Origin of the sequence: Alteromonas hispanica (assembly GCF_010500915.1) — a bacterium.
Taxonomy (GTDB): domain Bacteria; phylum Pseudomonadota; class Gammaproteobacteria; order Enterobacterales; family Alteromonadaceae; genus Alteromonas; species Alteromonas hispanica.
In genome coordinates, this window is sequence record NZ_JAAAWP010000005.1 from 230,686 (window position 1) to 288,356 (window position 57,671).

General features: G+C 44.7%; 44 protein-coding genes (1 of these 44 running past the window's edge). 25 read left to right on the forward strand and 19 right to left on the reverse strand.

Features of this window, described 5'->3' with window-relative positions; translation table 11 throughout:
- The first annotated feature begins 128 nt into the window (after positions 1-128).
- Positions 129-956 (forward strand): ion transporter, encoded by an 828-nt coding sequence (locus tag GTW09_RS10250; protein WP_071978607.1) that lies wholly within the window; start codon positions 129-131, stop codon positions 954-956.
- A 105-nt stretch (positions 957-1,061) separates the two neighbouring features.
- Here GTW09_RS10250 and prsT read toward each other — a convergent pair whose 3' ends face one another.
- The gene (prsT, locus tag GTW09_RS10255) at positions 1,062-3,848 is read right to left on the reverse strand and encodes an XrtA/PEP-CTERM system TPR-repeat protein PrsT (protein WP_163111799.1); all 2,787 of its coding nucleotides are present in this window, start codon (positions 3,846-3,848) and stop codon (positions 1,062-1,064) included.
- A gap of 226 nt (positions 3,849-4,074) precedes the next feature.
- Between prsT and GTW09_RS10260 the strand changes: the two genes are divergently transcribed.
- The 3 genes from GTW09_RS10260 (at position 4,075) to GTW09_RS10270 (ending at position 8,461) form a co-directional block, all read left to right on the forward strand.
- Positions 4,075-5,847: a DEAD/DEAH box helicase gene (locus GTW09_RS10260; protein ID WP_163111800.1), complete on the forward strand. Its 1,773-nt coding sequence runs from the start codon at positions 4,075-4,077 to the stop codon at positions 5,845-5,847.
- A 117-nt stretch (positions 5,848-5,964) separates the two neighbouring features.
- Entirely contained in the window at positions 5,965-7,350 is a 1,386-nt protein-coding gene (gene cysG, locus GTW09_RS10265; RefSeq protein WP_163111801.1) for a siroheme synthase CysG, read from the forward strand.
- 115 nt (positions 7,351-7,465) lie between these two features.
- Positions 7,466-8,461, forward strand: a complete 996-nt coding sequence (locus tag GTW09_RS10270) for a hypothetical protein (RefSeq protein WP_239059342.1) — start codon at positions 7,466-7,468, stop codon at positions 8,459-8,461.
- Positions 8,462-8,531: 70 nt separating this feature from the next.
- Here GTW09_RS10270 and GTW09_RS10275 read toward each other — a convergent pair whose 3' ends face one another.
- Entirely contained in the window at positions 8,532-9,929 is a 1,398-nt protein-coding gene (locus tag GTW09_RS10275) for a PhoH family protein (protein ID WP_071978604.1), read from the reverse strand.
- Between the two features lie 492 nt (positions 9,930-10,421).
- On the opposite strand from GTW09_RS10275, the gene GTW09_RS10280 reads away from it, so the two are divergent.
- From GTW09_RS10280 to GTW09_RS10310, 7 genes are all read left to right on the forward strand, one after another.
- The gene (locus tag GTW09_RS10280) at positions 10,422-11,399 is read left to right on the forward strand and encodes a DNA topoisomerase IB (RefSeq protein ID WP_163111802.1); all 978 of its coding nucleotides are present in this window, start codon (positions 10,422-10,424) and stop codon (positions 11,397-11,399) included.
- A gap of 130 nt (positions 11,400-11,529) precedes the next feature.
- On the forward strand, positions 11,530-14,355 hold the full coding sequence (gene rapA / locus GTW09_RS10285; protein ID WP_163111803.1) for an RNA polymerase-associated protein RapA: 2,826 nt from the start codon (positions 11,530-11,532) through the stop codon (positions 14,353-14,355).
- Positions 14,355-15,086, forward strand: a complete 732-nt coding sequence (gene rluA / locus GTW09_RS10290) for a bifunctional tRNA pseudouridine(32) synthase/23S rRNA pseudouridine(746) synthase RluA (protein WP_163111804.1) — start codon at positions 14,355-14,357, stop codon at positions 15,084-15,086. The genes rapA and rluA overlap by 1 nt, the downstream gene beginning before the upstream one ends.
- A 195-nt stretch (positions 15,087-15,281) precedes the next feature.
- Positions 15,282-16,184 (forward strand): DUF3530 family protein, encoded by a 903-nt coding sequence (locus GTW09_RS10295; RefSeq protein ID WP_163111805.1) that lies wholly within the window; start codon positions 15,282-15,284, stop codon positions 16,182-16,184.
- A 142-nt stretch (positions 16,185-16,326) separates the two neighbouring features.
- Positions 16,327-16,650: a hypothetical protein gene (locus GTW09_RS10300; RefSeq protein ID WP_163111806.1), complete on the forward strand. Its 324-nt coding sequence runs from the start codon at positions 16,327-16,329 to the stop codon at positions 16,648-16,650.
- Positions 16,651-16,912: 262 nt separating this feature from the next.
- Complete coding sequence (locus tag GTW09_RS10305) at positions 16,913-18,274, forward strand: AmpG family muropeptide MFS transporter (protein WP_163111849.1); 1,362 nt, start codon at positions 16,913-16,915, stop codon at positions 18,272-18,274.
- Between the two features lie 173 nt (positions 18,275-18,447).
- Positions 18,448-20,394, forward strand: a complete 1,947-nt coding sequence (locus GTW09_RS10310; RefSeq protein WP_163111807.1) for an ankyrin repeat domain-containing protein — start codon at positions 18,448-18,450, stop codon at positions 20,392-20,394.
- A 15-nt stretch (positions 20,395-20,409) separates the two neighbouring features.
- On the opposite strand, the gene GTW09_RS10315 is transcribed toward GTW09_RS10310, so the two are convergent.
- From GTW09_RS10315 to rppH, 7 genes are all read right to left on the reverse strand, one after another.
- Positions 20,410-21,378 carry a sensor domain-containing diguanylate cyclase gene (locus GTW09_RS10315; RefSeq protein ID WP_163111808.1) on the reverse strand — a complete coding sequence of 323 codons (969 nt, stop codon included), beginning with the start codon at positions 21,376-21,378 and terminating at the stop codon, positions 20,410-20,412.
- A 2-nt stretch (positions 21,379-21,380) separates the two neighbouring features.
- A complete protein-coding gene (locus tag GTW09_RS10320; protein ID WP_163111809.1) occupies positions 21,381-22,442 on the reverse strand; it encodes a response regulator in 1,062 nt (353 codons plus the stop codon).
- A 9-nt stretch (positions 22,443-22,451) separates the two neighbouring features.
- Positions 22,452-23,285, reverse strand: a complete 834-nt coding sequence (locus GTW09_RS10325; RefSeq protein WP_163111810.1) for a thymidylate synthase — start codon at positions 23,283-23,285, stop codon at positions 22,452-22,454.
- Positions 23,286-23,300: 15 nt separating this feature from the next.
- A complete protein-coding gene (gene lgt / locus GTW09_RS10330; RefSeq protein ID WP_100970883.1) occupies positions 23,301-24,104 on the reverse strand; it encodes a prolipoprotein diacylglyceryl transferase in 804 nt (267 codons plus the stop codon).
- A gap of 4 nt (positions 24,105-24,108) precedes the next feature.
- Entirely contained in the window at positions 24,109-24,915 is an 807-nt protein-coding gene (locus GTW09_RS10335; protein WP_071978586.1) for a sulfite exporter TauE/SafE family protein, read from the reverse strand.
- A 115-nt stretch (positions 24,916-25,030) separates the two neighbouring features.
- Positions 25,031-27,322 carry a phosphoenolpyruvate--protein phosphotransferase gene (gene ptsP / locus GTW09_RS10340; RefSeq protein ID WP_163111850.1) on the reverse strand — a complete coding sequence of 764 codons (2,292 nt, stop codon included), beginning with the start codon at positions 27,320-27,322 and terminating at the stop codon, positions 25,031-25,033.
- Positions 27,323-27,366: 44 nt separating this feature from the next.
- Complete coding sequence (gene rppH / locus GTW09_RS10345; RefSeq protein ID WP_071978585.1) at positions 27,367-27,909, reverse strand: RNA pyrophosphohydrolase; 543 nt, start codon at positions 27,907-27,909, stop codon at positions 27,367-27,369.
- A gap of 114 nt (positions 27,910-28,023) precedes the next feature.
- Here rppH and mutH point away from each other — a divergent pair, with 114 nt between their 5' ends.
- On the forward strand, positions 28,024-28,701 hold the full coding sequence (gene mutH, locus GTW09_RS10350; protein WP_163111811.1) for a DNA mismatch repair endonuclease MutH: 678 nt from the start codon (positions 28,024-28,026) through the stop codon (positions 28,699-28,701).
- Between the two features lie 15 nt (positions 28,702-28,716).
- Here mutH and GTW09_RS10355 read toward each other — a convergent pair whose 3' ends face one another.
- Positions 28,717-29,799 (reverse strand): helix-turn-helix domain-containing protein, encoded by a 1,083-nt coding sequence (locus GTW09_RS10355; protein ID WP_163111812.1) that lies wholly within the window; start codon positions 29,797-29,799, stop codon positions 28,717-28,719.
- 60 nt (positions 29,800-29,859) lie between these two features.
- Positions 29,860-31,365 (reverse strand): CYTH domain-containing protein, encoded by a 1,506-nt coding sequence (locus tag GTW09_RS10360; RefSeq protein ID WP_163111813.1) that lies wholly within the window; start codon positions 31,363-31,365, stop codon positions 29,860-29,862.
- A 327-nt stretch (positions 31,366-31,692) separates the two neighbouring features.
- Here GTW09_RS10360 and GTW09_RS10365 point away from each other — a divergent pair, with 327 nt between their 5' ends.
- Entirely contained in the window at positions 31,693-32,295 is a 603-nt protein-coding gene (locus GTW09_RS10365; protein WP_163111814.1) for a TIGR04211 family SH3 domain-containing protein, read from the forward strand.
- A gap of 91 nt (positions 32,296-32,386) precedes the next feature.
- Here the strand turns inward: GTW09_RS10365 and putA are convergent, their stop codons facing one another.
- Positions 32,387-36,184, reverse strand: a complete 3,798-nt coding sequence (gene putA / locus GTW09_RS10370) for a bifunctional proline dehydrogenase/L-glutamate gamma-semialdehyde dehydrogenase PutA (protein WP_163111815.1) — start codon at positions 36,182-36,184, stop codon at positions 32,387-32,389.
- A gap of 470 nt (positions 36,185-36,654) precedes the next feature.
- Between putA and GTW09_RS10375 the strand changes: the two genes are divergently transcribed.
- From GTW09_RS10375 to rpoS, 10 genes are all read left to right on the forward strand, one after another.
- The gene (locus GTW09_RS10375) at positions 36,655-38,277 is read left to right on the forward strand and encodes a methyl-accepting chemotaxis protein (RefSeq protein ID WP_100970880.1); all 1,623 of its coding nucleotides are present in this window, start codon (positions 36,655-36,657) and stop codon (positions 38,275-38,277) included.
- A 176-nt stretch (positions 38,278-38,453) separates the two neighbouring features.
- Positions 38,454-40,169 (forward strand): TIGR03545 family protein, encoded by a 1,716-nt coding sequence (locus GTW09_RS10380; RefSeq protein WP_163111816.1) that lies wholly within the window; start codon positions 38,454-38,456, stop codon positions 40,167-40,169.
- Between the two features lie 95 nt (positions 40,170-40,264).
- Positions 40,265-40,555: a cell division protein FtsB gene (gene ftsB / locus GTW09_RS10385; protein WP_071978578.1), complete on the forward strand. Its 291-nt coding sequence runs from the start codon at positions 40,265-40,267 to the stop codon at positions 40,553-40,555.
- 5 nt (positions 40,556-40,560) lie between these two features.
- The gene (ispD, locus tag GTW09_RS10390; protein WP_071981121.1) at positions 40,561-41,298 is read left to right on the forward strand and encodes a 2-C-methyl-D-erythritol 4-phosphate cytidylyltransferase; all 738 of its coding nucleotides are present in this window, start codon (positions 40,561-40,563) and stop codon (positions 41,296-41,298) included.
- Entirely contained in the window at positions 41,289-41,762 is a 474-nt protein-coding gene (gene ispF / locus GTW09_RS10395) for a 2-C-methyl-D-erythritol 2,4-cyclodiphosphate synthase (protein ID WP_100970878.1), read from the forward strand. The genes ispD and ispF overlap by 10 nt, the downstream gene beginning before the upstream one ends.
- On the forward strand, positions 41,759-42,829 hold the full coding sequence (truD, locus tag GTW09_RS10400; protein WP_163111817.1) for a tRNA pseudouridine(13) synthase TruD: 1,071 nt from the start codon (positions 41,759-41,761) through the stop codon (positions 42,827-42,829). The genes ispF and truD overlap by 4 nt, the downstream gene beginning before the upstream one ends.
- A gap of 65 nt (positions 42,830-42,894) precedes the next feature.
- Positions 42,895-43,530, forward strand: coding sequence for a protein-L-isoaspartate(D-aspartate) O-methyltransferase (locus GTW09_RS10405; protein WP_100970876.1), 636 nt, complete (start codon positions 42,895-42,897; stop codon positions 43,528-43,530).
- Complete coding sequence (locus tag GTW09_RS10410; RefSeq protein ID WP_163111818.1) at positions 43,527-44,105, forward strand: VTT domain-containing protein; 579 nt, start codon at positions 43,527-43,529, stop codon at positions 44,103-44,105. Before GTW09_RS10405 ends, GTW09_RS10410 begins: the two co-directional genes overlap by 4 nt.
- Position 44,106: 1 nt before the next feature.
- Entirely contained in the window at positions 44,107-44,973 is an 867-nt protein-coding gene (locus GTW09_RS10415) for a peptidoglycan DD-metalloendopeptidase family protein (protein ID WP_163111819.1), read from the forward strand.
- Positions 44,974-45,053: 80 nt separating this feature from the next.
- Entirely contained in the window at positions 45,054-46,046 is a 993-nt protein-coding gene (gene rpoS, locus GTW09_RS10420) for an RNA polymerase sigma factor RpoS (RefSeq protein ID WP_163111820.1), read from the forward strand.
- 91 nt (positions 46,047-46,137) lie between these two features.
- Here rpoS and folA read toward each other — a convergent pair whose 3' ends face one another.
- From folA to rplU, 4 genes are all read right to left on the reverse strand, one after another.
- The gene (folA, locus tag GTW09_RS10425; protein WP_239059343.1) at positions 46,138-46,644 is read right to left on the reverse strand and encodes a type 3 dihydrofolate reductase; all 507 of its coding nucleotides are present in this window, start codon (positions 46,642-46,644) and stop codon (positions 46,138-46,140) included.
- 88 nt (positions 46,645-46,732) lie between these two features.
- A complete protein-coding gene (gene cgtA / locus GTW09_RS10430; RefSeq protein ID WP_071978570.1) occupies positions 46,733-47,902 on the reverse strand; it encodes an Obg family GTPase CgtA in 1,170 nt (389 codons plus the stop codon).
- Positions 47,903-48,149: 247 nt separating this feature from the next.
- Entirely contained in the window at positions 48,150-48,407 is a 258-nt protein-coding gene (gene rpmA / locus GTW09_RS10435) for a 50S ribosomal protein L27 (RefSeq protein WP_071978568.1), read from the reverse strand.
- A gap of 15 nt (positions 48,408-48,422) precedes the next feature.
- Positions 48,423-48,734: a 50S ribosomal protein L21 gene (rplU, locus tag GTW09_RS10440; protein WP_163111821.1), complete on the reverse strand. Its 312-nt coding sequence runs from the start codon at positions 48,732-48,734 to the stop codon at positions 48,423-48,425.
- 881 nt (positions 48,735-49,615) lie between these two features.
- Here rplU and ispB point away from each other — a divergent pair.
- On the forward strand, positions 49,616-50,590 hold the full coding sequence (gene ispB / locus GTW09_RS10445) for an octaprenyl diphosphate synthase (RefSeq protein ID WP_163111852.1): 975 nt from the start codon (positions 49,616-49,618) through the stop codon (positions 50,588-50,590).
- Positions 50,591-50,628: 38 nt separating this feature from the next.
- Here the strand turns inward: ispB and GTW09_RS10450 are convergent, their stop codons facing one another.
- The 3 genes from GTW09_RS10450 to GTW09_RS10460 all read right to left on the reverse strand — a co-directional run bounded on the left by GTW09_RS10450 (position 50,629) and on the right by GTW09_RS10460 (position 55,194).
- Complete coding sequence (locus GTW09_RS10450) at positions 50,629-51,345, reverse strand: ZIP family metal transporter (protein WP_163111822.1); 717 nt, start codon at positions 51,343-51,345, stop codon at positions 50,629-50,631.
- 204 nt (positions 51,346-51,549) lie between these two features.
- The gene (gene pepQ, locus GTW09_RS10455; protein ID WP_071978565.1) at positions 51,550-52,869 is read right to left on the reverse strand and encodes a Xaa-Pro dipeptidase; all 1,320 of its coding nucleotides are present in this window, start codon (positions 52,867-52,869) and stop codon (positions 51,550-51,552) included.
- Positions 52,870-53,157: 288 nt separating this feature from the next.
- Positions 53,158-55,194 (reverse strand): transglycosylase SLT domain-containing protein, encoded by a 2,037-nt coding sequence (locus tag GTW09_RS10460; protein WP_338024944.1) that lies wholly within the window; start codon positions 55,192-55,194, stop codon positions 53,158-53,160.
- A gap of 517 nt (positions 55,195-55,711) precedes the next feature.
- Here GTW09_RS10460 and fadB point away from each other — a divergent pair.
- Positions 55,712-57,671, forward strand: partial view of a fatty acid oxidation complex subunit alpha FadB gene (fadB, locus tag GTW09_RS10465; protein WP_163111824.1) — the 5' portion only. It continues 191 nt past the right edge of the window; only the first 1,960 of its 2,151 coding nucleotides appear in the window; the start codon lies at positions 55,712-55,714; its stop codon lies off the right edge, out of view.

A 57,671-nucleotide genomic window follows, 5' to 3' on the forward strand; every position in this document is an offset into this window, starting at 1 on the left:
GCACCTATCTCATCATCCATCATACTGCCGCTTCAGCTGCAGCCTAATTAGTCGTGCTATTAAGCAGCTGTGCTAGTACCCAACCTGAACATCCTTAATCATTGTTCGATATAGAGTGATTTAAAAAGATGCAAGCTTCTGCACTACAGAATAAATTTGAACGCATTCGAGCCAATAAATGGTTTGAGATATTTGTGGTAAGCGTCATTGTGGTTTCTGCGCTGCTCGTTGGCGCAAAAACTTATGAATTACCCAACGGTATGGTCTCGCTTACGGTGTTTCTAGACTGGTTTATTAGCGCTTTCTTTCTTACCGAAATATCTATTCGCTTTCTGGCAGAAAAGCGAAAACTGCACTTTTTTAAAAGCTTTTGGAATTGGTTCGATACGCTGATTGTGGTGATAAGTCTTATTCCCGCTGATGACGCAGAGCTTGCACTTATTGCACGTTTAGTCAGGGTGTTTAGGGTACTTAGGATGATATCCATCATTCCAGAGCTGCGCATTTTGCTGGTGTCACTGGTAAAAGCGCTACCTCAGCTTGGCTACGTTATGCTGCTTATGTTTATCATTTTTTATATTTACGCAGCTGTTGGCAGTACGTTATTTGAAAACATTAACCCTGTTTTATGGGGTGATATTACGATATCCATGCTCACGTTGTTTAGAGTAATGACGTTTGAAGATTGGACTGATGTGATGTACGAAACGCAAGAGGAATACCCGCTAAGCTGGATATACTATCTTACATTTATCTTCTTTACCGCGTTCGCATTTCTTAACATGGTCATTGGTATCGTAGTAAACGTAATGGAGCGTGAGAACGAAAAAGCACGGGCAGAAAAACAAGCAGAGCTGCTCGCCGAGCTAAAAGCTCAGGGCAATGTAGAACCAACACTAAGAGATGTAATGGCCGAACTTAATGATATAAAAGCGCGGTTAAATCGCTCGGAATAATAGCCATTATTCGCTAATGATTCGGTTAAAAATAAAAAGCCACTTCAACTGAAGTGGCTTTTTACGCGTTACAGAAATAGCAGTGCTTATACTTTTCTACCCATATTAGCCATTACTGGCAATACCAAGCGCTTTTCTCAGCTCAGCTGCTTTTTGCTTTAAGTCGTCACGAGTGAACTCACGCGCTTGCAATCTGCGCTTAGCTAAGGCCGTTTTATCCAGCTCCACAAGAAGCTCCACATGGTTCAGATACACCTCTTCATTAGGAATATCGCGGGTGGCTATTTCTTCATATAACGAAAGGGCTGCTTCATTATCGCCTTTTGCTATATAAATTTGTGCCAACGTATCTACGGCATCGGCATTATCGCTACGTAAGGCTACAGCTCGTTTAGCTAACGTTTCGGCCTGTACTAAGTTATTATCTTCGAAAGCTAAATACGCCAAGTTATTCAGGGCGACAAAGTTATCCGGCGTTTGCGTCAAAATGGCTTCATACGTTGCTAGTGCCGCCGCTCTATCTTGGCGAATCTGGCGCTCGGCTAACAGCATACTGCTCGATACGTCTTTACTGTTTTCAGCTACATGTTTTTCTAGAAACTTAAATGCCTGCTCGGCCTTACCCGACATTTCATACGCTGCTACCAGCAGCAGCGCGTTGTCTGAGTTAGGCGTAGCATCATATGCTGCCTCTGCATGCTCTACCGCTTCAGCAGGTGCATTATCAATAAGGTGTAAGCGCGCAATAATGCCGCGTACAAACGGCAGCTCTTTTACGCTATCTGCGCTGTTATTAATAATGCTCCACGCTGGCTTGCTTTGACCAATGCGGCTATGAAAGTAGGCTTTCAATAGACTAATTTGCGCATCTGGACGCTTGTCTAATACTCTGCTTGTTAGCGCCACGCCTTGGGTAAACTGCTTTTGCGAGTCGAGAATAAGCAGCTTGCCTAACACCGCACTTTTGTCTTGTGGATAGAATGACAACCAGCGATCAAAAAAGGTTTCTGCATTTTTCACGTTGTTAGCTGCAATCAGTGCCTGACCTTTAATATTCCAAAACGCCATAGGCGTTTCTTTATCCCCTTCAACGTCAGCCAGCAGCGCTACCGTTTTATCAATGGCGTTGTCAAAGGCATATAGCCTAGCCAATAACAAGCGCATTTCGATGGCATCTGGAGCACTATCTAGCTGCGCTTCAACGTGACTTACCACCGGTGCCACTGCATCGTTTTGTGCAGCAAGCGCATACCACATAGTAAGTGCTCTAATATCGTTTGGATTTTCATCGATAAAGGCGCGTATAAACGCAGTAGCAGACTCGTTGTCATCTTGTGCAATAAGCAGCTGCGTACGGGCATAAACGAGCTCATTCTCTGCACCTTCACGAGTACTGGCGTCGTCAAAATAAGCGGCCGCTTTATCAAACTCGCCCTGCGCTGTAGCAATGGCACCTAAGTAAACAAGAGGTGTAGCATCGTTAGGAGACTGCTCAAGCCAATTACTAGAGGCATCTTTGGCTTTATCGAGCTGGTTAGTTGCAATATAGGCACGAACTAGGGTGCTTTGCGTGGTTGCCGATTCAGGCGCTTGATTTACTGCCTCTTCTAAATTCACCAGCCCAGCTACATCGTTAAGCGACAGCTGAAGTACGCCTAAACGCGCAAGATCCTCGGCAGACGTACTGATTTCTTCTGAACGCTCGACCATTTGCTTAGCGCCCACGACGTTGCCGTCTATTAGCAATTGATAGCTTGCCTTTGAAAACAGAGCCGCATCGGATGCCGCTTCACCTTCCACCCGCTCTAAGATCTCGAGTGCGTTATCGTTTTCACCGAGTTGCAGCATGCTGTCTGCCAGCATACGAAGGCCTGGATGATTATCGGGTAAACTAGACGCAATCATAGTGAGATGACGTTGAGCCGACTCAAAATCTTGTATTTGATAGGCACTAAACCCCGCAATTAAACGAACAACTTGGTCACTTCTGCCATTTTGTACCGCAATTTCTAATCGCTCTAGCGCCTCGGCATAATTGCCTTTGGCAGACTCAATAATTCCCTTGAACGTGTTTAGCAATGGGTGTGTATCATTAAGCGCCAACAGCTCCTCTACAATAGGTTCGGCGGTGTCAAGGGCTCGCAGTTCAATCAGTAATGCGGCATAAGCAAACTTGCTTGCCGTATCGTTTGGATAACTTTTTATATAGTCCCCATAAACTACCGCGGCCTTCTCAGGCGTACCGTTTTGTAAATACAGTTTGGCAAGCTGCTGCAAAACATCTTTATTGGTTGGAGCTTGCTCTCGCAGTGCTTCTGTTGCCGCAATGGCAGCTTCTGCATCGTTGTTTAAAACAAACACATAGCTGTCGATTAAGCCTTTATACACCGAGCTGGTGTCAAGTGTGGTTAAGTCGGCAATAAGTGCTTCTGCTTCTTCGCGCTTATCTAACTGCATGAGCGCCTGCAGTTTATAAAAGCCCACCTCTGCCGATTCAACCGCTGTCATTCCCTGAGCGCGATAATCCACTTCAGACAGCGCGTTTTCGGCTCCCGACTGCTGGTAGGCTTTTGATAGAAGAGGAATAACTTCACCTGCGGCATAGCCTAACTCCAGCGCCTTATTCAATTCTTTTTCTGCCGCAACAAAATTGTTTGTTTCTAAATACAGCTTTCCAAGCTCGAATCTAGGCTCTGGGGCATTTGGAGATTTCTGTATTGCGTTCTTATATTCAACTACTGCTGCGTCGGGCTGCTGCTCTGAGACATAATTACGGGCGTCGGCTAAATGACTTTCCATAGATTTTTCGCTGCACCCAGACAAAAGAGCTGTCAGTAGCAATACTGCCACCGTAGAGCGTTTAAAGATTTTATTTGAATTGTTCTTACTCATTGTAATTCCCTGCTCTGTCTCGAAAATTTTGGCTTCTATTTAGCTACTAAGTGTAAGCCACTTCCAAAAACTGGTTATTATTTCAGCATTATTGTGCAATTTCATGGCAACCTGCCCATTATTCGAATATAATACGTTTTTTAGCAATACTGCAGGCACACTTCAACGTTTTTAGGCGTTACTCACGTATGCCGCACCCTCCTTACTTTTAACATCAGGACCCTTAATGACAACAACTGTCGACATGACATTTAAAGACCTAAATTTACCAGAACCTATCTTACAAGCCCTTGAAAAAGTTGGCTACGAGAAACCGTCACCTATCCAAGCTGAGAGTATTCCACTTTTGCTTGAAGGTCACGATTTACTCGGTCAGGCACAGACAGGGACAGGAAAAACCGCTGCGTTTGCCCTGCCCATGTTGGCAAATATCGATCCTGAACAACGTAAGCCGCAATTACTGGTATTAGCCCCAACTCGTGAATTAGCGATTCAGGTTGCAGAGGCATTTCAGGTTTATGCGAGCTTTAGTCAAAAAATTAAAGTACTTCCAGTATATGGCGGTCAATCTTACGATAACCAAATTCGTCAGCTAAAACGCGGCGTTCAGGTTGTGGTAGGTACACCAGGTCGTATCATTGACCATATTAAGCGCAAGACATTAGATTTAAGCGAACTTAAATTTCTTGTGCTTGACGAAGCTGATGAAATGCTTCGTATGGGCTTTATTGATGATGTAGAGCTTATTCTAAGCCACGCACCTGCTAAACGTCAGACGGCGTTATTCTCAGCAACAATGCCTGGTCCAATTAAGAAGATAACACAGCGTTATCTTAACGATCCTAAGCACGTAAAAATTGCGTCTAAGGTAAGTACTGCCAGCACCATTCGCCAGCGCTACTGCCAAATTGCGCCTCATCACAAACTTGAGGCACTAACGCGTATTATGGAAGTCGAAAAATTCGACGGCATGATCATTTTCGTTAGAACCAAAACGGCAACGGTAGAACTAGCAGACAAGCTTTCAGCACGCGGATTTGATGTAGAACCGCTAAATGGTGATATTCCACAATCTGCCCGTGAGCGCACGGTTGATAAGCTTAAGCAAGGTAATATCGACATTTTAGTAGCAACAGATGTTGTTGCTCGTGGTCTTGACGTTGAGCGTGTGAGTCACGTTATCAACTACGACATACCCTATGACAGTGAATCGTATGTTCACCGTATTGGTCGTACAGGCCGTGCCGGTCGTCAGGGTGATGCAATACTGTTTATTTCTCACCGCGAAAAGCGTTTGTTATTCTCAATTGAGAAAACAACTAAGCAGCCTATTGAAGTGATGCCTATTCCTTCAATTAGCGAAATAAACCAGACCCGTTTGACGCGCTTTAAGCAGTCGGTAATGGAAGCAACGCAAGACGATAGTATTGAATCTTTGATGCCAATTGTCGAAATGATCAAAGACGAGAATGAAGCTTCTCCAGAAGTACTTCTTGCAGCAATGATCAAAATTGCTCAAGGCGATGAGCCATTGATGCTTAAAGAAGGCGATCGTCCAGACCTTAACAGCAAGCCGCCTCGCGATAGTCGTGAGCGCAATGAGCGTGGTGGCCGTGAGAGCAGAGATAGAAAGCCAAGAGCGCCTCGTGGCAATCGCAAGCCAGACGAAGGTATGCAGCGTTTTCGCATTGAAGTTGGCCATGTGCACGGTGCTAAGCCGGGTAACATCGTTGGCGCCATTGCAAACGAAGCTAACATTAACTCGAAGAACATTGGTGCTATCGAGATTTATGATAACTTCAGCACGGTAGATTTGCCTGAGGGTATGCCGAAGGAAACTCACTCTACGCTTCAAGCAACTCGTGTTGCAGGTCAGCGCTTAAATCTGCGTGAATGGTCGGATACACCACCACCAAAACGTGAAAATCGCGGTGAAAGACCAAATCGAGCACCTCGAGAAGATCGCGGTAATCGTGATAACCGTAAGCGTAAGAACTAAAAAACAACTGTAAACGCCTTTATATATCAATATGTAATATGAAGGCTGTTTTCGTTGTTTCTAAAAAAGAAGAATTGGCGCAAAATAGCGTCAGTTCTTTTTTTTTATGTGCTCCCTATGGATTACTTTCCCTTATTTTTAGACGCTCGCTCGCTTAACTGCCTTATTGTAGGTGCAGGTGAAGTGGGGGCTCGAAAGCTCGAGCTTATTATGAAGACCCCCGCCACCATTACCGTGGTGGCCCCTTGGGTGTGTGATACGGTAAAAGCGTTGGCGAAAAACGATAAAGTTACTCTTATCGAAAGAGAATTTATCGATAGCGATTTAGCACATAAAGACATGGTGTTTATTGCTACCGACAAACCTGAAGTTAACCAATATATTCACGATTTAGGCCGCGCCCAAAAAGTGTTGGTTAACGTTGTGGACAATACGCCGTTGTGCCAATTTATTACGCCTTCTATTGTCGATCGTTCCCCTATTATTATTGCTATGAGCAGCGGTGGCGTGGCCCCTGTATTGCTCCGCTATTTACGTCAGAAGCTAGAAACCGTACTGCCTGCCAACCTCAGCAGGCTTGGCGCATTCTCTGAGAAGTTTAGAGATAAAGTAAAACAGGCACTCGACGGTGTGACTGCCAGACGCTACTTCTGGGAAGATGTACTCGACGGTGACATTGCTGAGATGGTTGAAAAAGGGCAAGACGAGAAAGCAGACAAAGCTTTCGACATAGCCCTCCAAGCGGCGGCAGAAAACAAAGAAGTCACAGGGCAAGTGTATCTTGTGGGTGCAGGTCCAGGCGATCCAGATCTACTCACCTTTCGCGCATTGCGCTTAATGCAAAAAGCCGACGTGGTTGTTTACGACCGCTTGGTCTCCCCTCAAATTTTAGAATTAGTGCGACGGGATGCCGAAAAGATTTATGTGGGTAAAGCCATGAGTAACCACACACTGCCTCAAGATGATATTAATCAGCTCATGGTTGATGAAGCGAAAAAAGGAAATCGCGTTGTAAGGTTAAAAGGCGGAGACCCGTTTATTTTTGGACGAGGCGGCGAAGAAATTCAAACTCTTATTCAGCACGGTATTGAATTTCAGGTGGTACCTGGCATTACCGCCGCCAGTGGCGCATCAAGCTATGCGGGAATACCGCTTACTCACCGCGACCACGCTCAATCGGTAGTGTTTGCTACAGGTCACTTGCGAAACGGTACCATCGATTTAAATTGGTCCGCATTAGCGCACCAAAATCAAACGGCTGTTTTTTACATGGGGCTTACTGGTCTGCCGGTAATCTGCGAAAAGCTCATTCAGCACGGCTTACCAGAAACTACACCCATTGCACTAGTACAGCAAGCTACCACAGATGCTCAGAGAGTACTTATCGGTACACTATCCGATATATGCGAGAAGCAAGAAAAGGCGCAGCTTAAGCCGCCCACCTTGGTGATAGTTGGTACCGTTGTTAGTTTGCATAATGAGTTAAACTGGTTTCAACAGTAGCTAAGCTAAATTCTACCTTGAATATTTTTATACAAAGAACATACTCAAATGGCAGGGAAGAGAGCTTTCCCGCTCGCTAAATTGGCTTTGTATAGAAAAATGTTGGTAAACCACTATGCGCGAACGCACCGCCGTTAAACTATTACGAGGGCTTGTGACATCATTGGCTGCATTGGTAATAGCAGTGGCAACAAGCTTGTGCATCAATGTTAAGGTTAGTGCAGAACAACTCAACTTTGCCACTTCCAATAACGGCGATAGCGTTACATTCAACTACCAATGGACAGATAGCAAGCAAGTGGTTCATTCGGTGAGTTTTGAGTTGCCACGAGAGACAATTAAACAAAACCCCACGCTTCAACCGAATTACAAACCTAAAATAGCCCAGCGCTATGTCATGGTGGCGCTATTAAAAGAATCTCAAAAGCTTAACCCTAAAGAGGCCAAAGTAAGTCTTAAACGTCAGCAGGACGGTATTGATATTAAGGTCACGTCACCAAGCGAGGAAAAGGCTGCCGAGGTGCTAGAGAACCTTCAAACTGTGCAGCAAACTGCATTTAACACCTATTTAGATGAACATTACTACACTCGCTTCTCCACAATCTTTAATCAGCGCGCGGTAAAACCCGATCACCTTCGTTATATAAATGAGTCGGTTAAGCCTATGGTGCCAGTATCTCAGGCGTTTTATGAAAAATTAGCCCCTCAATCTAATTCGCGAGACTACTTTGCCCTGCTGCTAAGTTGGATCCAAAGTATCCCCTACAATGCCATGGAAGACAGAGTTGCAAGCAACGGTTCCGGGTTTGTTCCGCCGATAGGTTTATTGCTTCAAAACAGTGGTGACTGCGATAGTAAAGCCGTTTTGGCATCTTCTATGGTGAGAGCGTTTTTACCAACCACAAATATGATCATTGTTTTCCTCCCCAATCACGCGCTTTTAGGCGTGGCTCTAACGCCTATGGTCGACGATGAAACTATTGAGTTTGAAGGTAAGAAATACGTGCTTTACGACCCCACTGGCCCTGCGCAAATCCCCTTTGGTCAGGTATCAGAGAGTACAAAGCAATTTATTGATACGGGAAGGTTTCAAATTGAGCTGGTAAAATAAAGAAAGCCCGCAATGGTCACCTAAATAGCGACCATTGAGGGAAATACTTAACGCTATCGGTCGAGAGAACTTATAAATTCTCCTCGGCGAAGCTTGCTAGACGACTTCTTACCACGCCATCTAAGTTGATAGTGGCACTGCCTGAGAAGTCTTTAAACTTCTCAACCAAATACGTTAACCCCGAAGTAACGGCACTAAGATAGTTGCTGTCTATCTGCGCTAAGTTGCCCCCTACGATAAGTTTGGTACCTTCGCCACAGCGGGTAATTATAGTTTTCAGCTGAGATGCCGTTAAGTTTTGCGATTCATCGAGAATAACGATGGCGTTTTGAATACTGCGACCACGCATAAAATTCACCGATTTATACTGAATGTTCGCTTTTTCCATAATGTAATTCATCGACCCTTTGGTATTCTCATCATGTTTGTGGAGCACTTCCAAGGAATCAGTGATAGCCGCCAGCCAGGGCAGCATTTTTTCTTCCTCCGTACCGGGTAAAAAACCAATAGATTCCGCAATTTCTGGCGTGCTGCGGGTTACAATTATCTTGTCGTACATGTTGCGCTCTACCACCATTTCAAGAGCGGCAGCCAACGCTAACAGGGTTTTACCACTTCCAGCAGGGCCGGTAAGAATAACCATATCAATATGAGGGTCTAACAAGGCGTGTAATGCCATACCCTGACCGATATTTTTAGGAGTAATTCCCCACGCATGTCGGCTCATAAGTCGCTCGTAACCTAAATCGAGCACTTCTATATTGTCGCCAGATATCTCTTCAACAAGTCCGGCAAACTCTTTGCTGTCATCAAGCAAGAACTCATTAATGTAGGCCTCGGGCAGTATAGACTTGGGCACCGTATGTATGGTGTCTCGGCCCTCTGTGCGGCTATCCACACTTTTCACATTATCCCAAAAGTTGCCCTCGAAGGTATGAAACCCTCGGGATAAATATTTAATATCGGTGATTAGCTGATCGGTACGGTAGTCTTCGACATGAGCAAGGCCAGCGCCCTTCGCTTTTAAACGCATATTCAAATCTTTTGTAACCAGCACTACCTTTTGAGGAGCGAAGGTTTTTTGAATATGTAGCGCAACATTGATAATACGATTGTCGTTTTCATTGCTGGTAAAAACCTGCTGCGCTTCAACCATATTTAAGTCAGCAAAAATAGATAACTTCCCAGAAGGGGCTGTATCTCCTGCGCCTAATCCTTCCATTGATACGCCTGCCAGCATCTCTTCTGGTGTGGCATCGTGAAGAAGGTCTTCCATGGAGCGAATTGACACTCGAGCGTCGCGAGCAACGTCTTTTTTGCTGTCTTTAATATAATCGAGTTCCTCTAGCACCGTCATTGGAATGACAACGTCGTGTTCTTTAAAAGAGAGAAAAGCATGAGGTTCGTGAAGCAAAATGTTGGTATCGAGGACGTATATTTTTGTATCGGTGGCGTTTTTTCTTGGCATCCTTTACTCCGTAAAATATGGCCAAGCCAGCCAATGAAAACCATGGCCAGCAAGCTACAGTTCCACCACTAGAAGGATGTCGTTCGAAACAGGACCATCCCCCTAATCGCGTCGACTGAGAAGCAGTCAAAAATAAACTGCCTCGCGCGTTTTAGCACGGCTAGAACAAAATCGTGCAAACGCTTAATTCCACCATAATCTAGAAATCGAGAATTCGCACTGTTTTTATATTTTTTTCTCCATTTAGTTTCGATATGAGCCCTTGTAAGAATTGGCGATATAGAAAAATAAATGTGCATTTTTAATCTTTACAGTGCCGGTAAACGTTTCAACACACACGTAATTGAACAAAAAATTGGCTTACAGAAACTGTGCTGAACAAGCGTTATAGCAAAAGCGCAGTGGGAAAACATCCAGATAAAAAACGAATAGCGTTAACTGGTGATAATCAGCCCGCCTCAGCCCGTAAGCAGGACAGGATGTGAACTTGAAATGGAATTGATTTATGTTGACGATAACTTACCCGGCATTACTAGGAAGCGTAAAAACGATATGTGGCTTTATTTCGATCCGGTTGGCAACAGAATAACAGATGACAAGATTATCCATCGATTAAACGCATTGGCGCTACCTCCCGCTTATAAAGACGCTTGGTTTTGCCCAGAGGAAAACGGCCACATTCTTGCCACAGGCATCGACAGTAAAGGCCGTAAACAATACCGTTATCACCCAGAGTTTAGAGCACAACAAGAAGAGAAAAAATACGAGGCTTGCGCGGTATTTGGTAATAAGCTTCCCTTGTTAAGAGCTCGCCTGATATCTGATCTGCAGGGAGATGAACTTACCGTTGAGCGCACAGTAGCGGCAATTGTCAGGCTCATGGACTTAGGTGCGCTTAGGGTTGGCAATGAACGCAATGTAAAACTCAATAAGAGTTTTGGCGCCACTACGTTGCGAAACCGTCACGCCAAGCTTACTGGTAAAAATATCCAGCTTAGGTATCGTGCAAAATCGGGTAAGGAGCGAGAGGTAAATATAACGGATAGAGTGCTAAGCCAAGTGATTAAAGCGCTTCAAGACCTTCCCGGTCAGCACCTTTTCCAATACATCAGTAATGGCGAGCGAACCAATGTTTCCTCCAGTGAAGTGAATAACTATATTCAGCGCATTATGGGAGAAGAGTTTAGCGCCAAACACTTTAGAACGTGGCGAGCAAGCACAATTGCATTTGAGCAACTCGCGAAAGCTAGGGGAAACCTTACGTTAACGGCTATGCTCGATAGCGTCGCTAAGCAACTAGGCAACACGCCCTCTATCGCCCGTAAATCTTATGTTCACCCTGCGCTAATTGATTTATGTAAAAAAGATGAGGAAACTCAAAGGGCATGGCGACAGTCTCTCTCTTTACCTAGAAAAACGAAATACTTAAGCCGCTATGAACGCGGGCTTCTCGCATTTTTAAAAGAATGACTCAAAATTGCGCGATATTTTCTTCATTTACCGAAAATTTCGTGCAGCAGTGATCAACACACCCTAGTATTAATGACTTATCACAACGCAATGCGTACAATACCGCCCCCGCAAAAAAGGTTGGTGATTTATGAGTTCAGACAGTCAATTTTCTATTGGTCAGCGTTGGTTAAGCAACACGGAAACCGAATTGGGATTAGGCGCCATTATTGGTGTTGATTTTCGTTCAGTTGAAGTTTTGTACCCAGCAACTGGCGAAGCGCGCATGTATACCAAACAAGAAGCGCCTTTAACAAGACTCATATTTGATATTGGCGATACCGTTAAGAGCCAAGACGGCTGGGAAATGACAGTAACTGAAAAGGAAGAGAGCCAAGGGGTATTCATTTATCACGGCTTACGAGAAGACACCAAGGCTCAGTCTCGACTTCCTGAAACTATGCTCGACCATCATATTCGCCTTAACCAACCTGAAAAGCGCTTATTTAGTCAACAACTAGACCACCCCAAATGGTTTGATTTACGAGAAAGCGCCTTACGCTATCAGTATGACTATCAGCGTTCGAATACAATTGGCGTAGCTGGCGCGCGTATTTCACTTATTCCACACCAATTACATATTGCTTCTGAAGTGGGTAGCCGTCATGCGCCGCGAGTGCTGCTTGCCGATGAGGTGGGGCTGGGTAAAACCATTGAAGCTGCGCTTATTATCCATCAGCAAATAAAAACTGGACGAGCATCTCGTATTCTAATTTTAGTGCCAGATTCGCTTATGCATCAGTGGCTAGTAGAAATGTTGCGCCGTGTTAACTTGGCGTTTGCTATCTTTGACGAAAGCCGCTGCGAAGCCTTAGATGAAGAAGGTATTAATCCCTTCGACAGTGAACAGCTAGTATTGTGTAGTATCGACTTCTTAAGCAAAAGTGAAAAACGTCAGCAGCAGGTTGAAGATGCGACTTGGGATTTGATGGTTGTAGATGAGGCGCATCACCTTTCATGGTCTCAAGAAGCACCGTCTCAAGAATATCTTTGCGTAGAAGCACTCGCTAATACGACACCAGGTGTATTGCTGCTTACGGCCACACCAGACCAATTAGGTCACGAAAGTCACTTTGCCAGACTGCGTCTATTAGATCCTGCGCGCTTTCACAGTTATGAGAGCTTTTTAACTGAAGAGTCTCAATATAGCCAGCTTGCTGATGCAGTAGCTCCACTTCTTTCAGATGCCGAGCCAAATGAGAAACAGCGTACAACGCTATGCAATTTTGCGCCTGAGGTTATGGAGCATGCGGGTGACTTATCCACCTCACAAAACAGGCACGCCTTACTGCACCAGCTTATCGACTGTCACGGTACAGGACGTATGCTGTTTAGAAACCGTAGAGCGAATATCGAAGGTTTTCCCGAGCGTAAACTTTCGGCGTACGAACTTGCCTTACCACAAGAATATGAAGCCGCCGTTGAAAGCGATGACTTGCTGGTAGCTCTTTATCCGGAGCGCACGCCTAGTGTAGTGAACAGTTGGACCAAGCTAGACCCTCGCGTGAACTGGCTGATGGACTTCATGCAGGACATAAAACCAGAAAAGATATTGCTGATTTGCGCCAGCGCTCGCACCGCGCAAGAGCTAGGAGAAGTCATTCGCACGCAAACCGGCATACGACACAGTGTATTTCACGAAGGCATGAGTATTGTTGAGCGCGACAAAGCGGCGCACTACTTTGCCGACGAGGAAGAAGGCGCACAAATTTTGCTGTGTAGTGAGATAGGCAGCGAAGGGCGTAATTTCCAATTTGCCCACCATCTTGTTTTGTTTGACTTGCCTATTACACCAGACTTGCTTGAGCAGCGTATAGGTCGCTTAGATAGAATCGGACAAACTCACACAGTGAATATCCACGTGCCTTACCTGGCAAAAAGTGCTCAGCATGTGTTGCTAGATTGGTATCACGAAGGCTTAAACGCGTTTGAAAAAACCTGCCCCACAGGCTCTGGCGTGTTTGACGATGTAAAACCGTTACTAATGAACGCATGTTTACACCCTAGCGACATGACGGTACGCGACGAACTCATTAATTTGAGCGTAACGCTAAACAGTCAACTTGTTGCTCAACTTGAAGCGGGCAGAGATAGGTTGCTAGAGCTTAATGCATCTGGTGAAGGCCGTGTCGAGCAGTTACTCGAAGATATTATTGCACTTGATAGCGACCAAGATTTATCTCGATTCATGGGGCGTGTGTTCGACGCTATTGGCGTTCAGCAAGATGAAAAAGGCAACGACTGCTTTATTTTAATGCCAACGGAACAAATGGTGAGTCAGCTACCAGGCTTAGATCCTGAAGGCATGACAGTAACGTACAAGCGACGTGTGGCAACAACGTTGGAAAATGTCCAGTTTTTGAGCTGGGACCACCCGTTAGTTCATACCGCCATCGATGCCGTGCTTACTGACGTACACGGCAAAAGCAGCATGGCCTTTATTGCAGACCCTGAGCTTCCCAAAGGGGCATATTGGATAGAGGCATTGTTTGTTCTTCATGCTCAAGCGCCAAAAGCATTGCAGCTCGGTCGATTTTTACCGCAAACGCCGGTAAGAGTGTGCCTTGATGCACAAGGCAATGCCGTAGATTTAACATTTGATGTTAAGCGTAAGGTCAATCGTAAGATTTCAGCTCAGCTGCTCAAGGCGCTACAACAACCTCTTAGCATTGCGATTGAGAAAACCCGCTCGCTAGCTCATCAGCAAGCTAACCAAAAATTACACGACGCGCTCAATACTATGCATACAACGCTCAATGATGAAATTCAGCGGTTAAAAGACTTACAAAAGCGCAACCCGGCTGTACGCGACAGCGAAATTGAGTTTATTGAACAGCAAATGAACGCCCTTGATAAAGTGATACAGGGCGCAGATGTGCAGTTTGATGCTATTAGAATTATAGTGAATAACCCGTAATGGCCAATCCAGCGTTCGTCTATAACCCACCATATCACCCCTATCTCAATTTTTTATATAGAGATGATTTTATGGTGGTGGCATTAAAACCCAGCGGATTACTGAGTGTACCCGGCAGGCTTGAAGCCCACAAAGACGCACTCATTACCCGCGTTAATAAAGTTCTGCCTACTGCGACTGTAGTGCATAGGCTCGACATGGCTACGTCGGGCATTATGGTTATGGCGCTCACAAAATTCAGCCATCGCGCTATTAGCAAGCAATTTGAGCTAAGAGAAACGAAGAAGCGCTACTTTGCCCGGGTCTACGGGCACGTTGAAAAAGACAGTGGCGAAATAGATTTGCCTCTTATTGTTGATTACCCTAACAGACCCAAACAAAAGGTTGATCACGAGTACGGCAAACCTTCAGTAACTCACTATGATGTAATAACGCGCTCTACAGACAGCGAGAATCGCCCGTTTACGCTAGTGTCACTTCGCCCCATTACGGGTCGCTCTCATCAACTCAGGGTGCATATGCTATCTCTTGGCCATCCAATACTTGGAGACCGTCTTTATGCCCATGACAGGGCATTGTCGATGGCAAACCGTTTACAGCTGCATGCAGAAAGTTTAAGCCTGAAACACCCAAAGTCGAACAACTGGCTGAATTTTCAAAGCACCATCCCATTTAGCGACTTTAAACCGACGCCGCTTACTACTTTTGCCTCGGTGCACCTCGCCAAATAACTCATGAACGCAAACATCTGAAAGCGAAATGGCTGAAACGCTGCAGCCCACAGATTTGATAAACTTTACCGAGTAGCTGCCGATATACTATTACCCACTCAGTAAGTATTGAAGACATACTAGCTGATACCGAAAGTTCTCGACAAGTAAGCTGAATTTAAAGGTTTCAAAGTTATGCAAAGGTGCACTGCTATCATGTTGTCTCTGCTAGCGCTAGGCGCAATGCCTTTTGCTGCCTGCGCAGACTACTTTACTGATATCAGTCATGGCTTTGCACTTGGCGAAGTACAAGAACTTATGGTTGGCGAGCAAGTCGCACCAATTATTGAAGTTGAATCGCAAACGCCGCTTTCTCAAGGCGTTGCAATTATTCTTGTTGAGCCATTTTTGTCTAATTTTTCACTGGCACAAAGCAAAGAACTGGCAGATTACCTTTCACAGAAAGGCTGGCATGTAGTAATCAGCCCGTTTAATATGAGCATGATGCCACTGTCTGAAGAAACGGCCAGTGAGACAACTGACGCGCCCTCATCGGCCACAGATCCTTCGGATGCTGCATCAAGCACGTCGAATAAGGAAGGTAACCCTGGCTCAAATAACGTTTCAATTCATCCTCGAAGCACAAATTTAACCCAGTATTTCGATTTTGACGACACCACTCAACAGCTTTCCACCCAGCTCTTAGCGCTCAACAACAAGCTTCAGAACGTGCAAGGCTATCGCCTAGTAATTGCTCAAGGAATGATTGCAGCAGCGTTTTTAGATGCCACTAGTAAAAATAGCAACTTTGAACCCGATAGCTTCATCAGCGTTTCTCCCTATTGGCCTCAACATACTGTTAACAGAGGTATAAGTGAGCTTATAGCCTCCAGCACGTTCCCGGTTTTAGACCTTTCTATAAAGGGACTTAGTGACTGGGAAAGCAAAACCGTTGTTATGCGCAGGAATCGTGCAAAAACTAGCCTAAAGCTACACTACCGGCAAATTATCCTCCCTTCATCCAACTCAGTCTTTAGTCTAAATCAAAATCAAAAAACCCCTTACATTCAACTGGTTGCAAATAACACAATTGGCTGGACACGCTATTTAGGCTGGTAATTTTTTGCATTCACCACTAGTCTAAATTGATACGCAGATCAATTACCTATCTGAATCTCCGCAAAAAGTAACCCGGGTTTAAGAGCAGTTGCAATGTTATGAACTATAATACGCTCAGTAGTAAGAAAACGGTTGGGGTCTTATGACTGTGACAGAATTTGTTGATAGCAAGTCAAAACAGTTGTGTTTTTATCTAAAAGCTTTTTGGAACGAAGGCTTGCCGGTAGAAGAGCTCGAATTGTTTTTTTGGGACTGCATGGAAGAATGGGGGCAAGTCGACTGTACTCTCACACAACCTTACACCGAAAAAGAGCGTGTATTTTGGCATGTGCTGCATCAAATTCATTACTGGAATGATGACAAACTAAAAAACGACCAGATATTGATTGATGAACTCACTCATTGTGTCAGCTTTTTAGAAAACGCTGGAAAGTGTCCTATAGACTGCGTTGGAATACGACCTTAACCCCTACTCTTTTATTGTCATCAATGAGTCCACAGCACACCTTGTTGTAGTTTGAGCCTCTTTAAACTCGTAAATTCCACTTCCTCAGTTGCTTGCAAAAAATTAGTAATCTCGAAAACCCTTTATCTGAAGCTTTTTTGTAGAAAAACTCTGCCACCCATAAAAAGTGCTGACGCTGTTTTCAGCTTTCTGACAGAGGTCATTGGTTGTACGTGTTGCCATTTTCCCCTTTACATGGCTCAATACACAACTTGATTCTCTGATGGGCAATATTTTGCTAGGCGCTATAAAAACATATAACGACAAACGCTTTTTAAGCATTTTTTGCTTTGGTATTGCAAGTGGTTTTCCATGGATAATGATAGGCTCTGTGCTGTCAGCCTGGCTAAAAGACGACGGTCTGTCTCGCTCGGCCATTGGATTATTCGGCATTATCTTTGCCACTTACTCAATCAACTTCTTGTGGTCTCCACTGGTGGATAGACTAAAACCACCGATTTTAGGCCAGCGAAAAGGCTGGATTTTTTCCATGCAGATTGGCATCGTTGCATGCTGCATAGCCATGTCTCAACTCACCACTTCGTCTCATCTTTTTTACATCGCGCTTGTAGGGCTTTTCACTGCCATTTTTTCAGCCACTCAAGATATTGCTATTGATGGCTTTCGCATAGACTGCATTGCCGAAGATGATAAAGACGGTATGTCTGCAGCCTCTTCCGTAGCAACTGCGGGTTGGTGGACAGGCTATGGTGGCTTGGGCGCCATTCCTTTTTTCCTTGCAGATCTGACTGATTGGAGTTGGGCCAACATTTATTTGTTGCTAGGGGTATTAATGGGCGTGCTTGCTGTAGCTACGTTACTGGCCAAAGAGCCGGATATCGACAGAGATGCACTGTTTGACCGCATAGATTCTAATGGAGCAGGCACTGGCTCTGTAGACTCTAATGCCGGCGTCAAAGATAAAATTTCACGCTGGTTAAAGAGCACATTAGTCAGCCCATTTTCTGAGTTTTTTGCTCGAAATGGAGTGAAACTAGCGCTTTCCTTCTTATTATTTATTTTTCTCTTCAAAATAGGTGAAGCCTTTCTCGGGCGCATGAGCATTGTTTTTTATAAAGAAATTGGCTTCACTAACAGTGATATTGCTACCTACTCAAAACTGCTGAATTGGTGGGTAACTATTGTATTTTCCCTGTTAGGGGGAATTGTAAACATTCGCTATGGCATTTATCGCGGCTTAATGGTGGCGGGCATCGCTATGGCAGCGTCTAATTTACTGTTTGCAGTAATAGCACAAACAGGCCCTTCCACCTCATTACTGGCCTTCACCGTGATTGTAGACGGTTTTACGGGAGCTTGGAGCACGGTAGCCATGGTGGCGTTTATATCGCTACTGTGTAATCGCGCCTTTAGCGCCACACAATACGCCCTAATGGCATCCTTAAGCGTGGCAGGAAGGACATTTGTCGCTTCAAGCAGCGGAATAGTTGTGGACAGCTTGAACGGAAATTGGAGTCTGTTTTTTATACTCACGGCGGTAATGGTGATACCAAGCTTGGTGTTTCTCTACAGCATTCGAGAGCATATTAAAAACGTGCAGAATCCGTTAGCGCCGAGAACCTAGAATGTATCCATTCACTGGTACGGTTACAAATACTATTAAGCTATAGTGGAGCTTCTGATTAGAGAAGTTCAAGTGTTCGTAAACAAACTTGTTAGTGGCTCTATACATCAATGGGCATCTGCTAAGAATGCACTGCTGGTCGAAGGGAGATAACTCATGGAAGGAGATAGTTAATGCCTAAACGCGATGGTAAGTTTTTATTCTTGTTTTTACTCTTGTTTTTATTCGCAATACTCTCTTTATTTTACGTATTTACCGTTACCGAGCCGGAAAGTAAGATAGAGGAACGCTCAGCAAAGAACGAGCAACCAGAGCGATACAGTAATAAAGAACAATTTTTCAATAAAGCAGTGTCACCTCATGACCAAGCTGAAGACCTATCAATACATTTATGCGAAGAGTTTAATCAAAAAGTAAAGAGAAACACGCGTCAATCAGTCCAACAGCAGTTGAAACCTCTGCAATGGCAAAGACATATAAAAGCGGGTTACTCTACAAATGAGATAATTGCTGCCATAGACTATTTAGGCTCACCAAATGCAGCGTTAAACATTGCTATTCAAGCCCAAAAAAATGCTTCAAAGCATGCCGAAGATAACCGGAAGTTGTACGACTATATTGAGAATGTCGCGCCAGATTTACTTGTCTCTTCACCTTTTATATTTTCTGTAAAGGTGCCACAGAATGCACTAGCAGGTTACACGTCATTGTCCAAAGTAGAAAGACAACGCATACTCGAGGACACCTCTGTAAACGTCGATGACGTGGCATTCTTTATGGCTGATGATTCAACAACTGATGACATGCTATTCGAACTAATAGCTGCCCTTGACGATCCAAACGATGTTGTTGGTTATTCTGGGTTCTCGCATACCACATCACTCCTTGACTATGCGCTTTTTCGTCGCAGTGCTGAAATAGTAAATTTACTGTTGGATAGAGGTGCTAACGCTACACAACAAATGTACGTAGGCGGAAGCTTAGACTGGGCTTTAGCTCGCATACACTACGCATATGTAGGGGAAGACGAAGGAAAGTGGCTGAACATAATTAAACGCTTAATTGAAAAAAACGCCACTGCTCAATTAACAGAGCAAACCTATACTCAAGTTGTTGGCGGCACTCCTGCGTTTAGCTATTCGTTTAATGAAAGCGAAATCAAAGCCTTCATTGAAAAATACAATGTAGACCTGACTACTCTTGAAACCGCACCATTGTTTTCAGCAAACAATCATGATCGATTGATAAAAGACATTGAGAATAAAGCATCAGCAGATGTTAAGGCAGCACTTAATATTGAAAATTTAGCGCTACGCCAAGCTGACTGCAACGCTTTACTGACTGAGTTTCAATTAAAATGGTCGCCTAAGCATGCAAAAGACTTTATAGAGAAAGCGCGTTTGATTGTAGGTGACAACCCTAAGCCAATAGAAGACATGCTCAAAGGTATTGACCCTGTGTTGGTCGATGAGTATCGAAAAAACAGCCTGAAAAATATTAGGAACATCGATTTAATAAGCGAGAAACCACTTCATATCGATCTATCCAAATTTGAATCCATGTATGCAGCGATTTTGCATTTCGAAAACATGCCTCTTACGGACTCACAAAAAAATTATGTCGTAGGCCGTTTTGTCAGTTCATATCCAACATCCTACGCGCTCCTTCTTAATTCATCACTGATGGTAGAGCCTTTGCCATTGAGAACGTTTGAATTTAGGGGACTATTGAGCAAAGCATCTTTACAAGCATTATTTAATGCAGGGGTAACTAATAAACTTCAGGATGAATCAGGAAAGACGTTACTGCATTATGTTGCGGAAACTGGCGATATTGAACTGATTGATTTTCTCTATGAACATAACCTCCCATTCAAAACAGGAGTTGGTGCCGACCCTCTTCACTACGCGCTCGACGCATCAAACAAATACTTTAAACCAGAGCTCGCACTTAACAAAATAAATGCGTTGATGGCATACAAACCAACAATTGATGAGTATCACATTCACCGTATGGCGCTTATAAAGATGAAATATCCTGAGCTTTACCAAGCAATCACAAGTTCGCATCCAGGCTTAGAGGCGGATGAAGGTACAAAGGTTTACAACATAATCCGCTGAGAAAAGAGAGTATGATTATTCTAACTCAACCTCGTGAACGCAATACTGGTTACGCCCGCTTTCTTTGGCACGATATAGCGCTTGGTCGGCCTGCTCTAACCATACCATGGGGCCATTCAGGCTTTGCTCAAACTGTGCAAGCCCCAAACTAACAGTGAAGGTAATGGTTTGCCCATCGTGCTCTACTTCAAGGAGTTCGGCCAGCCCTCGTATTCTCTCGGCAACACGCGTGGCGTTTTCCAGAGTAGAATCGGTAAGTATGATGGCAAACTCTTCGCCGCCGTAACGGCCTGCCAGGTCAGTTTCCCTTACGCAGCGCTTAATAAGCGCTGCCAACATTTTTATTACCTTATCGCCCGCTTGGTGACCGTAGGTATCGTTGACCCGTTTGAAATGATCGATATCTAACATCATTGCGGTACTGGGCTTGTTTCTGCGTTTTGAGAGCTTATAAAGCTCTTCAAACCGCTCTTGCCAATAGCGTCTGTTGTACAGACCGGTTAACCCATCTACCCTACTGGTAATTTTAAGCTCTTCATTAAGCTCTGCCATGCCGCGCTTGCCTAGCGCTTGCTCCGTCACGTCGTAAACCAGAATACAGAAATTTTCTACACTGCCGCTATCGCCAACAAGAGGAAACATGGTCACGTTTTGGTACATATGCGACGCGGCGCTGGTCACCGGTCTGCTACTTCCAAACTTAAATAAATACGGGCGCTGTTCCCAAATAATAAAGACAGGGCTTTTAAGACTGAAGACCGGGTCTACTTTTGCCGTTAGCCACTGCTTATCTATTTCAGGAAAGTGTTCAAATAATGAGGTGCCCAACAGCGACGATGCTCGTTTACCGCTGTGGTTAGCCATAAACTTATTCCACACCTCAACTTCGAATTGCTTGTTGAGAATAACAATACCGACTTCGATAGAGTCTAGTAATTCATCAACAACATTAGGCGTGGAAGAAAGAGTAACACTGCTATGCATCGCTATTGACGCTCCCTGTCGGTGTTCATTAATCTCGCGTAAATTTGATTCATTGCATTGCCGGGAAACAACAGTAACAAATCAAAAGAGATGTCCTTGGCTTTTATGGCATAGCCAATTTCAACGGCCATAACTTTGCCCCACTGATGCACATTCTCACTTAGAAGCGTGGAAAGGCCTTGGTGTTGCCCTAATAATACGGGGTGAGTATGACTGAATGCCACCGCCAACTGCTCTGACAAACCATTTAAGCAAGCACCAATGAGAATATTAGACACATCCATCAGTGCCTCAAGCTCTAGATTTTCAGATGATGCGGAGGGCGCGTATTTAAGTAATTCAACGATATTCTGTGATTTTGTATCGTTAAAAATAACCAAGGCTTCACCGCTTATTCCTTCACTAACAAAGCCCTTAGAGACTGCAGAAACACGATCGTTTCTGTTGATATCTGCAACAGCCATTGAGAGCTCATTGCTCTCTATTAAGTTAACATTAGGAATAGGTAAATCGATAAACTCACCTAATAACTTGGCAAGGTTTTCACCTGCGCGCCCCATGGCGACATTCACCATCTCGCGATAGGCGTCTAACTTTTCTTCTTCGGTGACCGCGTCTTCGCTGTTCGCAATGGTATTGCCAGCGGCTGGCGTAGCACTACTTTGTTGGCTAGTGCCACCCGTTGCCAAGCTGTCACCGCTATAAATGCCGTAGGAAGTTAAGATGTGCATGAGCTTGGCATTGTCTATGGGCTTGCGAATAAAATCGATAGCGCCGAGCGACAGCATACGCTCACGCGCTTTCTCTTGAACATCGCCAGATACCACAATGACAAGACACGGAAGATCTTCTTTGCGAATCACCTCCATAGTCTCATATCCATCCATTACCGGCATATTCAAGTCTAAAAAGACAACGTCGCCCTTTCCTTCTCGAATTTGGCTAAGCGCGTCTTGTCCATGCTCTGCAAAAGATACCTCTACATCCCAACCGTCTGGAATACTGCGCGCCATTTGACGCCGAGCAAACCCGGAATCATCACAGATCAAAATGGGAGTACTCATTGTATCTCCTCAGATAGCGACAGGGGCTTTTATATGCGGATGGCACTGGTAATTTTTAAGCTCAAAATCTTCGTATTTAAACCCAAAAATATCCTTTACTTCTGGATTTATTTCCATCGTTGGCCGTGCAAATGGTTCACGGCTAAGCTGAAGCTCTACTTGTTCGAGGTGATTAGAATACAAATGTGCATCGCCAAGAGTATGAATAAAATCACCGGGCTCTAGGTCGCACACTTGAGCAATCATCATGGTAAGCAGTGCGTAACTAGCAATATTAAATGGCACACCTAGGAAGATGTCGCCGCTGCGCTGATAAAGTTGGCAGCTTAATTTGCCATCAAGCACATAAAACTGAAACATGGTGTGACAAGGCGGAAGCGCCTGCTTCCCCATTGCAGCGTTTTCTTTCGGCGAGTATTGCGTATCGGGTAATGCAGCAGGGTTCCAGCCACTTACTATGAGTCGTCTGGAATCTGGGTTATCTTTTATTTGCTGAATTACATCAGATATTTGGTCAATGGTAGTGCCATCACCACGCTCCCAACTGCGCCATTGCTTGCCGTAAACCGGACCAAGCTCGCCATCTTCTGTTGCCCACTCATCCCAAATTCGCACGCCGTGCTCTTTTAAGTAAGCGATATTAGTTTCGCCTTTGAGGAACCACAAGAGTTCGTGAATGATTGACTTTAAATGACACTTTTTGGTGGTAACAAGAGGAAATCCTTCCTGCAGATTAAACCGCATTTGATAACCAAATACGCTTAACGTACCAGTTCCGGTGCGGTCTTCTTTCTTCACACCTGTATCGCGTACATGGCGCATGAGAGCGAGATATTCTTTCATTGATTCTTATATCTTCTACGTTTTAACACTATTTTTCGTGCCCATATAAGCACGTACAATTAATCCTATGCCCAAAGCAATCATGGGTAGGCAAAGAAGCTGTCCTTGGCTAAGCCCCATTTGGTAAAGCCCTATATGTGCATCGGGCTCTCTGAAAAATTCCACTATAAAACGAAAACTACCATAGCCCAGCAAAAACAGGCCGCTTACTGCACCAACAGGGCGTTTTTTCGCTGAGTACAGCCATAAAATAACGAAAAGAAGCACACCCTCTAAGGCAAATTCATACAGCTGTGATGGGTGCCTGGGAACATTACCCGCATTCGGGAATATTACCGCCCATGGGACATCAGTGGTTCTACCCCATAGTTCTGCATTTAAAAAGTTACCAATACGACCCGCTCCCAAACCAATGGGCACTAGCGGTGCGACAAAGTCGCCTAACTCTAAAAAGGTAGCCTTCATGCGTTTGGCCTGCCAAGCTAGTGCCACAAGCACACCAATTAAACCGCCATGGAACGACATTCCACCTGCCCAAATCTTAAAGAGATACAGCGGGTTGTCTACAAACATACCAAATTGATAGAAGAAAACGTAGCCTACTCGGCCACCTAATATCACGCCTACAAAGCTCCAGAACAATAGGTCGCTTAATTGGTCTTTATTCCACGGCGTTTGCGACAAGCGTTTTTGTGCAAGTAAAAACGCTGCGATAAATCCAACGAGATACATTAATCCGTACCAGCGTACGCTTAATGGTCCCAAGCTAAAAATAACGGGATCGATACTGGGAAATACCAGGTAACTGCTCTGTTCCATTATATTATTCAATTCCTAAAATCATTCGAATACTTACCAGCACTAACAAGCAGGCCAGCATAGCTTTTAAAATACGTACGTTTACTTTTTGCCCGAGTTTAGCACCGATGTTTGCGGTAATCATAGAGGTAGCAATGATACCTGCTGCCGCAGGTAAATACACATAACCTAAACTGTACGCAGGTACATCTGGGGCGTTCCAACCGGCAATAATAAAACTCGACGTGCCAAATATTGCGATCACCAGCCCACAAAATGCCGCACAGCCTATTGCCGCACGGGCATTGACTCGAAACCACACAAGTGCAGGCACAAGTAAAGCGCCGCCGCCAATACCCATTAGCGCACTTATTATACCCGTACCACTTCCTACGCAACTGAGCACTGCACGGCTAGCCTGGTTATCAGACTGCTTTTGCTTGCCGAATATCATCTGTGCCGCGATAAGAATAACCAATACGGCAAAAATATCTTTTAATAATTCGCCAGAAATATGACTCGCAATTTGTGCACCAATAATAGCGCCCACTGCAATCCCCATTCCTGTATACAGCACAATATTTTTTTGAATATTGCCTAACCGATAATGCGCATATGCGGATGACATACTGGTAAACACAATAGTAGAAAGCGACGTAGCTATTGCTACCGGCATAACGGTTTCTGTGGTCATACCGAGTAAGTGAACAAGCAGGTATGACAACACGGGAACGATAATCAAGCCGCCGCCAATACCCAGCATTCCCGCCAAGATACCTACAACTGAACCTAGAAGCACACAACTTAGAAGAATGACAACGACAGGTTCCATTCATTATCCTTTAAATACTTATCATCGGTGAGGGTAGCATAGTTACTATGACGTGGGGCAAAACACTGACGGCAATCAACCATCTTTTTCAATAACAAAACTTAGGTCATTTTTGTTACGACCCAGCGCGAATTAACCCAGCTAGCGATTTTCTTTCAAGGTATTCGTTCAGATGAGTAAATACCTCTTGCTGCGAAGATGAAGTAAGCGAAAGAGAGAGCAATTGCTTACATTCTTCTAGCGTGACTTTGCGTAACAACCAGTTAATTTTACGAAGGTTAAAGCCATTCATACTTAAACGACGGTATCCCATACCCATAAGCAAAAGTGCTCCCGCAGGCTCTCCCGCTATCTCGCCGCAAATAGTAACGGGAGTGCGGTTAACATTCGCTTTTTGCACTATATCGTAAAGTGCGCCCAATACGGCTGGATGATAGCTATTGTATAAACTCGCCACCCGCGCATTGTTTCTATCAACGGCCAATAAATATTGTGTGAGGTCATTACTACCTACCGAGAAAAAGTCCACATGCTTTGCAAGTTGTGGCAGCTGATAGAGTACCGAAGGCACCTCAAGCATTATCCCAAGCTTGGGGCGTACTATGGTGTGGTGGCCTTCTTCTGCCTCTTCCGATATTTCTAAAAATGCCTGATTAATGAGTTGCTTGGCCTCAATAACTTCCGATACTGTAGAAATCATAGGAAGCATAATTTGGAGGTTATTAAGCCCTATGTTAGCTCGCAGCATAGCGCGGATTTGAACCAAGAATATTTCAGGGTGGTCAAGGGTAAGCCTCACTCCACGCCATCCAAGAAATGGATTTTCCTCATTAATAGGGAAATAAGGCAGTGGCTTATCGCCACCCACATCAAGGGTTCTCATGGTTATTGGTAAATCTGGGGCAGCTTCTAATATCTGACGATACAAAGTGACCTGCTCTTGCTCAGAAGGAAACCTTTCTCTAAGCATAAAAGGAATTTCAGTTCGGTATAAACCTACTCCAGCACCAATCTGCTGCGCGTCAAGCTCTACTTCAGCTGAGAGCCCAGCATTAATATAAAGCGACATTCGACAGCCATCAATTGTCTCGCAAGGCTTGTCAGCCTCCGCCTCAATTTTTTCAGCAATGGCCGACTCTTCTTCTATCAGCTGAATAAACTCAGCTTTAACGGGTCGCGCTGGCGATATTATCACCTCGCCAGAATATCCATCGAGCAGAATTTCTTTGTCTTCTAGCAGAGCAGGCGACACGCTCTGACAGCCCATAACGGCTGGAACACCCATAGCTCTGGCCAAAATAGCGGCATGGGAGTTGTTGGAGCCACGCACTGAAATAATACCCTGAAGCTTATCTCGCGGGCATTCAGCCAACATAGTCGCTGAAACTTCATCAGCAACGAGAATACAGGGCTCGGTTACCGATTTTTCAGCTAACTTGTGCCCGTTTTGCTCGCTCAGAATGTTAGCGAGTATGCGGTCAGACAAGTCTATAATATCAATGGCCCGCTCCTGCATATACGGGTCTTCCATAGCTCTGAAGCGAGCTGCGTAGCTTTCCACTACCATTTTTAATGATGACGCCGCATCCCACCCCTGACGGATTTTTTCTTCTACTTCACGTCCCAAGCTGTTGGCATCTAAAAGGTGATGATAAAGCTGAAATATTGACTTCACGTCGTCGGGAATGCCATCGTCTAAACGCTGAGACAAGGTGTCTACATGGCCTCGAGTGACTTCTACGCCTTTGCGATAAAGAGCGATTTGATCGGCCGGTGAGCGAGTTCGCTTTACCACCCAGTTTTTTAAATTAATTGACTTATCGGGTGAGAAACCTTTGCCGATGGCAAGCCCTGGAGACCCAGCGATGCCGCGCACGTTTTTCTGCTGGTCGACATGACCAGCAGTATGAGAGAGTGTTAGCGCTCCTCGAATGTCCGCATTAGTAATTTCAAGAGCTAACTGAGCTGCTAAGGTAACTAGGAACGCTTCTTCATCTTCGCTGAAACGCCTAAGGTCAGTTTGCTGCAGCGTGATAACGCCAAGAACGCGACGCTGATTGGTAATAGGGGTACCAAGAAACGCGTTGTAATTGTCTTCCCTTACTTCGGGATAATGTTTAAAACGGGGATGGTGTTGCGCGTTTGCAATGTTAAGAGGCTCTTCCCGCTGACCAACTAAACCAATCAGTCCCTCGGTAAAGCCTATGCGAACATGTTCTACCGCGTCGGGATGCAGTCCGTCTGTCGCCTTTAATACGAACGCTTGGGCGTCATTATCGGCAAGGTATATTGAGCATGAGTCAACATTTAAGGTTTGCTTTACTCTAGACGCAAGACGAAACAAAGCGGTATCGAGTGCAGGAATTTGATTCATTTCCTGCACAATACGCTTTAACGTGTTTAACATTGCGCCTGAGCTATTAGGGGTATTCAACGGTTACTCCTGATTCCTTACCCGCGCCTGCGTTTTTTACCGCGTTTAGTTGAAGCGTTCCCCTGACGTTGAGGACTTCGCTGCTGCGCAGACATGACCACCGGGGAAAATTCCTTCATCACCCTGCGATAAACGTCACGTTTAAACGAAACAACATTTCTAATTGGGTACCAATAACTTACCCATCGCCAGTCATCAAATTCTGGGTGGCCTGTTTTTAACACATTTACATCGCGATCTTGACAATCGAGTTGCAAAAGAAACCACTTTTGTTTTTGTCCTATACAAACAGGATTACTACCTTGTCGAATAAGTCGCTTTGGTAGCTTATATCTAAGCCAATTACGGGTAACACTTAAAATAGTGACATCTTTTGATGTCAAACCTACTTCTTCGTGTAGCTCGCGGAACATGGCTTGCTCGGCAGTTTCCCCTTCATCAATTCCGCCTTGAGGGAACTGCCATGAATGTTGGCCATAACGTCTTGCCCAAAATATTTGTCCCATTTTGTTGCAAATCACTATACCCACATTCGCACGGAATCCATCGGCATCTATCACATAGACTCCCGGGCACACAATACTGGTAATATGTTTTCATTCTTCCACAAACTATGCTCCAATCATAGTGTTAATATTCAATGGCTAAGTTCAAACAGGAATTTTACGATAACAATGCAGCCTCCCCAGTCACCGCCAAGCACTCCAGACGAGTTGCTAAGCCGCTGCCATGCTATAGCAGGTCTCTCTCTTGGTGAGTTGGCTTCTATGGCAAATGTGGCAATACCTGCAAACCTGCAGCGTCACAAGGGCTGGCCAGGCATGCTTATTGAAAAGTGGCTAGGTGCTAGCGCCGGCTCCAAACCTCAACAAGATTTCCCAGAGCTGGGTATCGAACTTAAAACCATTCCCATTGATGCATCGTTTGCTCCCCTTGAAACCACTTATGTGTGTTTTGCGCCATTGCTAATGCAGCCAGGCATTACCTGGACAACAAGTAACGTACGCAACAAACTACAGCAGGTATTGTGGCTTCCTATCGAGGGTGATAGGCGTATTCCCCTCGCTGATAGACGGGTTGCTACTGGGTTTTATTGGCGCCCAAGTGAGGAAGAAGACGCTCTGCTACGACAAGACTGGGAAGAGTTAACAGAAAAAATAGTGACTGGGCATGTCGAGTCCATTACCTCAAGGCAAGGCACTGCGCTGCACATTCGCCCGAAGGCCGCAAACGGACGCGTGCTAACAGAAGCCCGTGGACCTGAGGGTGAAAAGCTGCAAACCCGTCCGAGAGGTTTTTACCTGCGTAAAACCTTCACCCATCATATTCTCAATACCGCTTTTGGCTACTAATTCAGCAAACTGTTGCTATTCGCCGCTGCCATTTTTAAGCAAGTGCTTAACTAGGTAGTCGCTTAAAAACTTCTCAGAGTTTAACCCCAGCCGCTTTGCCACTGATGCTACCTTGGTGTCGGTTCGCAACAGCACTTTTTTGGCGTACTCCAAACGGAAATGGTAAATAAACCGTCGGAAGCTTTTTTTATCAGACACACGAAGTGCTATCGCTAACGAGGTCGGATCGAGGTCTGCACTTCGACAAAATTCAGCGATAGTGAGGCCTCTTTCTTTATACGCTTTACTATCGATGGTGTGACGCTCGGCTTTGGAAATAATACTGCTTATTTCATAGGGTGTTGCTTTTCCTTCTTCTAACCTCTCGTGTTCAAAGGGAGATGGAGACGTGTTTTTAACAAATAAAAGGGACGTTAATACAATAAGCAACCCAGTGCCCAACATTAAATGGTGATAACTCTCCCACCCCGCTAGACGGAAAAATCCAAACGTAGCTGCCGTTACAAGCAAAATACTCATAAAAGCAATGCCTACAAGCATGCCCATAAAGCCCGCAAGGCGAGCTATTTTAAATTCTCGAATATCCACGGACTGTTCAGGTAGATGCCTGTGATAACTTTGAATATGCTCGGTAATAAGAATACCAATGAGCAATACGCTAAAGCCGGTGAGTAGCGGCGCAACGTAAGCCGGCCATAAATATAGAGGCTCTCCTATTGGCGATTCAGACAACCATTGCATTCTTTGTGATGTGGGAATTAGCAGCACCGCTATTTGGAATAACGCCGTAATAATGAACGGCAGCCATAAACGCCGTCTCGCGGTAGGTTGTTCATACAACAAGGGCTTAATAGCCCTATAACAGCAAGTAATAGCCAAGACTGCGAAGATATCGGATAGGCCGTAGACTACCGCAAAGTCCGGCTCTCCACTTAAACGGATCCATTCATCAGCCATAAATAAAGGCCAGCATAGCAGTGCTGCGCATAACCACCCGCTCTTGCTTTCGCCTTTGTTCGATTTAATGAAGTACACAAGACCAAATAGATAGACGGTAAGTAGCAGTAACAAACCGTAATCTTGCACTGAAAAATACATCGCTATCACCTGTCCATGTGAATTTGAAAGAGAAAAGTCATGATGATACGTCTACGCTCTCTACCAGTAAACATCGCGCTGCATCGCCACTTTTCGAGTCCGCTCCATAATAATAATCAGCGTTGTCAGCTTTTGAGCTGTCCATTTGCGCAGCTCATCCTCTGTTTCTATTTCGGCATCATCTATAGATTTGTGCAACATTAGAAGCGCGTTAAGCTCATCAATACCCGTGAGAAGATCAAGCCACGGCGCTCTGAAATTGCCCCGTTCTTCTACAAATAAATCGCCAAGTAGAAAACCACTCCATAAGGTTTGCCTAAGCAGTACTTCTATGGCTGAGTAGTTTGCAGGCCCCATGTTTTTATTAAGAGGCATACTTTGTTGAACAGTTTGCCATCCCTGTGAGAGCCAGCCCTTCGCATGGTCTGAAACTTTATGATCGTAGCCCGTTGAGCAAGCTTGCCACGGCTTTCTCTGTACAAGGCGAATGGCTTCTATCTTTATATCGGTCGCTTCGTTATTGAAAAATAACTGCTTTGGCTGATGAGCGTGCATTAAGCCTGTTTTTCGCCCCTGCAAATAGCTGACAATGGCAGGGTGCTTGCTTAGTGTTTTGCTAAACAAACTTTTCTTTGAGAGCAGATAGCGAAGGCTTTGAAGGTCGTCTTGCCATCCCCATTGCTGCGCGTAGGCGATAAGCTTTTTATGCAGACGAAGTAATTCTGGGCACTGCAGCACTGGCAAATAAAGCGACACGCTTTGCAGTAATAGCTGAATACTCTTTGCTACTTCTGCCAGCATTTTAATACTTCCGCTTTCGCAAAACACATGCTCGTGATGCTGCCAATGGGCTAATGCAATTTGAACGGCCTGACAAAATGCTTCTTCGGTGGAAGTGCTCTCTTTTAAAGCAAGAAAGTTAGGCAATGGACGAATTTTAGCATTAAAGCCGTGAAGCAGCTGATAACCCTGCGCAGCTTTAGAAACATCGCTTAATCTCACTTCCATGTTGTCATTAATCAATAAGGCAAGGACAAACAGGCTGTCTACTTCGCCGTCAATAAGCTCAAGCTCAATTTCATTAATTGGCGAGCTAGCTTTGTCTGTAATGGCTTCGCCGCAATCTAGGACAATCTCCACCTTGCTGCCGTTTACCTCAACCACATACGCATCACGAGTGAAATGTGTACTGAACTGGCGTGTAAGACTACTGTTTTTGCTGCCTACGTCCCAGTCTTGAGGCCATACAGAGGCATCGAATAACGTCAAATCTGGCGTGGGTGTTTGTAAGTCGACATTGTATTCTGACCGCGTATGCAAACCTCCACTCACAACACCGTTGGTTTTCAGGGTTTGTTCATACCGACCATCATTCCCTCTTACTCGAAAACCCATCTTGCTTTGTTGAAAGTCGAATTTTTCGGTGTCGTAATAGTCATTTTCCAAACGCATTTGTTTGTGCGAAACAACCGTTACTTTTTGCTTATCAAACAGTGGGATCAAACGCTCGGAAAAGCGCTGCTGTGCATTCTCACCGGTCACAAATTTTAATTCTATTTCTGACATTGTTTTATTTCAGACATATTAGCTCTATGTAAAAGTAGTAGCTTTGGTTACACATCACGGCAAAATTAAAAAAACGCCGCTCTAATCGAAAAACGGTATTCATATTAGAATACGGGTGTGAAGGCACTTCTGAAGTACTGACACCTTACCCTTGTCGCTTGTTTTTGGCAATAACAGTAATGTGTTCTATTAGGTTGTGTATTGCCCTATACCCTGCCAACAATAGCGTAAATTACTGCTATTAAGTGCTGTATGACGGAACAAACTTGCCTTTATGTCGGTCAACCAATACCATCTTTATGATTTAAACGAGCAATTGGAATTTATATGATTCGAAAGTGGTTAGCCGTTGCCCTTTTCACGTACTCTTTTCAGGCAGTTGCACTGCAGGATATCGCTGATTTGGAAGCATCATCATCTCATTACATAAAAGATGATTTGTTCATTTTTATGCATACGGGACCTAGCAGGAACTACCGTATACTTGGCTCTATTGAAGCGGGTACGCCAATTACGGTGTTAACGCAAAATAACGAGACCGAATTCACCCAAATTACCGATAATGACGGACGTGAAGGTTGGGTAGAAAGTAAATTTATATCAAATACAATGTCGCAGGCTGAGCAATTGCCCAAGATTCGTGAGCAACTTGCCGAAAGTCAAAGTGCGTTGCAAGCCTCTCAGTCAGAAAGCGCTCGGCTGCGCCAGCAATTGAATGACGCACGTCAGCAGATAACCCAGCTGTCTACTGAGAACGAATCGCAGGCTACCGCAATCGTAAAGTTAACGAGTAAAGTAGAAAGCGCCAATAAGGACGAATTAGTGACTTGGTTTACCCGAGGAGGCTTAGTGGCTGGCGGCGGTATTTTACTTGGTGTGTTACTTACCTACTTCCCTAAGAGAAGACGTCGCAGCAGCGAGTGGATGTAAGCGGCTGCAGTCGTCAAGCAATGTGGTCAAGCAATTAAACATAAAAACGCCAGCGTTCAAGCTGGCGTTTTTGTCTCTTAGTGTCTAAAGACTATTCGTCATCTTCAACCATGGTCATCAACGATGTGTTACCGCCAGACGCTGTGGTGTCGATACTTATCGCTTTTTCTGTGACCAAACGCTGAATAAGGTGGTCATTATATTCAGCACTGATAACTGGCAATATAGCGCCCTCTCTTGACGAAAGCATGGCCGTGATACGTGCCGTACGCTCTGTGCTTGAGTCTACTACTACGCCAGACAAGTCTTCATCCATCAACAAGCTATCTAAATGAGCAAGGCGTGCCACTTGGAATAAACCTTTCGGGGCACCTGTTGCTTCAAACTTGTTCTGAATTTCTACGGCTTCATCGTAGAAGATTTTAGATACAACAGAAACAACGGGGTTACCAGTTGAAAGTGCCGTTACAATCGACAGTAACCAATACTCAAAGGTAACTTCCTTATCCGCAAAACAAACCAATATTCCTCGAGGCTCGAGGTAAAGCTTGTTCGACTCACCCGTTGGTCCCGGCAGCACCTGAGGTTTAGCCAATTTACGCTCAATGCTGGTTAACTGCTGACGCGCTGTGGCAAGAGTGCGGTTTAAATCGTCTGCAAGCTCATCAACAATGTCCACCTTGGCAATTTTCGCTAGCAGCTGGCGCACCATTGAAATACGATCATTCAACGCAGTATGTCGCCACTGTGTTTCCACCGCTTTCGCCTTGTCCATCATAACCTGGGCACGCTCAGCAATTTTTTCATCACCCACAAGCGCTTCATCGGTTCCGTCAACATCATCTATGTGTGATGGTTTAGGTGTTGCGCGCTCCATGAGGAGTCGCGGTAGATAGTTTGGACCACCTGCTTTTGGACCCGTACCAGATAGACCTCGGCCACCAAATGGCTGGACACCAACAATAGCGCCAATCATATTCCGGTTAATATACACGTTACCCGCACGGCTCTTCGCAGCTAGCTCATTGGCACGCTCTTCTATGCGCGAGTGAATGCCCATGGTAAGCCCGTAACCTGTACCGTTTATTTGCTCTAGTACGTTATCTAACTCTTTAGCTTTGAAGCGCACCATGTGAACCACTGGCCCGAACACTTCTTTTTCAAGCACATCAATATTGTCAATTTCGTAAAGCGTTGGTGGGAAGTAAGTACCATTTTCTGCATTTGCCGGCATTTCATTGCGATGCAGTACTTTACTCTTACCTTCCATAAACGATGTGTGGTCAGTAAGGCTCTTCAGTGCTTTTTCGTCAATAACAGGACCTACATCAGTAGACAACTGCGTTGGATCACCTACGGTAAGTTCTTTCATTGCGCCAACTAACATTTCGGTTAGCTCATCGGCAATCTCTTCTTGTACAAATAGAACTCTTAACGCTGAGCAGCGCTGTCCGGCACTTTGGAAGCCCGAGTGAATAACGTCGTCTACCACCTGCTCTGGAAGCGCGGTAGAGTCCACAATCATACAGTTTTGGCCGCCGGTCTCTGCAATGAGTGGAACCTGTTCGCCACCACGCTCTGCTAGCATCTGCGAGATTAAGGTGCCGGTTTGAGTAGAGCCGGTGAACATAACTGCCTTCACACGCTCGTCAGGAAGCAAGGTATCACCTACTTCTTTCCCGGGTGAAATAATCAGTTTAAGGGCGTCTTCTGGCAAACCAACAGAGTGCATTATGTCTACAGCGCGCTTCGCTACCATACTTGTTTGCTCAGCAGGCTTAGCAATAACAGTGTTACCTGTTACCAAAGCAGCAGCAACCTGACCTAGGAATATAGCTAGTGGAAAATTCCAAGGACTAATACACAGCACCACACCCCGTGGCACAAGTCGTTGGTCTTCCGCTAACTCTTTGCCTCTAACCGCATAATAACGGCAAAAATCTACTGCTTCACGCACTTCATCAATACTGTCTTGCGCAACTTTGCCCGCTTCACGCATACAAATAGCAATAAGCTCTGCCATGTGACGTTCTAACGCGTCGGCCGTGCGCTCTAGAATTTCAGCGCGCTCTTCCACATCCATCTTCGACCACGCATCGAAGCCAGCATTTGTTTCATCAAGCGCTTTAAGCATGTCCTCACGCTTAGCGTAATAGTGGTAGCCTACGATGTCGTTTTTATCAGCTGGACTTACGACTGGCGTTGCGCCTTCAGGAACACCGTCGGTAACTTTGTAATAGTCTTGCCAGCGTTCTAACTCGTGCTTAAGCGCCGTAACCGCGTTAGTGTCGGTAAGATCTAAACCTCGAGAGTTGTCGCGCTCTGGTGCGTACAGCCCTCGCGGCGTTTTAATCAGCTTGTTGTAACGAACCTTCAATCGCTGAGTTTTTTCCACTGGATCTTCAAGTAGGGTTTCCACTGGCTTTTCATCGTCAACAATAGCGTTTACAAACGATGAATTAGCGCCATTTTCTAATAGCCTGCGCACAAGATAGGCCAGCAAGTCTTCGTGTTCGCCAACTGGGGCGTAAACGCGACATTGAATTTTGTCATCCTTCACCACTTGGTCGTAAAGGGTATCGCCCATTCCGTGAAGGCACTGGAACTCGAACCCTTCTTTGTCGTCGCCAGCTAGCTCAACAATAACCGATGCAGTGTAAGCGTTGTGGGTGGCGAACTGTGGATATAGGGTGTCGCGATATTCAAGCAGTCTGTTAGCGCATGCATGATAAGACACGTCTGTTGATGACTTACGAGTGAATACGGGGAACTCTTCTAAACCAGCTTGCTGTGTGAGCTTGATCTCAGTATCCCAATAGGCGCCTTTCACTAAGCGAACCATAAGAGGACGGCCTACTTCTAGAGTAAGTACTCGCAAGTGCTCAATTACGTGAATAGCTCGCTTTTGGTAGGCTTGTACCGCAAGACCGAATCCAGTCCAGCCGTCTAGATCTTTATCGCGGAAAACAGCTTCAATGATATCAATAGACAGTTCAAGACGATCAGCTTCTTCAGCGTCTACTGTAAGGCCGATATCGTGCTCTTTTGCCATCATACACAGCGCTTTCAAACGCGGCGGAATTTCTTCCATGGCGCGCTCGCGATGAGAAAATTCAAAACGAGGATGTATAGCCGACAGCTTTACTGAGATACCCGGCGAACGTTTAGGGCCTCGGCCGTTTGCGGCTTTGCCGATAACTTTTATCGCTTTTACATACGAATCGTAGTAACGGTCAGAATCTTTCATAGTACGAGCGGCTTCACCAAGCATATCGTATGAGTATACATAGCCCTTGGTTTCTTTCTCTTTCGCTCTCTCTACTGCGTCCTCAATGGTTTCGCCCATAACAAACTGACGCCCCATAACTCGCATAGCAATGTTCATTGCTCTACGGATAACCGGCTCACCTAAACGACCCAGTGTCTTTTTCAACAAACCAAATTGTTCAGTTTTGCGCTTGTCTGCATAGTTCACCATATTTCCGGTGAACAGAAGGCCCCATGCAGATGCATTCACAAATAACGAATCTGAGTTGCCTAAATGTGGAGTCCACTGCCCTTTAGACAGCTTGTCGCGAATCAACTCATCTTGCGTCGCTCTATCTGGCACACGCAGTAAGGCCTCGGCTAAGCACATCAATACAACACCTTCCGCAGTAGAAAGTGAATATTCATTAAGCAGTGCGTCAACGCCACCATGACCCTGTTGTTCACGGCGAATTTGCAGCACCATTTTCCTTGCTCGTTCCCACGCCCTACTTCTTGCACGAGGGTTTACCTCTGCAATGGGTAAAATTTGATCGACGGCTACCGACTCGCTGATGCGGTAGTAGTCTCGGATACGCTGACGTAGTGGCGAAGTTGTATGGAGTGTATCGTTTATGAGCATTGCAACCCTTTCGTAGAAATAGCTGTAACAAAAAAAGCGTTTCCGCCGTAAAAATAACGCCTACGGTCACATGGAAATCGCAAGAAAACAAGTGAAGTCGAATCTTCACGTTTGCACCTTTATACAGTTTAAACTTCGCACTGCTAAATGAAGATCAAGCTGTCTGGCAAGTAGCGCCGATAATAGCACAATAAAAATCGCCGCCAAGCCTTTCCAGTCATGACTTTCAGCCGTTTACTACCGAGCCAAACTGTTAACGTGAAATTCACATAAAAGACGCAGATTACGATTCTTTAAAACGCATTTTTTTTATTAAGAGTAATAGGTCATAAAAAAACGACTACACTTAAATGTCGCTGTTAAAAAAGTATCGCTGTATTTGATAAAAGGAGACTAGGCAGTTTGAAACTTGCGCCCACGTTTGACCTTATGACAAACGCCTAAAATAACGATTAAATGGTAAATGTATTATGTGGTTAAGAAATTTTAGCTTGTACCAACGCCTTGGAATAATTGTCGCGCTGATAGCACTTCTTTTTATAGTGCTTACTGGCATAATTTTAAACCGGCATTACCAAGCTCTTAAAGATAAGTCGTATAGCGAAAACAAACATCTTGTTGAAGTTGTGCATACCATGTTGCAAAGCTTTGACGCCATAGAGGGAATTTCGGAGTCTGAGGCAAAAGAAAAAGCACTGGCCGCTGTAAAAACACTTAGGTACGACGAAGGAAACTATTTTTGGATCCAAGATTCAACGCCGACTATGGTAATGCACCCTCTTAAACCCGCATTAGATGGCCGTGATTTACGTACTTTTAAAGACGGCAATGGAAAAGCTTTTTTCGTCGACATGGCAAATGAAGTGAAAGCCCAAGGAGATGGCTTTGTTGACTATGTGTGGCCCCTTCCCGGCGAAGATGAACCCACGGAAAAAATTTCTTACGTTAAAGAGTATTCGCCATGGGGATGGACTATAGGTTCAGGTATTTATCTCACCAACCTTAACGCTGAATATGCTCACCTGCGTAATCTTATAATTGTGTTTTGTGTCATCAGTGTAATTTTAGTGGTAGCACTGATTTACATCATTGGCGGCAGTATTGTTAAGCCGGTACAAGAAATTGCAGAAAGAATGAAAGACATCTCTCAAGGTGAAGGCGATTTAACCCGCTTTTTGCCTGAAAGTGGTCAAGACGAAGTCACCCGAGTGGCCCGTTACTTCAATCAATATACCGACAAAATGCGCCAGTCTTTAATTGGTATAAGAGACAATATTTCGCAGTTAAACGAGCAAGCTGAGCGTGTTCAAAATTCTAGCGACAGCAGTAACAAACAAGCACAAACGCAGAATGAAAATATGATGCAAGTAGCCGCAGCCATGGAGGAAATGACGACACAAATCAGAGACGTGAGCTCTAACACCGACTCTGCAGAGAAAAGTACCAGTAGCGCTAGAAGCAACGTTCAAAACGGTGCGTCTGTGGTGAAAAGCACCGTAACCGATATTCACTCACTAACGGCGGACATTGAGAGCGTATCAACGGTAGTTACCGAGCTTGCCGCCCAAACCGAGAGCATTGGTGCAGTACTTGACGTTATTCGAGGTATCGCAGATCAAACTAACTTATTAGCATTAAATGCTGCCATAGAGGCTGCGCGCGCTGGTGAACAAGGTAGAGGCTTTGCGGTGGTTGCAGATGAGGTGCGTACTTTAGCGAGCAGAACCGGGCAAAGTACTGATGAAATTCAAACTATGATTGAAAAATTACAGCACCACGCCAAAAGTGCCGTAGATGCTGTAACAGTGAGTCAATCTGCTTCAACGAAAACAGTAGAACGTGCAGCGCAAGCTAATGACAACTTGCAAGAGGCGGACAGGCTTATGACAGATATTGCGAATATGAGTAGCCAGATAGCTAGGGCGACGGAACAACAGGCCGAAGCCGCCAACGAAGCAAACATGCGAATAAACGCATTGTCTGGAGCCGCAGACAATAGTCTGCGAACGGCAGATGAACTAGCGGCATCTAGCCAAGCGCTGCGCGCAAGCTGCTTAGCGATTATGGACATTGCTAATCGCTTTAAGTTGTAAAGTCACAGCCAAACTAGCTGAGGGGCAGCAGAGATCGTTGATTTGCTCAGCCCCTCTTTTTAGCGAAATACGGCTTCTACATTGATAACACTTATGTATGGAACTGTTCTTGGTAGTACATTACACTGAATGGACGAGGTTATCCTCGCCAGTAAAGTAGAATCAAGGAGAGAGATATGAGTAGTAACGCTAAGGGCAAACCTATATTACTTTGGGTTGTCGGTTTTTTTGTCGCCATTTTTGCCATTTACTTTTTGTTCGCCAATACAATCATAAAAGCAGTGTTGGAATCTAAGCTTGGTGAGTCTTACGGCGCCGAAGTAAACATTGAAAGCTTTGATCATTCTCTTTTCCCCACCACGGTAACTTTAGAAGGTATAGCCCTTACAAATCCTACTAAGCCCTCGCACAATCAAGTGTTCGTTGGCAATGCAAACGCCGACGTTGAGCTTGCGCCACTGCTCAGTGATAAAGTTATTGTTAACAACCTCAATCTTCTTGAAGTGCAGTTTGATACCGAGCGGAATGCGCCCGGCGAAGTATACAGAGTACCCGAGCGCTCTCTTTCTTTTGATGAAATAAAATCGAAAGCAAAAGACGCAGTACCATCTGTTGATGAATTACTAGAACGAAACCCGTTAAAAACTACGGCCGCTGTGGAAGATGCGAAAGCCGCGTATGAAACGTACGGTAAAGGGTTAAAAGAAGACTATGAGTCGCTCCCAGACAAATCGCGGATTGACTATTACAAAACCCAAATCGCTCAGCTACAAGAAACCGATTACAAAGATCCACAAGCTCTAGTTCAGGCAAAGTCTGCATTTGAAAAACTGAAAGAGGAAATGCAGGCCGATCGCGCGTTAATATCAGACTTCACCGATAAAGCATCACAAGCAAGAGATGCATTGAGTGACAGCGTAGAAGCATTGAAGAATGCGCCGCAGCAAGACTATGCGCTGCTAAAAGGTGTTATAGCCGGAGATCAGGCAGCACTATCTCAGGTCACCTATTTTGTATTTGGCGATAAAGCTGCTGAATACACAGAGTATTTAATGGCAGCGATGCAAATTGTTATGCCACTTATTCAGGGCGAAGAAAAAAGCGAAGCTCCTGCAGATATCCCTTCTATATTGGTGAAAGAAGCGAATGTTTCTGTACTTTGGCAAAACGAATCTATTAAGAGTAAATGGAACAATATAACCAACGTACATGAGGTGTTCGGAAACCCAACTACCTTCACTATTGAGGCGGCGGGTGAACTTCTTAAATCGTTTACGTCTAGCGGTGAATTCTTTATTGACGGTGACGGCGTAGATGCAAGTCAAAAGTGGTCGCTTGCCGGTGTAAATATGTCGAATATACCTTTATCAGGTAATGATTCATTAACAGCGGTGCTGACTTCAGCGCTTATGCAAACTACTGGTTCTATGCAGGTAACCGACAACAAGCTAGCTGGCAGCGGAAAAGTGAACCTTCAACAGCTCGTTATGCAAGCTGCGGGAGAAAGTGATACCACCAAAGCTATTGCGCAAGCGTTAGAATCGCTATCAAGTTTAAATATGGATATGTTGCTTGATGGCACGCTTGCTAACCCAGACTTTTCCATTAAATCTGACCTGGATAACCAACTCGCACAAATGGCGCTATCTGGACTGACTGCGTCGCAGCAAGATAAGTTAGATGAATTAAATCAGAAATTAAATGCCATGGTTGGAGACGAACAGTCGTTACTTACTAATGAGCTGGGCGATATTGGCAGTATGCTCAGTGCGGCTCAGGGTGACAGCAATGCGCTTCAAGAATTGCTAAAATCGCAGTTAAGCAACGTGGTTGAAGAACAAAAAAATAAATTGTTCGATAAATTAAAAAGTAAGTTTGGCAAAGAAGAATAAAGCGTCTTTGACTCAAACTTGGTAATCGGCATAATAGCAAAGCGCAGGCAAACGCCTGCGCTTTCTTTGCGCTCAATGAACGGTTAGGTGAATGTGTGTTAAAAGGTAAATGGCTTCCCATTTTGCTGTTACTATTTTTTGGACTGCTGCAATACCGACTTTGGTTTGGTAAAAACAGCATTCCCGATTACTACAGCCGGAAAGCGGAAGTACAGACACAAGCCCTACAAAACGCCAATTTAGCTCAACGCAATGCTTTGCTAAACGCTGATATTAACGATTTAAAAATTGGTTTAGAGGCAATTGAAGAAAGAGCACGTAACGAGCTGGGATTAATTAAGCAGGGAGAAACTTTTTACCGAATTCTTCCTGCAGATTCGAAATGAAAACAATGACAATGCCTCGTGTTATAGCGGTAATTCCCGCCGCAGGGGTTGGCAGCAGAATGCAGGCTGACCGCCCAAAGCAGTACCTTACCATTGCAGGTAAAACAATATTAGAACACACCCTAGACGCCCTATTGACTCACCCAAGCATTCACAGCGTGGTACTTGCTGTTAGTCCTGATGATATTTATTTTTCCAACTTAGATATTAAAGAGAACAAGCGGGTTGATGTAGTTCATGGAGGAAAAGAGCGCGCTGACAGTGTGTTAAATGGAATAATGCACTTGCAACATGATGACTGGGCCCTTGTACACGATGCAGCTCGCCCCTGTGTATCGCATAAAGACATTACTGCGTTACTCAGTCTCATTGGCGATAACACCGTTACAGGCGGAATTCTTGCCACGCCGGTACGTGACACAATGAAAAGAGCAGCGATAAGCGAAGATATCCCACACCAAAATCAGCTCAATGTAATATCTCACACTGAAAGTAGAACCAATTTGTGGCATGCTCTTACTCCACAACTGTTTCCCGCACAATTATTACGCGAGGCCTTACAAAAAGGGCTTTCAGATGGCGTCAACATTACTGATGAAGCATCGGCTGTAGAATACGCGGGATACAAAGTGGGTATGGTTAACGGCAGCCCTGCTAATATTAAAATTACGCACCCTGCAGACCTGCCCCTTGCAGAATTCTATCTTCAACAACAATTAGAGGCGCGAGTTGCATGCGAATAGGACACGGATTTGACGTTCACAAGTTTGGGGGTGAAGGCCCTATCGTTGTTGGCGGTGTCAAAATTGAGCACAGCGAAGGACTCATTGCGCATTCTGATGGCGATGTATTATTGCACGCATTGTGCGACGCAATTCTGGGTGCTGCAGCACTGGGCGATATTGGTAAGCACTTCCCTGACACAGATGATAATTACGCTGGTGCCGACAGCAGAGTTTTGCTTAGACATGTAGTTAGCGTAGCAAGAGAGAAAGGCTACAAGCTCGTGAATGCCGATATGACTATTGTGGCGCAAGCGCCAAAGATGGCGCCTCACATTGACAAAATGCGCGCATATATTGCACAAGATTGCGATGTTCAAATTGACGATATCAATGTAAAAGCCACCACAACCGAAAAGCTTGGATATACAGGCAGAAAAGAAGGGATTGCATCACACGCTGTGGTGTTGTTAGAAAAAGCATGAAGCCATTACACACCGATCACTGGCAATACTATTTTGCCAAGCCTGTCTCTACCGGCATTTTTAAATTTCAAGCTGACGATTTTCAGGTAGTAGAAGACTTAGGCTACGAGCCCTGCGGAGAGGGTGAGCATCAATTCGTTTTTATCGAAAAAACAAATACCAATACTGCCTTTGTTGCAGAGCAGCTAGCAAAATTTGTCGGCCTTCCTCTGCGGCAAATAAGCTATGCAGGTAGAAAAGATAAATACGCAGTTACCCAGCAATGGTTTGGCATACACGCGCCAGGAGTAGATGATTTCGACTTTAGCGATTGGCAACTTGATGGTGTCAAAGTCATAAAACAAACTCGACATAATAAGAAGTTACGTACTGGGCAACTCAAAGGTAATCACTTTACCATCACGCTACGCCAGGTTGTGCATCCAGAAGCGATTATCGAACGCCTAGAACAGATAGCTATTCATGGTGTACCCAATTATTATGGTGAACAGCGCTTTGGCGTTATGCGTTTGAATGACATGGGCGAAGTGCAGCGAGGTGGAAACCTGGTTATGGCTGAGCGCATGGTAAATGGCGAAACGATACGCCACAGAAACAAGCGGTCTATGGCACTGTCCGCTCTTCGCAGCTGGCTTTTTAATGAAGTGCTTTCTCATCGAATGGAACAGAACACCTTCGACACCGTGCTTCTTGGCGACGCACTTGTATTAACCGGCTCAAACAGCTTCTTCATTAATCGGGAAAATGAGCAAGAAAGTCAGTCTCGCTATGAAGACAAAGATGTATGCCCGTCTGCTCCACTGTGGGGTAAAGGACAATTAGCTACCGAGGCTAAGGCAGCGGAAATTGAAAATGCTGTCGCTAATGAACACCCTGAGGTCACCACCTTTCTAAGGGAAAATGGGTTTGAACACGAGCGTCGCGCCATAAAAATTTGGCCTAAAGAATTAACATGGCAGAGTAAGGGAGATTCGTTTACGATTTCTTTTAGTTTGCCAACGGGATGCTTTGCTACATCTGTATTGCGCGAATGCGTGGAAACACTGTCTCCGATTAACCGCGTTTAAGCAGACAAACATTTATAAATAAAAAGCGTGGCTAACACTAACAATATAGGAAAGTACGCAAGATCATGAGAGCTTCTAGAAAAGGAGACGCATTAGCGCAGCTGCTTTATAACGAGGGAATACGTTCACAAGCTGTGTTAAATGCCATTGCTGGTACGCCGAGGGAGGCTTTTCTTCCAGACGCATTAAAACACAAAGCCTATCAAAATACGGCATTGCCCATTGGCCAAGGCCAAACAATTTCGCAACCTTACATAGTGGCGAAAATGACCGAGCTTTTGCTAGAGAGCCCAAATAAGCCTGAAAAAGTGCTGGAAATTGGCACGGGCTCAGGTTACCAAACCGCGATCCTGGCGCAGCTTTTTACGCAAGTATTTAGCGTTGAACGCATAAAATCGTTGCAGTTTCACGCTAAGCGTCGCATGAATCAGCTAGATTTACATAACATTGCTATGAAGCATGGCGATGGCTGGAAAGGCTGGGAGTCGAAAGGACTATACGACGCCATTATTGTAACCGCTGCAGCAGCGAGCTTGCCCCAATCTTTATGCGAACAATTAAAAGAAGGTGGCAGACTCATTATTCCAGTTGGAAACGAGCAACAGTCGCTGCTATGCATTGATAGAGTGGACGGCGAGCTGCAAACTAAGACTATTGAATCTGTACGTTTTGTCCCTCTCGTTGCTGGAGAATTAATGTGAAGCTTTTTGGGCCTCTCTATGACATGGCAATTCGCTGGGCAAAGCATAAACATGCCGCAAAATATTTAGGCGGGCTAAGTTTTTCAGAGTCTGTTTTCTTTCCTATTCCCCCTGACGTTATGCTAGCGCCTATGGCGCTGTCTCAACCCTTACTTGCATGGCGGTTTGCATTAATCACCACTGTAGCATCTATTGTTGGAGGCATCGCGGGCTACTGGTTAGGTTTTTTCGCATTCGAAGCGTGGTTAGCTCCCCTTATTGAATCTTGGGGCTATACACACAAAATTGAAACTGCCACAGGTTGGTTCGAAACCTACGGTGTTTGGATTGTTTTCTTAGCGGGTTTCTCCCCTATACCGTATAAAATATTCACCGTAAGCGCGGGTTTTTTACAAATGGCATTTTTCCCCTTTGTGATTGCTTCAGCAGTAGGACGGGGTGCCCGCTTCTTTTTAGTGGCGGCGTTAATGCGTTGGGGAGGCGCGCCTATGGAGCAAAAATTACGTCAATATGTTGAGGTACTAGGATGGTCTGTTGTGGCGATTGCTGTTATCGCGTACTTAATATTGCGATAAAATGAAAAACAGCACTTTTAGATGCTTTTTTATTTACTTATTTTTAACAATATTGGCTGGATGTGCAGGTAGACAGGCACCTGCTCCGGTTGTTCTTCTCAACAGCCAAGTTGAGAGTGGTAGTGAAGAATACACTGCTAGCACGTACGTAGTAAGACCTGGAGACACGCTTTACGCCGTTGCCTGGTTTACAGGAAATGACTATCGTGATATTGCAGAATTTAACAAAATTTCAAAGCCTTATACCATATTTCCGGGTCAAGAATTACGTTTAACTGCACCTATCGTAAAAACCCCTCCCCGCCATCAAACTACCAACAAGACCACTCGGTCTACACATCCGACCTCACAACCATTAGACAAAAGACCCATTGACCCACCTAATCCTCAAGCGTATGTTGATCGTAAAGAAAATGTTAAACCACAAAATGTTACAAGCGTCAAGAAACCGCTCACAAGTGTCAAAAAGACATCACCGAAAGGGTTTCCAGATAGAGTAAAGACGTGGATGTGGCCTGCTGAAGGCAAGGTTGTTGATACCTTTAGCAAAGCTGAGTCTGGTAACAAGGGGATTGACATTGCTGGTGCAAGAGGCAGTAATGTGGTTGCAGCAGCAGACGGTAAAGTTGTCTACGCCGGTAGTGCATTAAGAGGTTACGGTAAGCTTGTTATAGTGAAGCACACCGACACTTTTCTCAGTGCATATGCATATAACGACTCCATTTTGGTAAAAGAACGAGAATGGGTGTATGCTGGTCAAAAAATAGCCACCATGGGCAGTAGCGGCACAGATTCGGTAAAACTTCATTTTGAAGTTAGGTATCGCGGTAAGTCACTAGATCCGCTGCGATACCTGCCAAAGAAGTAACAATATAAAAAAAATAAATAATAATAAGAAAGCGACAAAGGAGAAACGTCATAAGGTAACCTTTAAGCAGGAGATTCACCATGGGTAAGTCAAATAAAGCCTTAGAATCAAAATCTCAAGATGACTTAGAAGTCATTGATATACCAGATGAAGTTAAAATAGAAGATGCAGTATCCGATGATATTGAAGCGGAAAGTGACACTGCAGTTTTTAACCAAAACGAGCAACCAAAAAATTTAGATGCCACTCAATTATACCTAGGCGAGATAGGCTTCTCTCCACTGCTCACTGCAGAAGAAGAAGTATACTTTGCCAGACGGTCTCTCAAAGGCTGTGAAGCCTCTAGAAAGCGTATGATTGTTAGTAATCTTCGCCTTGTAGTAAAAATCGCAAGACGATACAACAACCGTGGCCTGGCCCTCCTTGATCTTATTGAGGAAGGAAACTTAGGTCTTATTCGCGCTGTCGAAAAGTTCGACCCAGAGCGAGGCTTCCGTTTTTCAACTTATGCTACGTGGTGGATTAGACAAACCATCGAACGGGCCATAATGAATCAAACGCGCACTATTCGACTGCCTATCCATGTTGTCAAAGAGTTGAATGTTTACTTACGTGCATCTCGTGAACTGTCTCAAAAACTTGACCATGAGCCTACTGCAGAAGAAATTGCAATGGCACTAGACAAGCCTGTTGAAGACGTTACAAAGATGCTACGTCTAAACGAGCGTATTACTTCAGTAGACACCCCGATAGGCGGAGAAAGTGACAAAGCGCTGCTAGATATTATTGCTGATGAAAAAGAATATAGTCCTGAAGAGACACTTCAAGACAACGACATCAAAGGCAATATAGTTACTTGGCTTGAAGAGCTAAACCCTAAGCAACGAGAAGTACTTGCTCGTCGATTTGGGCTATTAGGCTATGAGCCATCAACACTTGAAGATGTGGGTGCAGAAATTGGGTTAACCAGAGAACGCGTTCGTCAAATTCAAGTAGAAGCTCTGCGCAGACTGCGTGATATGTTGAACCATCAAGGGCTATCACTGGAAAGTTTATTCGATCAAATGAAATAGATATAAATTGGTGTAATAGAAACCAAATATACAGGGCAGCGTGGTATTTACGCTACCCTGTTTTTTTGTGGGCTGCTTCAACTCTTCAATATTACGCAGACCTGCGCTGAAAAGTTACAAAGGTATAAGCATATTTATTTTTTTCGTCGGGCGAATGGGCTTCCCGTTCAGTTTCAACCCAATTTCCCTGAGACCGAAAATCTGGAAACTGGGTGTCTCCAGCAACTTTAAGATCGATAAAAGTAAGATACAGAGTATTAGCTAAAGGCAATAAGGCGTTGTAGATAGTACCACCACCTATTATCATTACTTCATCATTGCTGCCACACTGTGCTTTAGCTGCTTCTAAGGCTTCAGCCTGAGTATGCACTACCGTTGCATCTTCAAGTGTATAATCTTTATTACTTGTCAGAACTATATTTGGTCGCCCCGGTAAAGCACGGCCAATAGATTCATAGGTTTTTCTACCCATTATGACCGCTTTGCCCATTGTAACAGCCTTAAAATGTTTCAAGTCTGCTGGTAGGTGCCACGGCATGTCGTTATCTGCACCGATAACTCGGTTTTCGGCCATTGCGGCAATCATTGATATCTTCATCTTATTCTCACTACAAACACGGTTAGTGGATATTACATACAAAAAAGCACGACATAAATCGTGCTTCTATTGAATTTATTTTTAAGCTTTAGCGACGATATTCAACATCAACGTCGTAGTCGTCTTCATCCCAGTCCTCATCATCGTCTAAATCGTCCATGAGATCATCATGAGCATCTAGCGTGTTGCGATGGTATGTGTCCCATTTGAACTCTACTTCTTTCTTCTCTTCCTCTTGCTCAGCTTCCGCAGGAAGAGTTTCAATGAAGTTCATTACATCGTTGCAAAGCGGATCGAGGTTAATTTTCTGAAACGCAGAAATTTGATAAACAGGGCCTTCCCAGCCTAGCGCATCAACAACTTGCTGACACCTTTCTTGTGCTTCTTCCTCAAGCAGCAAGTCTACCTTGTTAAAAACAAGCCAGCGAGGCTTCTCAGCAAGCTTAGGGCTGTATTTTTCAAGCTCTTGTACTATTGCTTTAGCGTTTTGTGCTGGGTCACTCTCATCTACTGGATAGATATCAACCACGTGTAGCAAAATACGGCAGCGCTCTAAGTGTTTTAAGAATTGGATACCTAAGCCAGCACCTTCTGCAGCGCCCTCGATAAGACCGGGTATGTCGGCTACAACAAAGCTTCGCTGAGAGTCTTGACGTACCACACCTAAATTAGGCACTAAGGTAGTAAACGGGTAATCGGCTACTTTCGGCTTGGCAGCTGAGACTGAGCGAATAAAAGTAGATTTACCCGCATTTGGCATACCTAATAGGCCAACGTCTGCTAGCAACATAAGCTCAAGCTTAAGGTTGCGAATTTCCCCCGGTGTGCCATTCGTCTTTTGTCGTGGCGCACGGTTGGTACTGCTTTTAAAACGCGCATTACCTAAGCCGTGAAACCCACCCTGCGCAACCTTAAGCTTTTGTCCGTGACGGGTAAGATCGCCAAGAACTTCTCCTGTATCGCAATCTGTTGCGCGAGTACCAATTGGAACACTAACTTCTAAATCTTGTCCCTTGCGCCCAATGCAGTTTGCACCTTGACCGTTTTTACCGCGCTCTGCACGGTGAAAACGTTCGAAACGATAGTCGATTAATGTATTTAGGTTTTCATCAGCAACAAGAAATACGCTGCCGCCGTCACCACCGTCGCCACCATCTGGTCCGCCTTTAGGTACGTACTTTTCCCTTCTAAAGCCAATTACGCCGTTGCCGCCATCTCCGGCTTCAACACGAATTTCAGCTTCATCTACAAATTTCATTTATCACTCCGGGCAACTTTGCCTTGGGTTGTTACTAATTCTAAGAACCCTAAGTTTACACCACAATAAGCGCTTTCGCGTAACGGTATGCTTAAGGATTTAAAAACATTCGACCTGTGTATCTTTAATAAAGACGCGCTTTCACTACGCACTTTCGTATACTACGTCAAAAAATAAGGTCTCATAAAACAAAAAACCCCGCAAACGCGGGGTTTTTGAAAGCTTTCTTGGCTAGTTAGCGCAATGCTTACTCGCCTACGATGCTTACAAACTTACGGTTCTTCGGTCCTTTAACATCGAACTGAACTTTACCGTCTTTAAGTGCAAACAACGTGTGGTCTTTACCGATACCCATGTTGTCACCAGCGTGGAAACGTGTACCACGTTGACGAACAATGATGTTACCAGCAAGAACAGATTCACCACCAAAGCGCTTAACACCTAGGCGTTTACTCTCTGAATCACGACCGTTTTTGGTACTACCACCAGCTTTTTTGTGTGCCATGTGTTCGTGCTCCTCTTATGCGTTGATACCAGTGATTTTCACTTCCGTGAACCACTGACGGTGACCAGCTTGCTTGCGCGAGTGCTTACGACGACGGAACTTAACGATAGTTACTTTATCGCCACGACCGTGTGTTATCACTTCTGCAGTCACCTTACCACCAGCAACGTTTGGTGTGCCGATTTTTACGTCGTCACCGTTGCTTACCATTAAAACTTTGTCAAATTCAACCGTTTCGCCTGGGGCTACTTCGATTTTTTCAAGACGAACGGTTTGGCCTTCGGCCACACGGTGTTGTTTACCGCCACTTTGGAAAACCGCGTACATAGTTAACTCCGCTCTGCGTCCACTGACGCGTCAATTCAAAAAACAGGGCGCAAATTCTACGTGAAACATCTGTAAATCACAAGCCCGATTCGTAGAAAAAATGATTATTTTTCCAACATGGAGCGAATTATGCCTCAATTGCTTATTTGATGCAGCTTACAATCGCGTAAATATGGATAAAATTTAAAAAAATTGTGCGTTACACCATTAAAAATCTACTTTCTTCACCAAGTGAAGGTAGTTAATTTTGGTGCTGAAAACACAAATTTCGAATATCTAACTTAACATTGATCATTTTGATCTTCGTGCTTATTACTTTGCCTGCATGACAACCTACATGGACAACGCGATCCCTTTTTACAAAGCTACGATCCGAGAAAAATAGTGGTTACATTTCTTACAAACATGGCTAAGTCTGGAGCAAAACGCACAACACAGAGAAAAATACTTAAAGCAGAATTCACAAAGTATCAAAAATAACGACTTTAACAAAAATTGTAGTATTAAAGGCCAAATGTCTAACTCTTCTCGTTTTTTTTAAATTTTCTTTGCCTCTTTTTCTATTTTCTACCCTTGTTCACTGTTTTTTCTCTCTGTTTTCTGTTCTTTACTCTCTGTTGGCAGCCTAGCATTCATCAGCGAAGTTTTTTAAAACGGTATGCTAACGGTTTGTTCTATTGGCTAAATAGCTGGAGTAAACACAGAGGCGCAAAGTTCTAACATGCTTAAGGAGCAATTTTTAACGGGTATATCAATGATTACATTTCAATTGCGTTAAACTGTCATTTTTTAAGACAATTTGGTGGATAGTGCGAGCCATTAAGGTACAATCGCCAACAATATAGTACCAATTGTAAGAGTAAGTATTTATTGCCATGCCTATGGATATAGACCAAATTCGCGCACTGTCGAACGACGATATGCAAGCGGTTAATGCGCTGATTCAACAACAAGTAGATTCTGACGTAGCACTAATTAACCAGCTTGGCTTTTATATCGTAAATAGTGGCGGTAAACGCTTACGTCCTCTTCTTACCGTGCTAAGCGCACAAGCAATGGGCATTCAAAACAACGACCATCACACGTTGGCCGCCATTGTTGAATTTATACATACCGCTACTTTGCTGCACGACGATGTTGTTGACGAGTCGACCATGCGCAGAGGGCGTGAAACGGCAAATGCCGTGTTCGGAAACCAAGCGTCAGTGCTCGTGGGTGATTTCTTATATACCCGTTCTTTCCAGATGATGGTAGGCCTTAAGCGTATGCGAGTTATGTCGATTCTGTCTGAGGCAACTAATCAGATTGCCGAAGGTGAAGTACTGCAGCTAATGAATTGTAACGACGCGAACACCACAGAATCTCGTTACTTCGACGTGATCTATGGCAAAACTGCGCGTTTGTTTGAAGCGGCAACGCAACTTGCGGCGGTTTTAACTGACCAGAGCGAAACGATAGAACACGCCATGCAAGAGTACGGTAAGCATCTTGGTACCGCGTTTCAATTAGCTGATGACTTGCTTGATTACATGGCTGATAGCGAAGAAATGGGCAAAAATGCGGGCGACGACCTTGCTGAGGGTAAACCCACGCTGCCACTGTTATACGCCATGTGGCATGCGGAAAACGAAGACGATAAAACGCTCATTCGCGAGGCTATTGAACAGAGTAACGGTTTGCCACACCTAACAAAAATACAAGGCATAATGGAAGCTACGGGTGCGCTGGACTACACCAGACAATGCGCACATAACGAAGTAAAAATGGCAATAGACAGCCTTGCGCCTATTCCAGACTCTGACTATAAAGAAGCGCTAATCTCTCTAGCTCACATTTCAGTAGAGCGCACCAGCTAAAAAGCTGGTGCCGTTTAAAGGCAACGCAGCTCTCGATGCTAACTCTCCAGCATGTAGCCCACTACCCCCACTAAAAAACCTAGTATTCCTCCTAGTGGCGGTAGCCAGTGGTTTTCCATTCGTATTTGCGGTGCAATATCTTGAAAAACAGAATATAAGATCCCGCCTGCAGCGAAGAGCATAATGCCGCTAGTAATAACCGGAAATTGAGATAAAAAGAAATAGCCAATTAAACTGAAAATTGGCCCTAATAACGCCATTAATACAAAAATGATAATCAGCTTATTGCTGTGCTTTTTATTTTTCGGCAGCATTTCTCGGTAAGCGTTAAAACCTTCAGGTAAGTTTTGTACCGCAATTAGCGCCCCCAAAAGCAGCGTAGAACCACCAAGCGCTGCTGTTGCTCCCAATGCAATAGACTCGGGCACAAAGTCGCTCAGCATAGCTGCAAGCTGACTACCAGCAGTTTTCTTTTTTGCCAAAAAGATATCGAGTGACATAAAAGCTAGTGAGCCACTTACAAAACAGGCTACTACCCCAAACACTGATAAATCCATTGCCCCTTTAGGCACTAATACCAACCCAACCGCTGATATCAAGGCTCCCGCTCCCAACGCCAAAATACCGTGTCTCAACTCTTGCTCCAACCACTGTGGTTGAATACTCTTGCGCGTTGAAAGCATGGCGCCGACAGGCATAGCTAAACCTGCAATAGTAGCAACAAGAAGTAAATTGATAACGCTTGAATCAAACATAGTGCTGCCCTTCCGTTGTGCAAACATTATATGCGAAGGCTAACCGTTTTTTATCAAAATACGTTAGCGGCTTCAGGAAGCTCGTAAAACGAAGCTGTATAACAAAGCTATAAAATAAACTAAAAAGAGCAGCGTATAGCTGCTCTTGTGTTTTTATAACCATTTCGACATTCTTGCAAATACCCAATGAAACTATAAAGGCAATTAGTTAAGCCCTAGGTCGCGGGTCATATTTTCGTTTTTGTCACGATGAACAATTATATTGTCCTCTATGCGGATCCCGCCGAATGGTTTGTAGGCTTCTACCGTGTTCCAATTGATGTATTTCGAGGCTGGCGTTGCTTTTAAGTCTCGCAGTAAACTCTCGATAAAATATAGTCCGGGCTCGATAGTGAACACCTGTCGCGGCTCTACCACTCGTGTACAACGAAGAAAAGGATGATCTTCTGGCGCAGTCTTAGGCGTGCCTCTGTCATCATTAACTAAGCCACCAACATCGTGTACCTGCAAACCCAGAAAGTGACCTATTCCATGAGGGAAGAAAGTGCGAGTTATCCCCATCTCAACAATTTCTTGAGGCGTTAGGTTAACAACCCCGGTGTCATGAAGAATTTGCGCAATTCCATCATGAGCAAGCAAATGAATATCGGTGTATGCCACACCTGGCTTCAAATTATCAGCAAGGGTAAGGGTTACCTTATCTACTGCTTTAATAAGATCTGCAAATAACGATGATTGTTGACTGTAGGTTCTCGTTATATCGGCGGCATAGCCGTTGTAGGTAGCACCTGCATCAATAAGAAAAGAGCGTGAAGTGCTAGGAGCAATATTGTCACACTGCATGTAATGCAAAATAGATGCGTGCTCATTTAACGCCACAATACTGGTGTAGGGAACATCGTTGTCGCCCTGTCTGCAAGCGGTTGCATAGGCTAAATTGATATCGAACTCGCTTTTCCCTTCTCTAAAAGCTTGTTCTGCCGCGCGATGACCTGCAACGGCCAGCTTATTTGCCTCACGCATGCAGTCGAGTTCGTAGTCTGTTTTGTAAGCACGCTGATAGTGCAAATAGTGTAGTACTCTATCTGGGTTTACATTGTCGAACCCGAGCGCTTTAGCAACTTCAATATACTCGCCAATATAGGCCATACGCGACTTATCGTAAGGAAGGTGTTTTTCAACTGCATCAGCTTGTTTAAGCAGGATGATATTAAAACTGTCTGTCCAGAAATCGTTAGGCTCTGGTGGTACTTTGTGCCAAAAGTCTTCAGGACGATAAAAGATAAGTGTGGGCTTGTCTTCGCCGTTGACTACCAGCCAACAGTTGGGGTTGTCGATGACCGGCACCCACGCTTTGAATTGCGGGTTCACCTTAAAAGGATAGTGATTGTCATCTAAAAATAGTCGTTTTCCCTGACCCGAATGAATAACCAAGCCATCGAGCCCTTCACGCTGCAAAGCCTCGCGAGTTCTCGCCTGTAATTCTTCTATATGCTGTTCGTAGGTTGCTTTATGGTGCGACATAGCCCCTCTTATCTTTCTCGTTAATTGTTCTATTTGCGTTGCTTTTCTATTTGTACTTTCCACTCGACGTTAAGTATAACATGAGCCGTTGCGCATATTTATCCTGCCACGATAAACTGCAGTTTTGAGATGCCAACTTGCTTAAAATCTCTCTGCATTGATGGCTCTCAAAGTACTTATTTTTGAATCTCAAACTTCTAATATGCACATAAAGCACACCTATTACTCACTTTAAATAAGCGTCAACTCGCAGTAACTTAAGTGCTATTTTAAGTGATACTAACTAGGCTACTTTGGTGCCAACTGCACTATGCCTGTTACAGGGTGTGTACTTACAGCCTCTGCCGAGGGGATCAGATCGGAAGTAAGTTGGGGAAATATATTATTATTACCCCCTAATTGTTGTTCGTATATATGTTGATATGCCATTACAGCTTTCACATAAGCTCGGGTTTCTTTGTAAGGTATATTTTCAATCCAAATATCGACGGGAAGGGCTTCATTTTCTGGTAGCCATTCCAGCACTTTTCTCCAACCAGCATTGTAAGATGCAGAAACCAACACCGGATTGTTATTCAGTTTATCCATAAGGTAACGAAGGTACTGGACGCCAAATTCAACGTTTTCGTTAACATTGAAAAGTTGGCTTTGACTCACTTTGGCTTGCGCAACGTATTTTGCAGTACCTGGCATAAGCTGCATTAACCCCGCCGCGCCTACCGGTGAAATGGCATCGCTTCTAAATGAGCTTTCTCTTCGAGCAATGGCCATGGCGAAAGAGGTAGGAATATTATGCAGCTGCGCTTTTTCACTAAATACCTCGTTAAACGCAAGTGGGAAGCGTCTTCCTACATCGTCCCAGTAGCCACTGCGAGCAAAGCTACTGATTGCTTGGTCGTAAAGCCCCCATTCATAGGCCAAAATTCCCGCGTCGGTAACCTGTTCATTCGGAATATGCGTGAGTAAGTAATACCACTCCCTCCTCGCCTCGGTAGCACGGTTTAAACGAAAAAACTCAACCGCCCTAAGTGTGGCTGGTGTGGTTGCTAACTTCGCGATTGTGGCAACATCTTTGGGTGCAGGGTTATTTTTAAGAGAAGGAAAGGCGTTAATACGAGCACTTGCCATAAAACCATAGTAGTGGCGCTCTTGTGCTAACTGACGATACAACACGGTGGCCTGCATAGGTTGGCCAGTTTGTTCTAGCGCCCTGGCCAACCAATAACGATAGTTTGCTTTGTTTTTCAGAGACACGGGCGCCTGCTCGATAATGCGAATGACCTCATCGAACTGCTGTGTGCGCAACAGGTGAGAAACATGCCAAAGCTTTATATCGTCACTGGCACCCGGTATGTCGGCGTATTCTAACCACTCATGCGCCTGCGGAAGCTTTTCAAGGGTAAAGCTAAGTGCAATGGCTCGATTGATAGCGTGGCGCTGTGCATCAGAAAATACGCCTTGGCGCTGATATCTTTGATAAACCTTTTCTGCCAAAGCGGGCTTTTGCCAGGCCAATTTTTCAAGAGCCCAAACCATTGCTTCTACTTCACTTGGTTTGTTTTTTAACGGGAATAACCCTCTTTTCTGCACATTGCTAACGTTGCGAGTAACGGCTAACCAGATATCTGCAATATATTGATATTTAGCGGGTAACTGGCGCTTTAGGTAGTGAATAATACGGCGATTCTTTTCTTTCGCTGCAATTTCAATGCGCTTTATCACCATGGTAGATGTCATTAGGCCAGCTTTCTTCCACTTAGAGAAAAGCGGGTCGCACTCATCGGGTTGAGACTGCCCGCTTAGCCACAGCGCATCAACCTCTCGCAGTACTTTAGCCACTGGCTCTGCTCCTTGCAGGCGGTAGTTAAGTGCAACACAAGTGAGCCTTGCCCCCATTCCGCTGCGGTAGCTATCTAAAAATGCGTTTCGGTGATTATGCTTCGCCAAATAACTAAGCCATTTGTAACGTAACCCATAGCTCACAGGCTGACCGCGGTAGTCCTCTAAAAATTGATTCACTTCGCGCTTAGTAGCAATTGACATTGTGCGCTCTAATTTCAAACGCAAAAGGTAGGGGTATAGTGGATAGTCGGCTAACGCATATATTTCACCATCAAAGTCATTCACGCGACGTCGAGAATAAGTGCGTAACTTCTCTTCTAAATTAAGAAAATGCTGACGCTCTTGTGCATATACATCTTGAGGAAGCGTTAATGTATGGCCTGGAAGTGGCTGAGCGACGGTATGGGGTATTACCACTACTGACAGTAATAGATAAACTAACAATGCTGGTGCATGTTTAGATAAATGAATGGCTTTAGACACAAAAAGTCTCCTACCCTTTATTGAATTCAAACTGGCCGATGACTTACTCGACCGCCTGAATTGCTTATTGTATATCGCCAATATAGACGACATATTTTGCTGTTTAGGCTCTCACAATGTGAACGTACAGCTTGGCTCCGTGCCAATGAAGATGTTGTGTCGACCGCTATAAACTGTGTACTAATACGGTAGTGAAACTCTAACCGTTAGATATGCGTTACAGCTAAAACAGCCTTATTGCTTATTATTCGTATATTGGATTGGCGCTTTGCGCTAATAATGCTCATTATACAACCACCAATACCGAAATGAAGCGAGAATTCACTATTTGCTCTTGAATTTAAGTCATCCGACCACTACCTTATGACAAATGAAACAGATGTTTGAATTTTTGTTGAAATTTTGTGTGGCTTTGTAAAATATTTAGCCACCCTAACGCGTTAGTAATTTGGTACTACCCTACAACATAGTTGGATTAAATTTACTAACATCCTGGCCAATGCCGAAGGAGATGATAATGATATACACAGGCAAAAGTCTTTCCGTCAGCCTGTTAGATGACGGCTTTGCTGAGCTGGTATTCGACGCCCAAGGTTCAGTAAACAAGTTCGACCGCCAGACGGTTTCAGAGCTTGATGAAGCAACACAAGCTCTTGTTGCCAAAGGTGACATTAAAGGCTTAATAGTACGAAGCGCAAAATCTACATTCATTGTAGGTGCTGATATCACAGAGTTTACCGATCTTTTTGCACTGGAAGACGCTGAAGTACTAGATTGGGTTGCCAATACTTCTCAAGTATTCGACCGCTTCGAAGACTTACCTTTTCCTACCATAGCTGCAGTTAACGGCTTTGCCCTAGGCGGCGGTTGTGAAATGACATTGGCATGTGACATGCGTATTGCAGACACCACAGCGTCTATTGGTTTGCCAGAAGTTAAGCTAGGCCTTATGCCTGGTTTTGGCGGTACGGTTCGCCTACCTCGCCTTATTGGTGCAGACAACGCCCTTGAGTGGATGACCACTGGCCGCGATAGAAAAGGCGCGAAAGCCTTAGCAGAAGGCGCAGTTGATGCAATGGTAGCGCCAGAGGCGCTCGTTGAAGGCGCGCTTTCAATGGTGAAAGACGCTGCTGACGGTAAATTTGATTGGCAAGCACGTCGTGCGGTTAAGAAAGCTCCATTACAGCTAAACAAAAACGAAGCGATGATGAGCTTCTCTACTGCACAGGCCATGGTATTTGCACAAGCTGGCAAACACTACCCTGCGCCACACAAAATGGTTGAGACTGTTCAAAAAGCAGCGGGTCTTGACCGTGAAGGTGCACTAAAGCTTGAAAACGAAGGCTTTGTAGCTCTTGCGAAAACCGACGCAGCGAAAGCGCAAATTGGTATTTTCCTTGCCGACCAGCTTGTTAAGAGCAAAGGTAAAAAGCAAGCAAAAGCAGCAACTAAGCAATCGAAGCTTAACGCTGTACTAGGTGCAGGTATCATGGGCGGCGGTATTGCCTACCAAAGCGCTGTGAAAGGCACGCCGGTAATTATGAAAGACATTAACCAAGGTGCACTAGATCTTGGTCTTTCAGAAGCCGCGAAAATTCTTGGCAAAGGTATGCAGCGCGGTAAGGTTGATGCGACTAAAATGGCGCAAACACTTAACGCTATTACGCCTACCCTTGAGTACAGCACACTTAAAGATGCAGACCTTGTTATTGAAGCGGTGGTAGAAAACCCGAAAGTAAAAGGTATTGTACTTAAAGAAGTAGAAGACAATGTAGCAGACGACGCTATCATCACTTCAAACACTTCGACTATCTCTATCAACCAGCTAGCTGAAAGCTTAGACAAGCCCGAGCGCTTCTGTGGTATGCACTTCTTTAACCCAGTGCACCGCATGCCGCTAGTTGAAATTATTCGTGGCGAAAAAACCTCTGAAGAAACCATCAACGCAGTAGTAGCGGCAACCCTTAAAATGGGTAAAACCCCGATTGTGGTTAACGACTGCCCAGGGTTCTTGGTAAACCGCGTATTGTTCCCATACTTTGCGGGCTTCAGTAAGCTACTTATCGACGGCGCTGACTTTGTTGCTGTTGATAAAGTAATGGAAAAAATCTTCGGCTGGCCAATGGGCCCTGCCTACCTAATGGATGTTGTGGGTATCGACACGGGCGATCACGCAGCAGACGTAATGGCGGCAGGTATTCCAGAGCGTATGGCTCGCCTAGACAACGACCCTGTAACTCTTTTCTACAAAGAGCAGCGTTTAGGTCAGAAGAACGGTAAAGGTTTCTACAACTACGGTGTTGATAAGCGCGGCAAGCCGTCTAAAACACCTGCTGAAGAAGCATACGCACTTATGGCGCCACACGTCGCTGAGAAGACAGACTTCGAAGCTGACGACATTATTGCACGCCTTATGATCCCTATGGCAAACGAAGCAATTCGCTGCCTAGAAGAAGGCATTGTAGATAGCGCAGCTG

What these genes read in the sequence shown, in the direction of transcription:
- GTW09_RS10250 (WP_071978607.1), top strand. Translation starts at nt 129, where the DNA reads ATGCAAGCTTCTGCACTACAGAATAAATTTGAACGCATTCGAGCCAAT.
- prsT (WP_163111799.1), bottom strand. Translation starts at nt 3,848, where the DNA reads ATGAGTAAGAACAATTCAAATAAAATCTTTAAACGCTCTACGGTGGCA.
- GTW09_RS10260 (WP_163111800.1), top strand. Translation starts at nt 4,075, where the DNA reads ATGACAACAACTGTCGACATGACATTTAAAGACCTAAATTTACCAGAA.
- cysG (WP_163111801.1), top strand. Translation starts at nt 5,965, where the DNA reads ATGGATTACTTTCCCTTATTTTTAGACGCTCGCTCGCTTAACTGCCTT.
- GTW09_RS10270 (WP_239059342.1), top strand. Translation starts at nt 7,466, where the DNA reads ATGCGCGAACGCACCGCCGTTAAACTATTACGAGGGCTTGTGACATCA.
- GTW09_RS10275 (WP_071978604.1), bottom strand. Translation starts at nt 9,929, where the DNA reads ATGCCAAGAAAAAACGCCACCGATACAAAAATATACGTCCTCGATACC.
- GTW09_RS10280 (WP_163111802.1), top strand. Translation starts at nt 10,422, where the DNA reads ATGGAATTGATTTATGTTGACGATAACTTACCCGGCATTACTAGGAAG.
- rapA (WP_163111803.1), top strand. Translation starts at nt 11,530, where the DNA reads ATGAGTTCAGACAGTCAATTTTCTATTGGTCAGCGTTGGTTAAGCAAC.
- rluA (WP_163111804.1), top strand. Translation starts at nt 14,355, where the DNA reads ATGGCCAATCCAGCGTTCGTCTATAACCCACCATATCACCCCTATCTC.
- GTW09_RS10295 (WP_163111805.1), top strand. Translation starts at nt 15,282, where the DNA reads ATGTTGTCTCTGCTAGCGCTAGGCGCAATGCCTTTTGCTGCCTGCGCA.
- GTW09_RS10300 (WP_163111806.1), top strand. Translation starts at nt 16,327, where the DNA reads ATGACTGTGACAGAATTTGTTGATAGCAAGTCAAAACAGTTGTGTTTT.
- GTW09_RS10305 (WP_163111849.1), top strand. Translation starts at nt 16,913, where the DNA reads ATGGGCAATATTTTGCTAGGCGCTATAAAAACATATAACGACAAACGC.
- GTW09_RS10310 (WP_163111807.1), top strand. Translation starts at nt 18,448, where the DNA reads ATGCCTAAACGCGATGGTAAGTTTTTATTCTTGTTTTTACTCTTGTTT.
- GTW09_RS10315 (WP_163111808.1), bottom strand. Translation starts at nt 21,378, where the DNA reads ATGCATAGCAGTGTTACTCTTTCTTCCACGCCTAATGTTGTTGATGAA.
- GTW09_RS10320 (WP_163111809.1), bottom strand. Translation starts at nt 22,442, where the DNA reads ATGAGTACTCCCATTTTGATCTGTGATGATTCCGGGTTTGCTCGGCGT.
- GTW09_RS10325 (WP_163111810.1), bottom strand. Translation starts at nt 23,285, where the DNA reads ATGAAAGAATATCTCGCTCTCATGCGCCATGTACGCGATACAGGTGTG.
- lgt (WP_100970883.1), bottom strand. Translation starts at nt 24,104, where the DNA reads ATGGAACAGAGCAGTTACCTGGTATTTCCCAGTATCGATCCCGTTATT.
- GTW09_RS10335 (WP_071978586.1), bottom strand. Translation starts at nt 24,915, where the DNA reads ATGGAACCTGTCGTTGTCATTCTTCTAAGTTGTGTGCTTCTAGGTTCA.
- ptsP (WP_163111850.1), bottom strand. Translation starts at nt 27,322, where the DNA reads ATGTTAAACACGTTAAAGCGTATTGTGCAGGAAATGAATCAAATTCCT.
- mutH (WP_163111811.1), top strand. Translation starts at nt 28,024, where the DNA reads ATGCAGCCTCCCCAGTCACCGCCAAGCACTCCAGACGAGTTGCTAAGC.
- GTW09_RS10355 (WP_163111812.1), bottom strand. Translation starts at nt 29,799, where the DNA reads ATGTATTTTTCAGTGCAAGATTACGGTTTGTTACTGCTACTTACCGTC.
- GTW09_RS10360 (WP_163111813.1), bottom strand. Translation starts at nt 31,365, where the DNA reads ATGTCAGAAATAGAATTAAAATTTGTGACCGGTGAGAATGCACAGCAG.
- GTW09_RS10365 (WP_163111814.1), top strand. Translation starts at nt 31,693, where the DNA reads ATGATTCGAAAGTGGTTAGCCGTTGCCCTTTTCACGTACTCTTTTCAG.
- putA (WP_163111815.1), bottom strand. Translation starts at nt 36,184, where the DNA reads ATGCTCATAAACGATACACTCCATACAACTTCGCCACTACGTCAGCGT.
- GTW09_RS10375 (WP_100970880.1), top strand. Translation starts at nt 36,655, where the DNA reads ATGTGGTTAAGAAATTTTAGCTTGTACCAACGCCTTGGAATAATTGTC.
- GTW09_RS10380 (WP_163111816.1), top strand. Translation starts at nt 38,454, where the DNA reads ATGAGTAGTAACGCTAAGGGCAAACCTATATTACTTTGGGTTGTCGGT.
- ispD (WP_071981121.1), top strand. Translation starts at nt 40,561, where the DNA reads ATGACAATGCCTCGTGTTATAGCGGTAATTCCCGCCGCAGGGGTTGGC.
- ispF (WP_100970878.1), top strand. Translation starts at nt 41,289, where the DNA reads ATGCGAATAGGACACGGATTTGACGTTCACAAGTTTGGGGGTGAAGGC.
- truD (WP_163111817.1), top strand. Translation starts at nt 41,759, where the DNA reads ATGAAGCCATTACACACCGATCACTGGCAATACTATTTTGCCAAGCCT.
- GTW09_RS10405 (WP_100970876.1), top strand. Translation starts at nt 42,895, where the DNA reads ATGAGAGCTTCTAGAAAAGGAGACGCATTAGCGCAGCTGCTTTATAAC.
- GTW09_RS10415 (WP_163111819.1), top strand. Translation starts at nt 44,107, where the DNA reads ATGAAAAACAGCACTTTTAGATGCTTTTTTATTTACTTATTTTTAACA.
- rpoS (WP_163111820.1), top strand. Translation starts at nt 45,054, where the DNA reads ATGGGTAAGTCAAATAAAGCCTTAGAATCAAAATCTCAAGATGACTTA.
- folA (WP_239059343.1), bottom strand. Translation starts at nt 46,644, where the DNA reads ATGAAGATATCAATGATTGCCGCAATGGCCGAAAACCGAGTTATCGGT.
- cgtA (WP_071978570.1), bottom strand. Translation starts at nt 47,902, where the DNA reads ATGAAATTTGTAGATGAAGCTGAAATTCGTGTTGAAGCCGGAGATGGC.
- rpmA (WP_071978568.1), bottom strand. Translation starts at nt 48,407, where the DNA reads ATGGCACACAAAAAAGCTGGTGGTAGTACCAAAAACGGTCGTGATTCA.
- rplU (WP_163111821.1), bottom strand. Translation starts at nt 48,734, where the DNA reads ATGTACGCGGTTTTCCAAAGTGGCGGTAAACAACACCGTGTGGCCGAA.
- ispB (WP_163111852.1), top strand. Translation starts at nt 49,616, where the DNA reads ATGGATATAGACCAAATTCGCGCACTGTCGAACGACGATATGCAAGCG.
- GTW09_RS10450 (WP_163111822.1), bottom strand. Translation starts at nt 51,345, where the DNA reads ATGTTTGATTCAAGCGTTATCAATTTACTTCTTGTTGCTACTATTGCA.
- pepQ (WP_071978565.1), bottom strand. Translation starts at nt 52,869, where the DNA reads ATGTCGCACCATAAAGCAACCTACGAACAGCATATAGAAGAATTACAG.